At 41.3% G+C, this 48,139-nt stretch carries 45 protein-coding genes (1 of these 45 cut by a window edge); 21 read left to right on the top strand and 24 right to left on the bottom strand.

Features of this window, described 5'->3' with window-relative positions; genetic code table 11:
• Both ffh and folD read left to right on the top strand, forming a co-directional pair.
• Positions 1-1,231: the 3' portion of a signal recognition particle protein gene (gene ffh / locus I595_RS12455; protein ID WP_054559751.1), read on the top strand. 98 nt of this gene lie to the left of the window's left edge; the window shows 1,231 of its 1,329 coding nt (coding positions 99-1,329); its start codon lies beyond the left edge, outside the window; it ends in the stop codon at positions 1,229-1,231.
• 108 nt (positions 1,232-1,339) lie between these two features.
• Positions 1,340-2,224 (top strand): bifunctional methylenetetrahydrofolate dehydrogenase/methenyltetrahydrofolate cyclohydrolase FolD, encoded by an 885-nt coding sequence (gene folD, locus I595_RS12460; protein WP_054559752.1) that lies wholly within the window; start codon positions 1,340-1,342, stop codon positions 2,222-2,224.
• A 1-nt stretch (position 2,225) separates the two neighbouring features.
• On the opposite strand, the gene I595_RS17770 is transcribed toward folD, so the two are convergent.
• A complete protein-coding gene (locus tag I595_RS17770) occupies positions 2,226-2,360 on the bottom strand; it encodes a hypothetical protein (RefSeq protein WP_262485539.1) in 135 nt (44 codons plus the stop codon).
• 120 nt (positions 2,361-2,480) lie between these two features.
• Here I595_RS17770 and I595_RS12465 point away from each other — a divergent pair, with 120 nt between their 5' ends.
• Complete coding sequence (locus I595_RS12465; protein ID WP_054559753.1) at positions 2,481-4,211, top strand: alpha/beta hydrolase-fold protein; 1,731 nt, start codon at positions 2,481-2,483, stop codon at positions 4,209-4,211.
• A gap of 5 nt (positions 4,212-4,216) precedes the next feature.
• On the top strand, positions 4,217-4,849 hold the full coding sequence (locus I595_RS12470) for a DUF2306 domain-containing protein (protein WP_054559813.1): 633 nt from the start codon (positions 4,217-4,219) through the stop codon (positions 4,847-4,849).
• On the opposite strand, the gene I595_RS12475 is transcribed toward I595_RS12470, so the two are convergent.
• The 11 genes from I595_RS12475 to I595_RS12520 form a co-directional block, all read right to left on the bottom strand.
• A complete protein-coding gene (locus I595_RS12475) occupies positions 4,850-5,275 on the bottom strand; it encodes a VOC family protein (protein ID WP_054559754.1) in 426 nt (141 codons plus the stop codon). It lies immediately after the preceding gene.
• Between the two features lie 27 nt (positions 5,276-5,302).
• Complete coding sequence (locus I595_RS12480; RefSeq protein WP_054559755.1) at positions 5,303-6,145, bottom strand: alpha/beta fold hydrolase; 843 nt, start codon at positions 6,143-6,145, stop codon at positions 5,303-5,305.
• A 43-nt stretch (positions 6,146-6,188) separates the two neighbouring features.
• Complete coding sequence (locus tag I595_RS12485) at positions 6,189-6,554, bottom strand: cupin domain-containing protein (protein ID WP_054559756.1); 366 nt, start codon at positions 6,552-6,554, stop codon at positions 6,189-6,191.
• 59 nt (positions 6,555-6,613) lie between these two features.
• Complete coding sequence (locus I595_RS12490) at positions 6,614-8,260, bottom strand: type I restriction-modification system subunit M (RefSeq protein ID WP_054559757.1); 1,647 nt, start codon at positions 8,258-8,260, stop codon at positions 6,614-6,616.
• Positions 8,257-8,901 carry a transposase gene (locus I595_RS17665; RefSeq protein WP_054559758.1) on the bottom strand — a complete coding sequence of 215 codons (645 nt, stop codon included), beginning with the start codon at positions 8,899-8,901 and terminating at the stop codon, positions 8,257-8,259. The genes I595_RS12490 and I595_RS17665 overlap by 4 nt, the downstream gene beginning before the upstream one ends.
• A 26-nt stretch (positions 8,902-8,927) precedes the next feature.
• On the bottom strand, positions 8,928-10,292 hold the full coding sequence (locus tag I595_RS12500; protein ID WP_054559759.1) for a restriction endonuclease subunit S: 1,365 nt from the start codon (positions 10,290-10,292) through the stop codon (positions 8,928-8,930).
• 36 nt (positions 10,293-10,328) lie between these two features.
• Positions 10,329-10,703: a four helix bundle protein gene (locus tag I595_RS12505; protein ID WP_054559814.1), complete on the bottom strand. Its 375-nt coding sequence runs from the start codon at positions 10,701-10,703 to the stop codon at positions 10,329-10,331.
• A 31-nt stretch (positions 10,704-10,734) separates the two neighbouring features.
• Entirely contained in the window at positions 10,735-13,731 is a 2,997-nt protein-coding gene (locus I595_RS12510; protein WP_054559760.1) for a type I restriction endonuclease subunit R, read from the bottom strand.
• Positions 13,732-13,932: 201 nt separating this feature from the next.
• Positions 13,933-14,055 carry a helix-turn-helix domain-containing protein gene (locus I595_RS17420; RefSeq protein WP_316934166.1) on the bottom strand — a complete coding sequence of 41 codons (123 nt, stop codon included), beginning with the start codon at positions 14,053-14,055 and terminating at the stop codon, positions 13,933-13,935.
• A 545-nt stretch (positions 14,056-14,600) separates the two neighbouring features.
• Positions 14,601-15,149: a hypothetical protein gene (locus I595_RS12515; RefSeq protein WP_054559761.1), complete on the bottom strand. Its 549-nt coding sequence runs from the start codon at positions 15,147-15,149 to the stop codon at positions 14,601-14,603.
• Positions 15,150-15,163: 14 nt separating this feature from the next.
• Positions 15,164-16,672 (bottom strand): helicase HerA-like domain-containing protein, encoded by a 1,509-nt coding sequence (locus I595_RS12520; RefSeq protein WP_054559815.1) that lies wholly within the window; start codon positions 16,670-16,672, stop codon positions 15,164-15,166.
• A gap of 208 nt (positions 16,673-16,880) precedes the next feature.
• On the opposite strand from I595_RS12520, the gene I595_RS12525 reads away from it, so the two are divergent.
• Both I595_RS12525 and I595_RS12530 read left to right on the top strand, forming a co-directional pair.
• On the top strand, positions 16,881-17,345 hold the full coding sequence (locus I595_RS12525; protein WP_054559762.1) for a Rid family detoxifying hydrolase: 465 nt from the start codon (positions 16,881-16,883) through the stop codon (positions 17,343-17,345).
• A 57-nt stretch (positions 17,346-17,402) separates the two neighbouring features.
• Complete coding sequence (locus tag I595_RS12530) at positions 17,403-18,035, top strand: 7-carboxy-7-deazaguanine synthase QueE (RefSeq protein WP_054559763.1); 633 nt, start codon at positions 17,403-17,405, stop codon at positions 18,033-18,035.
• On the opposite strand, the gene I595_RS12535 is transcribed toward I595_RS12530, so the two are convergent.
• Together I595_RS12535 and I595_RS12540 are read right to left on the bottom strand one after the other, a co-directional pair.
• Positions 18,032-18,925, bottom strand: a complete 894-nt coding sequence (locus I595_RS12535; protein WP_054559816.1) for a zinc metalloprotease — start codon at positions 18,923-18,925, stop codon at positions 18,032-18,034. The two genes, I595_RS12530 and I595_RS12535, sit on opposite strands and share 4 nt — an antisense overlap.
• Positions 18,926-18,964: 39 nt before the next feature.
• Positions 18,965-19,678: a class I SAM-dependent methyltransferase gene (locus I595_RS12540; RefSeq protein ID WP_054559764.1), complete on the bottom strand. Its 714-nt coding sequence runs from the start codon at positions 19,676-19,678 to the stop codon at positions 18,965-18,967.
• 46 nt (positions 19,679-19,724) lie between these two features.
• Between I595_RS12540 and I595_RS12545 the strand changes: the two genes are divergently transcribed.
• The 3 genes from I595_RS12545 to I595_RS17425 all read left to right on the top strand — a co-directional run bounded on the left by I595_RS12545 (position 19,725) and on the right by I595_RS17425 (position 21,448).
• Entirely contained in the window at positions 19,725-20,219 is a 495-nt protein-coding gene (locus tag I595_RS12545) for a YkgJ family cysteine cluster protein (RefSeq protein ID WP_054559765.1), read from the top strand.
• A 215-nt stretch (positions 20,220-20,434) separates the two neighbouring features.
• Entirely contained in the window at positions 20,435-21,268 is an 834-nt protein-coding gene (locus tag I595_RS12550; RefSeq protein WP_054559766.1) for a sterol desaturase family protein, read from the top strand.
• A 15-nt stretch (positions 21,269-21,283) separates the two neighbouring features.
• Complete coding sequence (locus tag I595_RS17425) at positions 21,284-21,448, top strand: hypothetical protein (protein ID WP_157449737.1); 165 nt, start codon at positions 21,284-21,286, stop codon at positions 21,446-21,448.
• 5 nt (positions 21,449-21,453) lie between these two features.
• On the opposite strand, the gene I595_RS12555 is transcribed toward I595_RS17425, so the two are convergent.
• Positions 21,454-22,683: an exo-beta-N-acetylmuramidase NamZ family protein gene (locus I595_RS12555; protein WP_054559767.1), complete on the bottom strand. Its 1,230-nt coding sequence runs from the start codon at positions 22,681-22,683 to the stop codon at positions 21,454-21,456.
• A 3-nt stretch (positions 22,684-22,686) separates the two neighbouring features.
• Between I595_RS12555 and I595_RS12560 the strand changes: the two genes are divergently transcribed.
• The 5 genes from I595_RS12560 to I595_RS12580 all read left to right on the top strand — a co-directional run bounded on the left by I595_RS12560 (position 22,687) and on the right by I595_RS12580 (position 28,745).
• The gene (locus I595_RS12560) at positions 22,687-23,928 is read left to right on the top strand and encodes an ABC transporter permease (RefSeq protein ID WP_054559768.1); all 1,242 of its coding nucleotides are present in this window, start codon (positions 22,687-22,689) and stop codon (positions 23,926-23,928) included.
• A 145-nt stretch (positions 23,929-24,073) separates the two neighbouring features.
• Complete coding sequence (locus I595_RS12565) at positions 24,074-25,054, top strand: PLP-dependent cysteine synthase family protein (RefSeq protein ID WP_054559769.1); 981 nt, start codon at positions 24,074-24,076, stop codon at positions 25,052-25,054.
• A 183-nt stretch (positions 25,055-25,237) separates the two neighbouring features.
• Positions 25,238-26,635 carry a CotH kinase family protein gene (locus I595_RS12570; protein WP_054559770.1) on the top strand — a complete coding sequence of 466 codons (1,398 nt, stop codon included), beginning with the start codon at positions 25,238-25,240 and terminating at the stop codon, positions 26,633-26,635.
• A 26-nt stretch (positions 26,636-26,661) separates the two neighbouring features.
• A complete protein-coding gene (locus I595_RS12575; protein WP_054559771.1) occupies positions 26,662-27,969 on the top strand; it encodes a M20/M25/M40 family metallo-hydrolase in 1,308 nt (435 codons plus the stop codon).
• The gene (locus I595_RS12580) at positions 27,966-28,745 is read left to right on the top strand and encodes an aldose epimerase family protein (protein ID WP_054559772.1); all 780 of its coding nucleotides are present in this window, start codon (positions 27,966-27,968) and stop codon (positions 28,743-28,745) included. Before I595_RS12575 ends, I595_RS12580 begins: the two co-directional genes overlap by 4 nt.
• A 580-nt stretch (positions 28,746-29,325) precedes the next feature.
• Here the strand turns inward: I595_RS12580 and I595_RS12590 are convergent.
• From I595_RS12590 to I595_RS12625, 7 genes are all read right to left on the bottom strand, one after another.
• Complete coding sequence (locus I595_RS12590) at positions 29,326-30,105, bottom strand: LytR/AlgR family response regulator transcription factor (protein WP_054559774.1); 780 nt, start codon at positions 30,103-30,105, stop codon at positions 29,326-29,328.
• A 76-nt stretch (positions 30,106-30,181) separates the two neighbouring features.
• On the bottom strand, positions 30,182-31,222 hold the full coding sequence (locus tag I595_RS12595) for a sensor histidine kinase (RefSeq protein WP_054559775.1): 1,041 nt from the start codon (positions 31,220-31,222) through the stop codon (positions 30,182-30,184).
• A 39-nt stretch (positions 31,223-31,261) separates the two neighbouring features.
• The gene (locus I595_RS12600) at positions 31,262-32,596 is read right to left on the bottom strand and encodes an exonuclease domain-containing protein (protein ID WP_054559776.1); all 1,335 of its coding nucleotides are present in this window, start codon (positions 32,594-32,596) and stop codon (positions 31,262-31,264) included.
• Between the two features lie 547 nt (positions 32,597-33,143).
• Positions 33,144-34,211, bottom strand: coding sequence for an aldose epimerase family protein (locus I595_RS12610; protein WP_054559778.1), 1,068 nt, complete (start codon positions 34,209-34,211; stop codon positions 33,144-33,146).
• A gap of 144 nt (positions 34,212-34,355) precedes the next feature.
• Positions 34,356-35,981 (bottom strand): sodium:solute symporter, encoded by a 1,626-nt coding sequence (locus tag I595_RS12615; protein ID WP_054559779.1) that lies wholly within the window; start codon positions 35,979-35,981, stop codon positions 34,356-34,358.
• Positions 35,982-36,072: 91 nt separating this feature from the next.
• Complete coding sequence (locus I595_RS12620; RefSeq protein ID WP_054559780.1) at positions 36,073-37,164, bottom strand: formylglycine-generating enzyme family protein; 1,092 nt, start codon at positions 37,162-37,164, stop codon at positions 36,073-36,075.
• Positions 37,165-37,368, bottom strand: a complete 204-nt coding sequence (locus I595_RS12625; RefSeq protein ID WP_054559781.1) for a galactokinase family protein — start codon at positions 37,366-37,368, stop codon at positions 37,165-37,167.
• Between the two features lie 778 nt (positions 37,369-38,146).
• Here I595_RS12625 and I595_RS12630 point away from each other — a divergent pair.
• The 3 genes from I595_RS12630 (at position 38,147) to I595_RS12640 (ending at position 40,058) form a co-directional block, all read left to right on the top strand.
• Positions 38,147-38,518 carry a phage integrase SAM-like domain-containing protein gene (locus tag I595_RS12630; RefSeq protein ID WP_054559782.1) on the top strand — a complete coding sequence of 124 codons (372 nt, stop codon included), beginning with the start codon at positions 38,147-38,149 and terminating at the stop codon, positions 38,516-38,518.
• A gap of 54 nt (positions 38,519-38,572) precedes the next feature.
• Positions 38,573-39,061, top strand: coding sequence for a tyrosine-type recombinase/integrase (locus I595_RS12635; protein ID WP_157449738.1), 489 nt, complete (start codon positions 38,573-38,575; stop codon positions 39,059-39,061).
• A gap of 88 nt (positions 39,062-39,149) precedes the next feature.
• The gene (locus I595_RS12640; protein WP_054559784.1) at positions 39,150-40,058 is read left to right on the top strand and encodes an IS1595-like element ISCdo1 family transposase; all 909 of its coding nucleotides are present in this window, start codon (positions 39,150-39,152) and stop codon (positions 40,056-40,058) included.
• A 245-nt stretch (positions 40,059-40,303) separates the two neighbouring features.
• Here I595_RS12640 and I595_RS12645 read toward each other — a convergent pair whose 3' ends face one another.
• Positions 40,304-41,953, bottom strand: a complete 1,650-nt coding sequence (locus I595_RS12645) for an ATP-binding protein (protein WP_054559785.1) — start codon at positions 41,951-41,953, stop codon at positions 40,304-40,306.
• 120 nt (positions 41,954-42,073) lie between these two features.
• Here I595_RS12645 and I595_RS12650 point away from each other — a divergent pair, with 120 nt between their 5' ends.
• The 4 genes from I595_RS12650 to I595_RS12665 are packed head-to-tail and all read left to right on the top strand — an operon-like array spanning position 42,074 to position 47,601.
• On the top strand, positions 42,074-42,982 hold the full coding sequence (locus I595_RS12650) for a helix-turn-helix transcriptional regulator (RefSeq protein WP_054559786.1): 909 nt from the start codon (positions 42,074-42,076) through the stop codon (positions 42,980-42,982).
• A gap of 3 nt (positions 42,983-42,985) precedes the next feature.
• A complete protein-coding gene (locus I595_RS12655; RefSeq protein WP_054559787.1) occupies positions 42,986-44,173 on the top strand; it encodes a PD-(D/E)XK nuclease family protein in 1,188 nt (395 codons plus the stop codon).
• 14 nt (positions 44,174-44,187) lie between these two features.
• On the top strand, positions 44,188-46,188 hold the full coding sequence (locus tag I595_RS12660; protein WP_054559788.1) for a DUF2779 domain-containing protein: 2,001 nt from the start codon (positions 44,188-44,190) through the stop codon (positions 46,186-46,188).
• The gene (locus I595_RS12665; protein WP_054559789.1) at positions 46,189-47,601 is read left to right on the top strand and encodes a PcfJ domain-containing protein; all 1,413 of its coding nucleotides are present in this window, start codon (positions 46,189-46,191) and stop codon (positions 47,599-47,601) included.
• A 44-nt stretch (positions 47,602-47,645) separates the two neighbouring features.
• On the opposite strand, the gene I595_RS17775 is transcribed toward I595_RS12665, so the two are convergent.
• Positions 47,646-47,834 (bottom strand): galactokinase family protein, encoded by a 189-nt coding sequence (locus I595_RS17775; RefSeq protein WP_054559790.1) that lies wholly within the window; start codon positions 47,832-47,834, stop codon positions 47,646-47,648.
• Positions 47,835-48,139: the final 305 nt, after the last annotated feature.

Raw genomic sequence — 48,139 nt, forward strand, 5'->3', positions numbered from 1 at the left:
GGTAAGGCGCGCTCTGCTTGATGCTGATGTTAATTTTAAGATAGCCAAAGAGTTTACCAATAGGGTTAAGGAAAAAGCGCTGGGTCAGAATGTACTTACCAATTTGCAGCCTGGCCAGTTAATGGTGAAGATCGTTAAGGATGAGCTTACGGAACTTATGGGCGGTGATGCGGAAGGTATCGATCTTTCCAGTACCCCATCCGTAATTTTAATGTCTGGTTTACAGGGTTCCGGTAAAACCACGTTTTCTGGAAAATTGGCCAATTTTCTAAAGAAGAAAAAGAACAGGAAATCACTTTTGGTTGCCTGTGACGTCTACCGTCCGGCGGCCATAGACCAGTTGCACGTGGTGGGTGAGCAAATAGGGGTGGAAGTATATTCGGATAGGGGTAACACCGATCCCGTGGCCATAGCCAAGGCAGGTGTCGCGCACGCCAAAGCCATTGGCGCCAGTGTGGTCATCGTGGATACCGCAGGTCGTCTGGCCGTTGATGAGGTCATGATGACGGAAATCTCCAATATCCATAAGGCCATTACACCCAATGAAACCCTTTTTGTGGTGGATTCCATGACGGGCCAGGATGCCGTGAACACGGCAAAGGCCTTTAACGATGTGCTGAATTTTGATGGGGTCATCCTTACAAAATTAGATGGTGATACCCGCGGTGGTGCCGCCATTTCCATTAAATCCGTTGTTGATAAGCCCATAAAATTTATCGGCACGGGAGAAAAAATGGAGGCCATAGACGTGTTCTACCCATCCCGTATGGCAGAACGTATTCTGGGCATGGGTGATGTGGTTTCCCTTGTGGAAAGGGCCCAAGAGCAGTTTGACGAGGAACAGGCCAGAAAAATCCAAAAAAAGATAGCCAAGAATAAGTTTGGATTCGATGATTTTTTGAGCCAAATCCAGCAAATAAAGAAAATGGGGAACATGAAAGACCTCATGGGGATGATTCCCGGTATGGGAAAAGCCTTAAAGGGCTTGGACATTGATGATGATGCCTTTAAACATATAGAGGCCATCATACATTCCATGACCCCGGATGAACGTTCCAACCCCTCCAAATTAAATACCAGCCGTAAAAAAAGGATTGCAAAAGGGAGCGGCCGCAGCATCCAAGACGTGAATCAATTATTAAAACAATTTGATCAAATGAGCAAGATGATGAAGATGATGCAAGGGGGCGGGGGCAAAAAAATGATGCAGATGATGCAGAATATGAGGTAAGTTCCCAAAAAGCAAACGGGAACCTAGGTGATTATTTTTAGGTTTTAGGTTGTTTTAGGTGGCATTTTATTCCCAATCACTAAACCAGTAACACAGATATAAGAAAGAATGAAGCTTTTAGACGGTAAAAAAATAGCAAACGATATCAAGGACGAAATAGCCGTTGAGGTTGCCAACATGAAGGCCGCTGGTGAAAAAGTACCACATTTGGCTGCCGTGCTGGTGGGTAATGACGGGGCAAGCCTCACCTATGTGGGCAGTAAAGTGCGCTCATGCAAGCGCATCGGCTTTGAATCCACCCTTATTCACCTACCAGAAGAAACCACGGAAGAAGACTTACTAAAACAGGTACAAGCCTTAAATGACAATGACGCTATTGATGGGTATATTGTGCAACTCCCCTTGCCTAGGCATATAGACGAGCAAAAAGTATTGATGGCCGTTGATCCCAATAAGGATGTAGACGGGTTTCATCCCACCAATTTTGGTAAAATGGCATTGGACATGCAGTCCTTTATCCCGGCCACCCCATTCGGAATCATGGAATTATTGCGCAGGTACCAGGTAGAAACGGAGGGAAAGCATACGGTGGTCATTGGCCGTAGCCATATCGTTGGGCGGCCTATAAGCATTCTTATGAGCCAAAAAGGCAAGGCTGCCAATTCCACGGTAACCCTTACCCATAGTAGAACGCAGGATTTACGTGCCTACACCCAAAAAGCGGATATTATCGTTTCTGCCTTGGGAGTGCCAGATTTTTTAAAGGCAGACATGGTCAAGGAGGGCGTTGTAATCATTGATGTGGGCATTACCAGGGTGGCAGATGCCTCCCAAAAAAAGGGCTACTACATTACAGGGGATGTGGACTTTAACGAGGTTTCCAAAAAGGCGTCACATATAACACCGGTGCCTGGCGGGGTGGGTCCCATGACCATTGCCATGCTACTTAAAAACACCTTGTTGGCCAGGGAACGCCACAGTTCCCCAAGCTAAATTATGGCGTATTGGCCATATTCTGCTCTTCCGTAGGGTCCAAGAATTCTACCTCTTGTTCGCCTTCGTCATTGGTGCAACTGCCAACGGCCAAGGAAGAAAAGGCAACCGTGATTAAAAGTAAAATGATTTTCATGATTTGGGTTTTAGTAGGGGCCATGAGAAGGATTATAGGGCTATAACGCTTTACTTCAATGGCTTAGTATGGTGGCAGATGGGTTTATTTCCGTATCTTGAATCTAAATAGCCAGTCTTTATGAATGCACGGTTTCTAATTCACACGGTTCTTGCCATTGCCATTATCGGCTGCACGGCCAAAGAAGAAAAAAAAGGCATAACCTTCTCTGTTTCCTTTTCGGAACAAGCGGGTACGGAAAGCTTGGACGGAAGGTTGCTGTTAATGCTTTCCACGAATCATGAGGAAGAACCCCGTTTTCAAATTCATTCAGGATTGGATGGCCAGTTGATATTTGGGCAGGATGTATCGGGCTTAAAAGCTGGCGAACCCGTGCTGTTTGATGAGGAGGTTTTTGGTTTTCCGTATGCAAGCTTGGCAGACGTTCCTGAGGGAGAATACCAGGTACAGGCCCTATTGCACACCTACGAGACTTTTAACCTTTCTACAGGCCATACCGTAAAGCTGCCCATGGATAACGGGGAGGGCCAACAATGGAACCGTAGTCCGGGAAATTTGTACAGCGAGCCATTTACCGTTCGCATTGGGCAAAAAAACTCCCAAAACACTGCTATTGCCATGGACAAGACCATTCCGCCAATTCCAGAACCGGAGGATACGGAATGGATTAAACACATAAAAATTAAATCGGAAAAATTGTCTAAATTCTGGGGAAGGGACATGTATCTTGGTGCACATGTGTTGCTTCCCAAAGGGTTTAAGGAACACCCAGAGGCCAAATACCCCCTAATGGTATTTCACGGTCACTTTCCATCCAATTTTGGAGGTTTTAGAACCACCCCGCCAGATCCAGAAATGCCACCGGAATATTCGGAAAGATTTGGTGTTCAAGGCTACAATATCCTACAACAACAGGAGGCCTATGACTTTTATAAACGCTGGAACGAGCCCGATTTCCCTAGGTTTTTAATTATCCAAATCCAGCACCCCACCCCGTATTATGATGACTCCTATGCTGTGAATTCCGCCAGTCAGGGGCCTTATGGGGATGCCATTACCTATGAACTCATACCCCATATAGAAAAAGAGTTCCGTGGTCTGGGAGAGGGATGGTCCCGTTTTCTGTATGGCGGTTCCACAGGTGGCTGGGAAGCGTTGGCCGTACAGGTTAAATATCCCAAAGCGTATAACGGATGCTTTGCAGCCTGTCCAGACCCCATAGATTTTAGGGCTTATTGCCTTACCAATATCTATGAAGATGGGAATGCCTACTACTATGATAGTGCGCATAAAAAATTAGAGGTTCCCGCACATCGCGATTATCTGGGCCAAATTACGGCTACCATAAGGGAAGAAAACCATTTGGAGCTGGTTTTGGGCACAAAATCCAGATCCGGCCAACAATGGGATATTTGGGAGGCTACCTATTCTCCCCAAAACCAAGAGGGTTATCCAAAACGCATTTGGGACAAAAAGACTGGGACCATAGACCACGAGGTGGCCATGTATTGGAAAGAGAATTTTGACCTCCGCCATATATTAGAACGGGATTGGGATAAACTGGGCAATGACCTCAAAGGCAAGATTCACATTTATTGTGGTGATATGGACAATTATTATTTGAACAACGCGGTGTATTTAATGGAAGGCTTTTTGGAGCGGACTACCGATCCCTATTATGATGGCGAGGTACGTTATGGGGATAGGGCAGAGCACTGTTGGAACGGTGACCCGGACCAACCCAACCATATTTCCAGATTGCGGTACAATAGTATGTATGTGCCCAAAATTATGAAACGGATTGCCGAGAGTGCCCCCAAAGGGGCGGACCTTAGCAGTTGGAGGTATTGATGCCCATGAAAAATAAGACCAATAAAGTGGCTTGGTTTGTGATGGTCTTAATGGCCATTGGGGTGGGTTGTTACCCGCTCTTATGCCTGTATTACGCCTTTGAGGCATCGGAGGTGGGGCTAAGACTTTCAAAAAGTGTGGACGTTTTGGGCAACCTGGCTTGGAACATTGGTTTTTATGTCCATATCATTTTTGGCGGTATCGCTTTAATCGTAGGCTGGTCCCAATTCAGCCAAAAAATCCGGCAGGAACGTATGGCTTTGCATCGCACTTTAGGAAAGGTGTATGTGATATCTGCACTGTTAAGTGGACTGGCCGGCTTTTATATTGCTTTTTACGCCACGGGCGGATGGGTGAGCACCTTGGGCTTTTTATGCCTGGCCATTATTTGGCTATATACCACAGCGAGCGCATATCTGGCCATTAAAAAGAAGGATATGGAGTTGTACAACGGCATGATGATCTACAGTTATGCCGCCTGTTTTTCTGTCGTTACCTTAAGGGTGTGGTTGCCACTGCTGACGCTGGCGTTTGGGGCATTTTTACCGGCGTATAAGCTCGTGGCCTGGCTTTGCTGGGTACCCAACCTTATTTTTGCCTTTTACTGGGTAAGAAGAAAGGGCTTGGTCATTGGCTGATCACTTGGCAAACAACTGGTCCATATCCTTAAAGGCCTTAAACTCCAAGGCATTTCCGGCAGGGTCTAAAAAAAACATGGTGGCCTGCTCCCCAACTTCACCTTTAAACCTAACATAAGGCTCAATCACAAATTCCACTCCTTTAGATTTTAATTCTTTGGAAAACGTCTGGAACGTGTCCCATGGTAACACCACGCCGTAATGCGGAACGGGCACGTTTTTACCATCTACGGCATTGGTATGGAGGGCCTCCCCAGTTTGGGGTTTGTAATGGATCACGAGTTGGTGGCCAAAACAATTAAAATCTACCCAATGGTCACTACTACGGCCTTCTGTACAGCCTAGAACCTCCCTGTAGAAAGTTCTGCATGCTTCCAGGTTGTGAACGGGTATGGCAACATGGAATGGGGTCACGGTTGTTTTCATACTTCAAAAATACGTAAAGCACCCCAATTATGTAGCTTCCAGAAACCCAATGATTTGTTCATTTACCTCATCTTGGTGCATGGAATGCCCCAGGCCCTCCGTTAAGATCAATTGGCTGTTTTTCCAATGTTCGTGCACCTTAACGGAAGCCGTGTACGGTACCTGTTTGTCCAATTTGTCATGAAAAAGAAGCCCTGGTAGCGTATTTTCCGCTACAAAACGGGCACTGGAAAATTCAGTAAAATGGTAACCAAACCACTGCTTAAGGCCTTGGTCCATGGCATCCCAAACCCGCTGGTTAAATTTTAAAAGATTTTGGTAATGGTGCATAAACCCTTCAAACTCGCAGGGTGAGCCAATGGTCACAATTTTCCTAACCGTGGTTTGCGGGTGCAGGTAATGGTCGTACAGGGCGGTCATGCCTCCCATGGAATGGCCTATTAAAAAAGTGGGCTTATGGGTATTGATAAAATGCCTTAGCACTTCTGCATATAAGGGCACATGAAGTTTTTTTCCAGTGGAATAACCATGGGCAGGGGCATCAAAGGCCAGGACATGGTACTGGTGTTCCCGTAGTTTGGCAATGAGTTTGTGCCAGCGGTGCGTATTGCTTTCCCAGCCGTGGAGCAACAGCACCGTAGGTTTTGTTCCGGGCCAGCTGTAGGCCTGTACCTGGTGGCCCTTAATGGTTTCCACGGAGTGTTTTGCAGCGTCCAGAAAGGATTTTTGCTGGGGCAGCACCCGGCCTTTTCTAATTGTGGTAAAAATTTGGAACCCAATTTTGGCCGCCCTTGTTGGGCTAAAAATAGCAATGACATTTAACCATTGTCCGTAGAGGTGCGGAATTAGGGTGCTAAGTATCTTCTTCATGGCATATATGGGGCTAAGGCTAGTTTAACAGCCCGCAAAAATACTAAGATTCTTCCCTATGTACAGTATCTAAATCAAAAGCTGGGGTGCATATGGCCACGTATTCACAGACCTCATCAAAAGGATTGGAATATTGGACCCGCGCATTGCCATTCACTTTTATGGACTGCCCTGCCGTTAGCACTATTTTTTCACCGTTGACCACACATTGCTTTTTACCGCGTAAGACCAAGGTGTACTCATCAAATTCTGGGGTCTGGAAAGGTTCGCTCCAACCTGGAGGGGCCTTCATATGGGCAATGCTCAGCTGCGTATTGCCATCGGTTGCCTTTCCAAAATGTTCTGCAATGTACTTTCCATCCGTAGTGGGAATCACAAACGGGGCCTTTTGTAGCTTATATTTTTTCATCCTTAGTTGGTGTTTATCGCGTTATGATGAGGGTAGAAATTATTTTTTTGCGCTTCCTTTCATATTGTTTTCAGTCCCAATTCCTTTAAATATGCATTGTGCTCATTTAATGCTTCCGTGGCTTTCTTTTCTATATCCACCAGTTTTTCGTTCACTTCTTTTAAGTCAATGATCGGCTCTGGTTTTGCCGTACTCACATAACGGGAAATATTTAAGTTAAAATCGTTTTTCACGATTTCCTCCATTGTAACTCTGCGAGCGTAACGTTCCACTTTTTCCGGTCGGTTTTTGTAGGTATTGATGATCTCAAGAATGTCGTTTTTCTCTCCCTTTTCAAGATCTCCATTTCGCAATACGTTTTGACGCTTTTCTTTCTTATAACCCTCACTGGCATTGATGAACAATACATCATCTTCTTTTTTACATTTCTTTAAAATCAAAATACACACTGGAATTCCGGTTGAAAAGAAAAGGTTGGAAGGCAAGCCAATTACGGTGTCTATATGATTGTCTTTGAGCAGTTTTTCCCTTATGCGAGATTCCGCTCCACCTCTAAATAAAACGCCGTGCGGTAAAATGATGGCCATGGTTCCCTCTTCACTCAAAAAATGGAAACCGTGCAATAAAAAGGCAAAATCTGCCGCTGATTTTGGTGCCAACCCATAATTTTTAAATCGGAAATCTTCGCCCATAGCCTCGGAGGCATCCCAACGTAAACTAAAAGGCGGATTTGCAACGATGGCATCAAACTCTACTTTTTTTGCAGGGTTCATTTCGTTTAGAATCTCCCAGTCATTTTTTAAGGTATCTCCGTGGAATATCTCAAATTCTGAAGCTTTTACTCCGTGCAGCAGCATATTCATCCGGGCCAAGTTGTAGGTGGTAATGTTTTTCTCTTGCCCATAGATTCTACTTAACGTACCACCGGCTTTTTCAATTTTATTCTTTACGTTCAATAGCAAGGAACCAGAACCACAAGCAAAATCGAGCACTTTATTTATCTTTTTCTTTTTACCTGCTTTTGGGTTTTGACTGTCTAAAGTCACAATTTCCGAGAGAATGGTAGATAATTGCTGTGGGGTATAAAATTCGCCCGCTTTTTTTCCTGAACCTGCTGCAAATTGTCCAATCAGATATTCGTAGGCATCTCCAAGGGTATCGCTATCCGTGGAGAAGTCTGCAATACCTACGGCAATTTGGGTAATGATTTTGCAAAGCTTTTCATTTCTAGCTTCATAGTTCTTGCCTAGTTTTTCAGAATCAAGATTAATTTCTGAGAACAAGCCTTTGAACGAATTTTCAAAGGATTCGTTTTCTATGTATTTAAACCCTTTTTGTAGTGTTTTTAATAAATCTTCGTGCTGTGTTCTTGCCAGTTCTGAAATACTGCTCCATAAATATTGCGGCTCAATTACATAATGCACTTTTCTCCGCATTTGCTTTTCGAATTCCACAATATCATTAGGATTTGCTTCGTACCAAATGGAAAGTGGGTTTGTGGAGACGCTATGCATAGCGTCTTTACTGGGATAGTCTGACCCCAATTCTTTTTGAACCGAAGCTTCATAATTATCAGATAGGTAGCGTAAAAAGAGGAACGATAGCATATAATCACGAAAATCATCTGCATTCATGGCGCCTCTTAAACTATCTGCTATATCCCAAAGGGTTTTGCCTAGTTCTTCTTGTTTTTGTTGTGCGGTCATATTTCTTTAATTGAAAATTTATCCTCTTTCCAATTCATCGGATTGTTGATAATGTAATTGGAAATGGTGTTAAACGATTTATTATCACGAATAATGTGGTCGTGATATCGAGGTTGCCATTGAAAATCGGGATTTAATATTCGGGCATTTTTGGTTACCCCAATTTTAAACCCACGAATAATGGATGCCAAATTTTTGGATTGTGGGCCGAATTGGTTTTTCGATGGTAATGGTAAATCATTGTTTGTGGTAGCGGTGGTGTTTGTGGTGTTTGTGGTGTTTGTGGTGTTTGTGGTAGAGACGCAATGCATTGCGTCTCTACGTTGCGTATCACGTTGCGTATCACGTTGCGTATTGTATTGGTTTTGACCAATACCAATGATGGCGTGAAAATGATTGGGCATTACCACGTAATCGCCCATCCACAAATTCATATCAGGTCGCATTTCAAATGTTTTTAACCATTCGTTTTCCCCAATTTCCCCAATTTCAGACAATTGCATTTTTCCATTTATTATTTCGCCAAAATAATGTTCGCGGTTATGGGTACAAATGGTTACAAAATAGGCGGCATTGCACCCATAATCCCAAAATGGGGCACGGGCAGAGGCAATGCGGTATTTGTTTTTGTATTTATCCATTTTCTGAGACGCAATGTATTGCGTCTTTACGGGTTATGATTAGGAAACAACTGCTGCAACAAGCCTTTTTTGTGTTCTTGTAGCTGTTCTATTTTTTGGGTTTGGGCTGCTATTAATTCATCGGCTGCGGAAAGGCAAGCGGCTATGGTTTGTTGTTCTTTAATTGATGGTGGAATCGGAATTTCCAGCTTTTCAACAGTAGAATGCGATAGATGTTTTACAGTTGTACTTGGTGTGTTGTGTTCTACAATTTTCAAATGAATTGATAAGAAATAATAAAAGAAATCATCAGTATCGTTTTCTGTCCTAATTCTTCCAACTCGTTGATTGAGCAATGCCTTACCCTTATTCCATTTTATAGGTGAGAAATCACCATCCATTCCAACAAGGATATCACCATCATCAACTAAGTAAGATTTATCGAAAGAACCTTCAAAAAAAACAATTCTATCATCAGCTTTTAAATCTCTATTCTTTATTAATCTTATGCCTTTATTTTCATCATTGAATCCTTTAGATTTAAATGGGTAGCCAGTTTGAAATTCTAAAAGTTTTTTAAGTTTATGTTCCTCCCAATCCCCATCATTCACAAACTCAGGAAAACGAAATTTAGGCACTTTTGAATTGTGAATTGTGAATTGTGAATTGTGAGTTTCATCATTCACCATTGTTTCACCATTCACCATGGGATTGGGAAACAGCTGTTGCAACAATCCTTTTTTATGGTCTTGTAATAGGTCTAGTTTTTCGGTTTCTGCGGTGATGACCTCATCTAAAGAGGATAGGCAAGCGGCTATTTTTTGTTGTTCTTTGGGGCTTGTTGGAAAATAAACATCCAAATTTGCAAGTCTGCCTTTAGATATTCCTAATACTTTAGCACCTTGAGCTTCTTTCTTTATTTGAGTAACAATACCACTTGATTTAAATAAATGTCCTCCGAAGCCAATTGTAATTTTAGAATCAATTGGTCTAGCTAAAAATGTGTGCAATCCAGCAAGTAACTTTTCTTTATTTAGGTTTATAATTTCAATACTCTTTCCAATATCATCTATATCTTCAGAAGCATCAGCAATAACTAAATCGCCTTCTTTACAGTAGTTATCTTTATCTATTCTGTCAATTGAGGTCTCAGGGTTTATAAATGGTACATCTTCTTTTAAAATGTCAAAATGTGTTGAAAACTTAGTATGAATATCTCCGTAATGAATATTTTTCACAGAACCATTTTCATAATTCAATTTATCTCTAGAGAAAGAATTAGTGATTTTAAATGAATAAACATTATTTAAAGGCTCAATCATCCACTCTCCATCATTCACAAACTCAGGAAAACGCAATGGTGGTACTACCCGTTCGACTCTGCTCAGGGCATGTTTTTGTTTACTGCTCATTTTTTGAATTATGAATTATAAATTGTGGATGATGAATTACTTGTTGGCATAATGCTTTTGTTTTGAGGTGATGATAATGGATGCGAGTATCTTATTGATTTCTTTACTGTCTTGAATAATGGATTGATATTGTTTTTCTTCGAGGTAATCGGATTTATGCAGAAGTTCTAACCAATAATCGGTTTCATTGGCTTCTTTTTGGGCGATTGCCAATTTGTGAATAAAATCGGGTTTACTTTCTACGTGCTCTGCTTCTCTGACCATCGCACCAATAGCAGTACCACTTCTTAGCAGTTGTTTACTCATTACAAACTCTATTTTCTCCTCACAAAGAAATCGATAGCGCTTCACTACCCTTAGCGCAAACGCAAAACTTTTATCTCTAATAATATTTGGTCTTTTCTCGTTCATAATCCACAACTCACCATTCATAATTCACAATTCAAACAGTGTAGGCATTCAACCCCGCAATTTCCCGCCCTTGGGCTAGTTTGTTAAGTAATGGCACTAAGTCTTCCATTAAGGCTAGTTCTGCCACTCTGCGGTCTTTCCAGCCCAGCTCCAAGGGTGCCAATAGATCGGTGAGTTTTTCGCCATCAAAAATCATTCGGTTCATAATTTCATCTATAAAGGCTTTGAGGCTTTGGGTTTCTAGCTGGTGTTTTTGGGCAATGGCGTTGAGTTCCTTGGCGGCTTTTTTGTCTTTAAATTGTTGATAGCCCTCGCGTATCTCCTTTTCAGTCAATTTTTCGCCAATGGGCAAGGCATTGATATAGGCAATGATGTCCTCACGGTAGTCTTGCATGTTGGCACTTGCGCTGAGCAATTGTATAATTTGCTCCTTGGTCATTTTGGTTTTTTCACTTGGCGCATTGTGCAAGTGTTTGGCTACCAGGCCAATGATGTAATCGTAATCTATAACGGCAGACGAGAACAGGGCAAACTCAAAATCTAGCTGTTTCACTGCCTCTGGTGCATCGGGTTTGTTTTGTATTTCCTTTAAGCGTTTTGCGGTATCGAGGTAATTGCTCTTAAAGGAACGGAAATCGTCTGTGGGCAAGGTGGCTTCAATGGTATCGGCTTGGGCGTCTTCCAAGTCCGTATATTGGTCTAGCTGTGTTTTTAAACGCTGTACTTCTTTAAAGGTGTTGATGAACTGGGCACGTGCTTCGTCTCCTTTGAGGTTGGCTACTTCGTGGGCTTTACATTCCAATCCGTGCGATTCCATAACCATTTTCAGGTTGCCTACCGCTTCCTGGTATTTTTCAATGACCACCGGTGCGGGTTCTACGAGCCAGATTTCTTTTGCTCGCTCTATATGGGCGCCAGAGAACAACACCATGGCATTGTCCACCGCCTCTTCCTGCTGTCTAAAATCTAGAATGTTTCCCTTGGGTTTATTGTCATTGATCACACGATTGGTGCGGGAAAAGGCTTGTATGAGACCGTGATATTTTAGGTTTTTGTCTACGTAAATGGTGTTGAGGAATTTAGAGTCGAAGCCGGTTAAGAGCATATCCACTACAATGATGATATCTATTTTGTCTTTGTGCGGCACATCTTTGTTGGGGTACTTCTGGGATTTTATACGCTGCTGTATATCTTGGTAGTAGCCATCAAACTCGGCGATACTATGGTTGGTGCCATACTGCGCATTGTAATCTGCCATAATTTGGGTGAGGGCTGCCTTCTTTTTATTGGGCTCTATCTGGTTATCGGCTTTTTCTTGTTGTAAATCGTCTTGCAACTGCAGTATGTCTCTGTTGCCCTCGGCAGGCGGAGAGAACACACAAGCAATGTTGAGCGGGGCGTAGTCTTCGTTCACCTGGGCGTATTCCCTTTGGTTTTGCTTAAAGAGGTGATAATACTCAATGGCATCTGCAATGGAAGAAGTAGCCAGTATGGCGTTGAACCTACGGTGGTCCGTAGCTTTGTCGTGCTTTTTGAGAATGGCATGTATCACCGCCATTTTATGGCTCAAATCATTGAAGTCGGGTTGACCTTCTGCCGTAAAATAGTCGATATGAAAAGGCAGTACGTTCCTATCTTCAATGGCATTGGTGATGGTGTACGCATGCAATTCTTGCTGAAAAACATCCTGGGTCGTTTTGTAGGAAGCTTGGTCGCCTTCAATGGTTTTATAGGTAGCATTTTCCGTAAAAATGGGTGTTCCGGTAAATCCAAAAAGTTGGGCTTTGGGAAAGAACTCTTTTATGGCATCGTGGTTTTCGCCAAATTGCGAGCGGTGGCATTCATCAAAAATAAACACCACTCTTTTGTCTCGTAAGGGTGCCAACCTATCGTAATAGCTTTTTTGGTTTTCCTCTCGTTGCTTTACGTTGCGTTTACTATTTTGGTTGAGTGCCAAGCCCAGTTTTTGAATGGTGGTCACAATTACCTTATCAGCATAATCTGTAGATAACATACGATTGACCAAAATGGCCGTATTGGTGTTTTCTTCCACACTGCCTTCTTGGAATTTATTGAACTCTTGTCGTGTTTGCCTATCAAGGTCTTTTCTATCAACCACAAACAGGCACTTTTCAATATCAGGATTGTCTTTTAAGAGTGTGGAAGCCTTAAAAGAGGTAAGTGTTTTTCCACTTCCTGTGGTGTGCCAGATGTATCCGTTTCCTCTATTTTGGTGTATGCAATCTACAATAGCTTTTACCGCATAGATTTGGTACGGTCGCATCACCAGTATTTTTTGTTCGCTTGCCACCAAAACCATATAGCGGCTGATCATTTGCCCCAGGGTGCATTTGCTTAAAAATTTGTCGGCAAAGTCGTAGAGGTGATTTATTTTTTTGTTGTCTTCAGTTGCGAGAGTGTACACGGGCAAAAACTGCTCATCTGCATTGAAAGCGAAGTGCTCATTGTTGTTATTGGCAAAATAGAAGGTCTTGCTTTTGTTGCTCACAATAAACAACTGCATAAAGCACATGAGCGAATTGGTGTAGCCGTTTCCCGCATCATTTTTATAGTCCACAATCTGCTGCATGGCCTTGTTCGGACTTACTTCTAAAGTTTTTAGTTCAATTTGAACAACAGGCACGCCATTGATAAGGACAATGACATCATATCTATGGTTGCTGTTTTTTGTGTTTATCCGAAGTTGGTTAATGACCTCAAAGTCGTTTTTGCACCAGTCTTTGATGTTTACAAGGGTATAGTGCAAGGGTGTTCCATCTTCGCGAAAGAAGGTGTTTGTTTTTCTTAAACTATTGGATGCAGCAAATACATCGGGGTCTATGATTTGGGTACTCAGTTTTTCAAATTCGGAATCGGTGAGTTGCACCTTGTTGAGTTTTTCAAATTTTTCTCGAAAATTTTGCTCTAGTGCGTTTAAGTCCCTTATATCAGGCCTATAGGTGTATTTTAAATCTTGTAGTCTGCCTACAAGCCCATATTCTATATCTGCTTCCTTAACTAAGTCCATTCAATCTTCCTTTATTAACCTGTTGTGCATTTTGAATGCTTTTTAGATGTACAACCGTCAGTTTGAGTTTTTTCTGGAAAAAAATATCGAGAACAAGATTTCAATGCTAAAATTCTGATTCTCGATACTATTTTCCGATACTTTGTATCAAAAAATCACTCGAATTGACGAATTTTCATCAATATACGCAATGGGTTTTAGTCATGTTTTTACTTCAACCTTTAGGGTTTTTGAAATCTCAAACAGCGTCTCCAAATTTGGTTGTCTTTTGTTTTGGGCGTATGGATTTACCATATGGTAGCTTTTGCCAAGTTTTTTGGCCAACCAAGTTAGCTCAATTTCTTTCTTTTTTACGCTTTTATATTCGGTTTGTTTCTAAACTGCTTTATGTTGTTCCCTAATGTACAGAACTATGTTTAACCTCCAAGGAAACACACCTATTTTGCCTGTTGCCACCTTTTGTCAATACAATTAGATTCTACTGATAAAGTAGTAAAAATAGCACTTCCCTATTGTCATACAGTGCTGGTATCAGGATTTGTGCACTACAAGCCGTTCTCGCCATTATTTTTTGTTCCTCAACATCCTATGAACCGATATTTTGTTGCTTACGCTGCTTAAAATGCATAGAAGGTGAAACCCGCATATAAGCCATCTTTTAGTTAGATGGCGCCTAAGCAAGAGGCAGGCACATTTTTATGGAAGGTATGGGAACAACAAAAACTGCGCTGCCATGGGCTTGGTTTTTACCTAACCGCCATTCCGTACGGATTACCATCCAGTATGTAAAACGGCAACATCGGAAAACCAAAGATAACCGCTTGGATTTTGTAGGCTTCGGGAACCACAACCCTAAAAATAAGGCTTGTTTAATCCCACCCCAGCATTACATATTTTATTTTGGCATCGTCCGGTATCTGTACGGCTTCAATGCTCGTATTGGTATACCGCAAACTGGCGGGAAGTTCTTCCTTATCAATCGTAAAATACAACGTACTGGATTTTGGAAAAATAACGACACTGCTCATGGTGGTCACTATTTTTTTAATGCCGTAAACGTTCTGGATATCTTTAAAGGTGCTGTTAAGGGATATGCCTTTTTTGGTAGCGTAACGTTTATCCAAAACCCTTACAATATCAATACCTGGGATACTATCCGTATTTGGGGTAAGCTGCAGCAATGGGGCGCCCCCTTTTTCAAACACCATAATTTTGTTGGTACCACTGCCCAATGCTCCCTTAAGCGTATCCTTGACGATAGAATCTTGGGCAAAAATGGCCTCCAGATCGTTAAGGTCACTAGCTGGTGAAAGGGCACCAATTCCGTTTTCGGTAATTAGGAACTTGGTGTCTTTTTTGGTGCATGCCATGGCGGCCAATAAGCCCAAAATGCTTAACAATACTCTACTTTTTTTCATAGCTTCCAAAACCGCTAACGGATTACTTTTTTCAATACGCCCAGAACGCCACGGATAAAGGTGGCACTGGTCAAAACCTTTACCACGGGGTTCATACGGGTGCTCCTTCTGCCAGATGATCTCCCCGCTGTGGAACGGGAGGCCTTTTCCTTTTCTGCTTGTTTTTCCGCTTTTTCTATTTTTTCATTTAGGATCTCGTAGGCGCTTTCACGGTCTACCTCATCATTGTATTTTTTTATGAGTGAGGAAGCTCCCAATAAGGATTGCAGTTCTGTATCCGTAAGCACATCCATACGGCTCATGGGAGCGCGGAGCATGGTGGCTGCTAGGGGAGTGGGCCTTCCTTTTTCATCCAAAGCGGAGACCAGTGCCTCACCAATGCCCAAAGAGGTCAATACTTCTTTGGTATCATAATATTCGGAAATGGGGTAATTTTCTGCTGTGAGCTTAATGGCTTTTCTATCCTTTGCGGTAAATGCACGGAGGGCATGTTGCACTTTTAGGCCCAGTTGTGACAATACCGCCTCTGGCACGTCCGTTGGGTTTTGGGTCACAAAATACAAGCCTATGCCTTTGGAGCGGATGAGTTTGACAATACTTTCTATCTGGTCCAAAAGCGCCTTGCTCGCCTGGCTGAAGATGAGGTGGGCCTCATCAATAAATAAAATCAACTCTGGTTTTTCGCTATCGCCCTGCTCTGGAAAGGTGGCGTATATCTCTGCCAACAGACTTAACATAAAGGTGGAAAACAATTTTGGACGGTCCTGAATATCGGTCAACCTAATGATATTGATGTATCCCCTTCCATTTTCATCAATACGGACCAAATCCTCTACGTCAAAAGATTTTTCACCAAAGAAAAGGTCTGCACCCTGCTGCTCCAGTTCTATAATTTTTCTTAGGATACTTCCCGTGGAACTGGTAGACATTCTGCCATAGGAGGCTTGGAATTCCTTTCTGCCCTCTCCCGTGGCGTATTGCAGCACTTTTTTAAAATCCTTGAGGTCCAAAAGGGGGAGTTTATGATCGTCACAGTATTTAAAGACCACGGCAACAATACCTTCTTGGGTCACCGTTAAGTCCAAAATTCTGGAAAGGAGAGTGGGTCCAAATTCGGATACCGTGGCCCGCAGTCGAACACCGTTCTGTTCGGAGAGTGACATGATCTCCACGGGGAACCCTTTGGCCTCAAAGGGGATTCCTATGGCCTGGTGCCGTTCCTCAATTTTTGGGTTGCCTGGACTGGGTTGCGCAATTCCGCTAAGATCACCTTTTAGGTCCATCAATAACACTGGAATGCCCTTGTCCGATAGGTTTTCTGCGATGACCTGAAGTGTTTTGGTTTTTCCGGTACCTGTGGCACCAGCAATCAGGCCATGTCTGTTCAAGGTTTTTAAGGGCACCTTAATATGGGCCCCGGTCATGGTCTGGCCATCTAACATGGCCGCTCCCATGGTGATAAAATCACCCTTGGTGCTATAGCCTTTCTCAATATGGGCAAAGAACTTTTCTTTGTCGCTCATGGTATTCAATTTGCGATAAAAATAGGTAAAATGAAGCTTAGAAACAGCGATTGGTGCCCATGAATTTTTAATTTGGAATGGCCTACGTGGGTAGATATCACCTATGTCAAATAGGCCCTCCCATATTTCAGGGATTTTTTGGCTACACCATAAGATTAGGCCAATTGCCCTGAAATGGTGAAATTCGTAACCATTAAAAATTTTAAGCATGAAAACAGTTCGCACTTTTATGGCAACCGTGGTAACCCTAGTTATTTTTGGTCTTAGCGCAAAAGCCCAAGAACCGGCCGACGTTATTTTCCATACCCCAGAGAATCCTGCGCGGGCCAGTGCACCCTTTAGTGAGGCGGTACAGGTAGGAAACCTCTTCTTTTTGGCGGGCCAAATTGGCATGGACAGGGAGGCTGGGAAACTTGCAGATGGTGGTATTGCCGGAGAAACGGAACAAACCATCAAAAATATTGAGGGGGTGCTAAAATACCACGGTTTGTCCTTGGATAATGTGGTAAAGTGCACGGTAATTTTGAGTGATATCAGCGACTTTAAGGCGTTTAATGCGGTGTACGTAAAATACTTCACCAAAAAGCCGGCAAGGACCACCTTTGCCGCAGCAGGATTGGCAGCGGGTGCCAAAATTGAGATTGAAGTGGTTGCCGCCAAAACAAGGTCCTAAATTTCTGGCTTGGTCCAGGCTGTTGTGGGACAAGGTTAAGCGGTATATCTTTGTGCCATGGTTTTAGAAGAGGTGATGGATTTAGTGGACAAGGGTGCCATGTTGCCCTTAATGGAAGAATTTTATACCATTCAAGGAGAAGGCTTCCACAAGGGAACAGCGGCGTATTTTGTGCGTATTGGGGGCTGCGACGTTGGTTGCCATTGGTGCGATGTAAAAGAAAGCTGGAATGCGGAAACCCACCCGCCCACCGCAATTGAGCACATTTTATCCAACTCCAAAAAGTATTCAGATACCATAGTGATTACAGGTGGGGAACCGCTGACATGGGATATGGGTCCGTTGACCCAAGGGCTAAAGGCACAAGGCCAGCACATCCATATAGAGACGTCCGGGGCCTATCCCTTAACGGGGGTTTGGGACTGGATTTGTCTTTCGCCCAAAAAAAACAAGCTTCCCGTGGGGGACATTTATCAAAAAGCCCACGAGCTAAAAATGATTGTGTACAACAAACATGATTTTATTTTTGCCGAGGAACAGGCCGCAAAAGTATCCAAGGATTGTATGTTGTACCTACAACCAGAATGGAGTGTAAGGGAAAAGGTAACCCCTCTCATTGTGGAGTATGTGATGAAGCATCCAAAATGGAAGGTATCCCTACAGACCCATAAATATTTGAATATTCCTTAATTATTGGTAGACGGTCTACCACCGTTACTTTCCAAATCCCTAAGACATTCTGGGTCCAGACCTGGAGCTGCGGCTATGCCCCTGGCCACTCGGTTTTCCATAGTTTGGATTAAGTTTAGCCCATTTAGGCTACAAGAAGAGTGGACATCATTGGCATGTTTTCTTTGTACAAAAGCCTTTCCAGAAGTTCCAAACTGCAGTTCTGCACGCATTAAGCAGGGATTTTCAGAACAATGGAAAGGGGCATCTGGATCTTCATGGTCATTAATAGGTACGGTGCCAAGGTTCACTAACCCAAATAAATGGCCAAATTCATGATTTAGGGTGGCGGTTTCCACGTCTGATATTAGTAGACTTAAACTCCGGTTGGCCAAGGTTCGCACGGTTCTCTCATAAATTACCATTGAGGTATTGCGGAATACTGCGCCCAAGGTGACCAGGCCCTCTTCCAAATCGTCCCCATCCGATGGTGCATCTGCGAAAAAGATGTAAATGGCCAAAGTGCTGCCCGTATTGTAGGCCGTTCTATTTGCTTGCTCCAGACTGTCTATTTGCGTTAACGTCAGTGATTCCTCTCCGGTTGGCGGTAATTCCTTATAGGTGAGTTCTATGTTTTGTTTAAAGGTATTTTCCCTTAAGAACTCCTCAAAAGCGTTCATGGTGACTGGGGAGGGTCTAAATCCTTCAACAAAGGCAATTTCTATGAGCAACCGATCAAACCTTGCATTGGATAAAATATCATTGGCAGAGGCGCCTGTGCTCAACAGGTTTCCCGTCCTGTCCACTTCCGTTTCCGTTTCCTCGCCACCATTAGGGTTTTCAGCGTCAGAGGAGCAGGCCAAAAGCATGGAAAACATGAAGGTCAAGGTTGCAAAAACTACGCTTTTCATACGCTTATTTTGTCTCAAATAACGTTTTTTTTTAAACATCTAGTATGCCTTTAAGGTAAGTTTGGCTAAATAGTCATAATGGGCCCCTTCTTCCAACAGTTCACATAAAAAGCCATTTTGGAGGGCATGGTTTTGTAGTCTGTGGTAGTCCAGATAAAGCCAAGGGAAAGGCTCGACCTCCCATTTTTTGTAGCTAATCTTAAAATCCACTTCACCGTAATACCTTCCGTTGTCCGGAACCCAGATGCCCCCATCGTCATCTTCATCGAACATATACCTGATATCACTGGAGTCCAGTAAGATTTGTCCCCCGGGCCTCAATAAGCTTTTAAAATGGGATAGGTACGTGTCCAAATTTTCAAGCTTGCCCGCAATCCCAATCCCGTTCATGAGCAGGAGCAAGGTATCAAAGCTTGTGCCACGGTATTCTAAAATGTTGCTGTGTACGGTATGGTGCAGACCCCGTTGCTTGCATACCGCAATGGCTCCCTTTGAACGGTCCAGTCCAATAACCTCATGTCCGTTTTCTTGGAGCCATAAACTGTGGGAACCCGCGCCACAACCCACGTCTAGGATTTTTCCTTGGCAATGGCGTAAAGCGGTTTGCTCTAAGGCCGGCATTTCCCCGTAGCTGCGGAATAGGTAGGGTAGGGGAATAAGGTCTTCTTCATCTAAAGAAGAAAAGGTGGTAATGTCCTCCGTATAATTATCCGCTTGAAAATCAAGTAAAGCTTGACCAAAAATATCTTTCATCCAGATTAAAAGCACAAATGTGCTACTTTTTTTTAGGTTTGTAGGTATGCAGGAAGAGTTATCACAATTACCAGGCCGGGCAAAGGAAAAACACCATGAGAATACCAAGTTTTTTGCCAAGCTAAAAAAGAGGCCTCCAAAACAATTGGATTACCTAATGCAGGAACTGCATAATGATGAGTTTGACCGAACGGATTGTTTACGCTGTGCCAATTGCTGCAAGACCACAGGGCCATTGTTTACCAATGCCGATGTGGAACGGATAGCTAAACACCTAAAAATGAAACCTGCTGCATTCATAAAAACCTACTTGCGGATTGATGAAGAGAACGATCTTGTATTGCAACAGCTGCCCTGCCCCTTTTTGGGAGCGGATAATTTCTGTTCCATTTATGCCGTTAGGCCAAAGGCATGTAGGCAGTTTCCACATACCAACAGAAAGAAATTTCAGAATATCAGCAAGCTTACCCTAAAGAATGTGGCCATTTGCCCTGCCGCTTACCATATCGTGGAGGCCATGAAAAAACGAATTTCCATATAGCTCAAACCTGTTTGGACCTTTGGGAAAGTGCTTTGAAGCCTGAATGAAAATTAGGCCCACAGCAACCTTGGCAAGGGATAAAAGTAAGCACTGTTTAAATTTAGGAACCGGCTCCGTCTTTGTTTTGCTGCCCTGTATTTTTAGTGCTGAGGTGCTGTCCCAGAGTTCGTAACTGTACTTTGGGTTTCTTTTTTGATTTTGTATTTTTAGCTATTATGGAAACAGTAATCGCATATTTTGAAACGATTCCACCACTGCACCGCAGTTTAATTTTGGTTGGTGGAATCACATTTTTCTGGATTTTGGAGGGAATAATGCCATTGTTCAGCATAAAATACCGCAAATGGAAGCATGCGCTGCCCAATTTTTTCTTTACACTTACCACCATTGTCATCAATTTTCCTTTGGCCTTTTTGCTGTTAAAAACATCGGATTGGACCATTGCCAATGATTTTGGCATCATTAATTGGTTACCAGAAATGCCGCTTTGGCTCTATGTAACCCTTGGGGTGGTGCTGTTGGATTTAATTGGCGCCTACACGGCACATTTGGTGGAACATAAGGTAAAACCCCTTTGGATGGTTCACTTGGTGCACCACTCGGACCATAACGTGGATACCACCACCGCCAATAGGCACCATCCTTTGGAAAGCTTAATTAGGTATACCTTTACTTTAGTTGGGGTGTTCATTGTAGGGGCACCCGTTGGTGTCATCATGCTCTATCAAAGTTTATCGGTAGTGTTGTCCCAGTTTAACCATGCCAATATTCGTTTGCCAAAACAACTGGATAAGGCCATTAGTTGGATTGTTGTTTCGCCAGATATGCACAAGGTGCACCACCATTATGTCCTACCCTACACAGATTCCAATTATGGCAATATTTTTTCCATATGGGACAGGCTCTTTGGCACCTATATGGAATTAGATCGGGATAAAATTACCTATGGGGTGGATACTTTTCCGGATGAAAAGGAAAATAGCAGTATTGCCGGGCTGTTAAAACAACCATTCCATAAATACCGTAAACCTACTACGGGCAATCCGTAACACTAAATTCTGCTGATGTCCAGTAACACCAACTATAATTTAGGTTTGATTCTTGGCGCAGCAGGAACCATTTCAGGAATTGTCTTGGTTTTGATGGGTAATAATATCATTGGAATCGCTGGTGCTTTGGCCAGTGCAGGTCTGGCATATAAGGGCTATCGACAAATTAAAAAGCGTTAAACCCGCTAGGGATAAAGAAGGTATTTGGCACGTATCTTTTTAAAGGCATCAATTTCGGTCTGCCAACTTTGTCTAATTTTCTCTTCTGGCCATCCATTTTCTATCTGTTGTTGAAGCCTGGCCGTACCGGCATGTTTGGTAAAGGAGTCTGTGTTAAAAAAGTTACTTTTATCTGTAGTGCTTTGGTAAGCCTTCTGTAGCCAACTTACCGTAACCCTATTCATTTTTGGATGTTGGGATAAATCTTCCCCAAAACAGGTTTTACCCTGTTCTTTTGGATACTTGGCACCAAAATTGGGTTGGGGCACATAACTGAACCCAAAACTATCGGCATCTAAAAAAGAGGCCCCATAGCGCTGAAACTGGAATTCCGTCCCCCGCCCAGCATTTACCTTGGTTCCTTCAAAAAGGCCCAAGCTGGGATATAAGGAAATGGACTGGCTGTTGGGTAAATTGGGTGATGGCCTTATGGGCAGGACATATGGGGTGTTATGGGTGTAATGGGTTAAGGGCACAACGGTAAGGTCTACCCTCTGCCCGTTTTTTAGCCAGCCTTCTGAGTTGATCATGGTCGCGTATTCCCCAATGGTCATTCCATAGACCAAAGGAATTTGTTGAAGGCCTAAAAAACTAATATGTTCCGCCTGCATGGTAGGGCCATCTACATAATGTCCGTTTGGGTTGGGTCTATCTAGGACTATAACAGGGATATTGGCGGTTGCGCAGGCTTCCATGACCAGTTGTAAGGTGGCTATATAGGTGTAAAACCGGACGCCCACATCCTGAATGTCAAAAACCACCAAATCCACGCCTTTGAGCTGCTCTTGGCTAGGTTTTTTGTTTTTTCCGTACAAGGAGACAATGGGAAGCCCCGTTTTGGTATCTATCCCGTCCTTTACCAGTTCCCCTGCATCCGCTTTTCCCCTAAATCCGTGTTCCGGGGCAAAGACCTTTACAATATTTATCTGCCGTGCCGCCAATGAATCTATGAGATGGGTATATCCCTTATCCTTAAAAATGACACTGGTCTGGTTGGCAACCACCGCTATCTGTTTTCCCTTGAGCATTGGGACATAGTCCTGTGTTTTATTGGCAGCTACGATAATTTCCCTTTGTTCTGACAGGTTTTTAGGCGTTTCTAATGTAATGTTGTTTTTTTTGGGCTGCTGGGCACACCCAAAAAGAAGGTAGCTTAAGCAGAATACTGTACTTTTGAGTTTAGAGAAAATAGGCATCCATTGAATTTAGAGTTTTTTATTGCCAAACGCCTGATTACAGGTAGGGAACATAAAATTAGTATTTCCTCAACGATAATAAAAATTGCCATAGCAGCAATTGCCATAAGTATTGTAATGATGCTGGTGGCCCTTGCCTCAAGTTCAGGGTTGCAACTAAAAATACGAGAAAAGGTGTCCGCGTTCCACGGTCACATTCAAATCTTTAGTTATGACAACAATAATTCGGAGGTTTCTGTTAATCCAGTTTCCCTAAACCAAGAGTTTTATCCAAAGTTTACGGCCATCGATGGAATCGCACATGTGCAGGGGGTTGCTGTAAAAGCGGGGATTATTAGGACGGCCGCTACTTTTGAAGGGGTGTTGGCCAAGGGTGTGGGCAAGGATTACAACTGGACCACTTTTCGGGATTTTTTGGTTGCGGGCAGACTTCCGGATTTTAAAGGAGGATTGAATGAAGAGGCTTTGCTGTCCAAAACGCTGGCGGATAAACTTCAACTAAAGGTGGGTGATCACTTTTTTTCCGTTTTTTTAAAGGATGGGGATGTATCCAAAACACCCAACAACAGGAAATTTACCGTGGTGGGTATGTATGATAGTGGTTTTGAGGAGCTGGATGCGTCCTATATTTTTGTGGACCTTCGGCATATACAGCGCATGAACAAATGGAAACCGGATGAGGTTGGAAATTTTGAGGTTTTTCTTGACGATTTTAATGCGATAGAGGCCAAGACCGCAGAAATCTACGGAAAGACAATATCAGATTTGGATACCCAAAACCTAAAACAGCGCTACTTCAATATTTTTGAGTGGCTCGGACTGTTTGATTTTAATGTTGCCCTAATTATTGGTATCATGATCATTGTTGGGGGTATCAATATGATTACCGCTTTGTTGGTGCTTATTTTGGAACGGACCAAAATGATCGGTACATTAAAGGCACTTGGCGCATCCGATTGGACGATTCGCAAGGTTTTTTTATATAATGCTGCCTATCTCATAGGTATTGGACTTTTTTGGGGAAATGTCATTGGTTTGGGCCTTCTTTGGCTTCAAGACCGTTTTCAGTTTTTAAAATTTCCCAATCCAGAACAATATTACGTGGATTATGTTCCGGTGCATATTGATGTAACGACTATACTGCTCTTAAATATTTCTGTACTTATCTTATGTCTAGTCATGCTTTTGGTGCCATCCTATGCCGTTACCAAGATTTCTCCGGTAAAAGCGATAAAGTTTGATTGACTCCTTTTTACCAAAGACCAAAGACTAAACACTGGGCACAGCAAAGTACTGTTTCCCTGTTTTGTACTATCACGGCGTTTTTCCTATTTCACATACTAAAAGAAGCCCATACGTTCCCCAAGGAACCTTTACTTTTGTAGGTATTATGGAATACGCAGAAAATATCTTGGAAACCATTGGTAAAACCCCTTTGGTCAAACTCAATAGATTAACCAGTGAACTGCCCTGTCTGGTACTGGCCAAGTATGAAACCTTTAACCCAGGTAATTCCGTCAAAGATCGCATGGCGCTTCAGATGGTAGAGGATGCGGAGGAGTTGGGATTGTTACGGCCGGGAGGGACCATTATAGAGGGCACTTCTGGTAATACCGGAATGGGACTTGCACTTGCTGCCGTGGTCAAGGGCTACCGTATGATCTGTGTCATCAGCGATAAGCAGTCCAAGGAAAAAATAGATATTCTAAAAGCCGTTGGCAGTGAGGTACACGTATGCCCCACCGATGTGGCTCCGGAAGACCCTAGAAGTTACTACTCCACAGCAAAACGTTTGGCTACGGAAATTCCAAATTCATGGTATGTAAACCAATATGACAATCCCAGTAATTGTAAGGCCCATTTTTTAAGCACAGGTCCAGAAATCTGGGAACAGACTGGCGGAAAGGTTACCCATTTTGTGGTTGGCGTTGGCACCGGAGGTACCATTTCTGGGGTAGGTACCTATCTAAAAATGAAGAATCCAAAGGTTAAGGTCTGGGGCATAGATACCTACGGCTCCGTTTTTAAAAAGTACCATGAAACGGGAATTTTTGATAAAAATGAAATCTATCCCTATGTGACAGAGGGCATTGGGGAAGATATCCTTCCCAAAAATGTTAGGTTTGAGGTCATAGATGGTTTTACCAAGGTAACGGACAAGGATGCAGCGGTATATACCCAAAAATTGGCCAAAGAAGAGGGAATGTTCTTGGGGAACTCCGCCGGTGCAGCCATTAAGGGCCTTTTGCAGTTAAAGGAACAGTTTGGAAAGGATGATGTGGTGGTGGTTTTGTTTCATGATCATGGTAGCCGTTATGTTGGCAAGATGTTCAATGATGATTGGATGCGCCAAATGGGATACCTAGAATAGAATTAGTACCTTGTAAACAGTTGTGCACGTTGGAAAATCTGGTGCGTTCGAGAATGAAAATTTTAGCTTTAAAAATCGTGCTCTAAACAATTTTCAATCCTTAAAATCAATCGAACTTACATGTTGTTGGTTGCGCGGTTCATCATACACAATGGTAAATTCATTCGTTAAAAATTATAGTTTATGATACTGGACAATAAACTCTATTTTAAAGGAAGTTTGCTGCTCTATGGCTTGCTTGTGCTGTTTTCCTGTAAAAGTGATGATGTAGTCCCTACAGAACAAGAAGAACAGCAGGAGGAAATAGAAGTGGCACCCCAAGACCGTTTGCCACAGGTCTTTATAGATACCAAGGGCGCCAGCATTGTGGATGAGCCCAAAATTAGTTCGGATGCTGTAATGGTGGTGGCCAACGATACGGTATATCAAGGTAATCTTGGTATAGAATTTAGGGGGGCAACTTCCCAAGGCTTCCCAAAAAAATCATACGGACTGGAAACCTGGGATGCCAATGATGAGGATACCGACGTAGCCCTTTTGGGCTTCCCAGAGGAAGAGGATTGGATTTTATATGGTCCGTACAGTGATAAATCCTTGATGCGCAACGTACTTATTTATGACTTGTCCCGTGATATGGAAAGATATGCCAGTAGGACCCTATTTGTTGATCTTACCTTAAACGATGTGTACCAAGGGGTCTATGTTTTTATGGAAAAACTAAAGCGCGATGGAGAACGAATTGATATCAACAGATTAAGGGATGACGAAAATTCTGGGGAGGATGTAACTGGGGGATACATCCTTAAGATTGATAAGACCGCAGGCAATAATCTAGGGGAAGGCTACAATGATTTAAATTCCATAACCTCCTTATATGCACCAACAAATGCAACCTTAGGGCAACAAATCCATTTCCTGTACGAATACCCTGATGCGGAAGATATCACCATGGCCCAAAAAGAATATATCGCTACCTACATGGCCAATTTTGAAGCTGCACTGGCCTCGGACACGTTCGCTGATGCTGAGACAGGATATGCCAACTTTATAGACGTGCAGAGTTTTATAGATTTTTTTATTCTTAATGAACTTGCCAACAATGTAGACGGATATCGGTTAAGCACGTTTATGTACAAGGATAAAAATGAAAAACTAAAGATGGGGCCTATCTGGGATTTTAATTTGGCTTTTGGAAATGCGGACTACTGCGGTGGCGGGGCATCCAATGTTTGGGCATATCGTTTTAATGAACGTTGTCCCCAAGACTTTTGGCAAGTGCCTTTTTGGTGGGATAGGCTGTTACAGGACCCTGCATTTGTTGCCCAGTTACAAGAGCGGTGGACAGGCCTGAGGGCGAACCTGCTCTCCAACGCGGCCATTGATGCCAAAATATCTGGATATGTAGAAAACCTGCAGGATGCTGGAGCTGTTGACCGCAATTTTGCCACATGGCCCGTTTTGGGCACGTACATTTGGCCCAATAATTTTGTGGGCGATACCTATATGGAAGAGGTGGACTACCTGCAAAATTGGGTAAGGAACAGGCTAAGTTGGTTGGATAGTGAAATCTCAACCCTATAGTTCCCTAAACATCTAACACAAATCATATGAAAAATACCACCCTAACAAAACTGATCCTATTGCTCATTTTTGGAGCCACTGCCTTAACACTCCAAGCACAAAAGCTATCAAAAATAGAAAAGCGAATTGTTGAAACGGTAGAAAAGGACAACGAGCAGGCCATTGAATTTTTAGAACGAGTTGTGAATATTAATAGCGGAACACTGAACCTTGATGGTGTAAAAGCTGTAGGTATGGAATTCCAAAAAGCTTTTGAGGGTATAGGTTTTACGACCAACTGGATTCCAATGCCCCAAGAAATGAACCGGGCTGGACATTTGTTTGCGGAAAACAAGGGAAATAAAGGTAAAAAACTGGTGTTGATCGGACATTTAGATACCGTTTTTGAGGAAGACAGTCCCTTTCAAAAATTTAAAATGATCAATGATAGTGTGGCACATGCACCGGGTGGAAACGATATGAAGGGGGGTAATGTCATCATTCTTTACGCACTTAAAGCCTTACGGGACAATGGGTTACTTAAAGATGCCCAAATAATAGTGGCTTACACGGGTGATGAAGAAAGTACGGGGAAACCACTTTCCATAAGCAGAAAGGATTTGGTGGACGCGGCAAAGCGCAGTGACGTTGCCCTTGGTTTTGAGACCTCTACCGGCTTTAATTATGCCACGGTTGCCAGACGGGGTTCTTCCGGGTGGGCGGTTGAAGTGGAGGGCAAGCGTGCACACTCTTCTGGAATATTTAATGAGCGGGTAGGCGCAGGTGCCATTTTTGAAATGTCCCGTATCCTGCATCAGTTTTATACTGAAGTAAAGGGTGAAGATTTACTGTCTTTTAACCCGGGAACCTTGCTGGGTGGCACCTTCGTAAATTTTGATGATAAGACCAGTAAGGGCGATGTTTTTGGAAAAACCAATGTTGTGGCCCAAAAGGCCATTGTTAAAGGAGGGTTGCGCTTTATTTCAGAAGAGCAAAAAGAACGGGCACGGGAAAAAATGCGTACTATTATTAAGGATAATCTACCACGGACCAACGCTAAAATTTCGTTTACGGACAGCTACCCAGCCATGGCACCTACGGAGGGGAACAGGGAATTATTGCGGTTGCTAAATAAAGTAAGTCTTGATTTGGGACAAGGAGAAGTATTGGCCTATGACCCAGGAAAGCGAGGGGCAGCAGATATTTCATTTATTGCCCAGTATGTGGATTGCCTGGACGGTTTGGGTGCTATGGGAACAGGGGCCCATACCCCAGAGGAAACGGTGAATCTAAGGACCATGGAAGCACTCACCAAAAGGACTGCAATTTTAATTTATAGGCTTATCAATTCATGAAAAATATCCTTGCTTTAGGAAATCAAGAAGTTGGCATTGAAGATGGTGAATTGGTCAGTTATCAAGTGGACGGCCATGAGTTTATTCATCAAAAGGGAAGTCCGGGATGGGGCAGTTCTGATACGGAAATGTTCCCTGTTATTGGACCGGTAAACGAGGCCAATTTTAAAGTTAAAACCCCTAAGGGATATGCCATACAAGACCAACACGGTCTGTTGCGGCAAGTTGCATACACCTTAACGGGCATATCTGACAACGATGCCACATACACCAAACACTATAAGGCCAACACCCCTGTAGCCAATTCCAAGTATCCCAAAAAATCACCAGAGCCGAGGTTGATGTGGCCCTATTCCTTTACGTTTAAAAAGTACTTTTGCTTAAACGAGCAAGGCCTAGAAATTGGATTTACCATTTCTGGGGAGCATGGTATGCCTTATATGCTGGGCTACCATCCTGCTTTTAAACTGCATACCAAGAATCCGATGATACTTGCAGGAAACAGAAAAATAGGCTTGCCACAGATTTTGGCTGTTGGCAGCCGGGCACTGGAAATTAGCAATTGTGATACCGTGGTGTTAAAGGACAAAGGACAACTGAGGATAAGAACTGAGGGTTTTGGCCATTTTATGTGTTGGACGGAAGTTGATCAAATGGTCTGTATTGAGCCAATCACATTTTATCCCTACGCAACAGAGCAGGTAAATCTTCACAAGGGATTTTTAAGTGTTCAGGATAAAAGGACGTTCCGTGTTTATGTTGACGTGTCCCTTTAGCTTACAGGGGGCGTTTAAACGACTGCGGATGTATAAGTCTAATTTGGATATTGCGGTATCTCTCAAAGAGGAACTATTTGACCGAAACGCGTATCATCACTCCGAAATAACCATAGTTTTTCCCTATGAATCAAACCTCCATTTAGCGATTTAAACTACTGATTGTCATTGATTTAAAATTTAGTTGAAGTTTATTTGTGATAGACTCAACAAAATAGTTAAAAAAATCCTAATAAAATCAAGCATCCAATCGTTATTAATAGTACTTTTAATCCATAAGAATAGCAACAACAGATATCATTGAAAGATTTTATTAAAAGAATAGGGGTGATGAACTGCATCATGCTGTTAGTTGTACTGTCTATAGTTGTCTCCTCTGAAGTTCTTTTCCTGCAAGGAAAAAAAATGGACGCTATTTTTTTAGCGTTTTGGGCACCGACCATACTTGGTTTTATGAATTATTTGAAGTACAGGAAATAATGAATTTTATCCTCGCTTATTCCATTTTTGTGGCGCTGGTGTTTATCATTTGGCTGGTTTTTGTAGCCAAAATGTATAGGAAACTAGATAAGTAAAATAACTAAGAAACTCCCTTGAGCCAATTCTTAAAGTACTTTACCCGGTTTCTGCTTACGACCAAATCCAAATCCTTTTTATTGTTTTGAAGTTTAATTTTTAAACGACTATTGAAGTAGTCTTCCACCGAAAAAATCTGATTGATATTGATGGTGGTTTTACGATTAATCCGGAAGAAATCCTCAGGATCAAGTAAATCTTCCAACCTTTCCAAGGTATAATCTACTGGATGTTCGCAGCCTGTTTTTTCCACAATAAAGGTTTGTCCATCCTTGGAATAGAAGAAGTTGACATTATTGATATCCACTATTTTTAACTTGTTGTTCTCTTTGATCAAGAAGCGCTTTTTAAATTGCGGGGGAGTAAAGGAATCCATCATTTGGTCAATACGTCCCAGGTAATTTTGCTGTTCTGATTGGTTGATGGATAAAAATTTGTTCAGCGCAGCCCTTATATTATCAATCTTAGCGGGTTTTAAAATATAGTCAATACTATTGTATTTAAAGGCTTGTATGGCGTAGGTGTCAAAGGTGGTACAGAAGATAATGGGTGTGTCAATGGCAATGGTGTTTAAAATATCAAAACAGGTACCATCACCCAGATGAATATCCATGAATATTAAATCTACCTTAGGGTTGGCCACAAAATATGCCAGCGCGTCCACTACACAGTCCAGCTCCTTGACAATCTCATGCTGGATCCTTGTTTCTTGAATAAGGTTCTTTAGGTATATGTTGGAGACTGGCTCATCTTCAACGATTACAATTTTTAATTTTTGCTCCATTTTAGGTTTCCCAATCTTTATTTCTAAAATATAAAAACATAACTTTTAGAACCATTTATAGTAAAAATGCCACATTTTAAGCCAATAATGGCAATTTTAAACAAAAAAAATCTTTGTTCTGTTCTACAATCACCTCTTGGTCAGTGAGCAGTTGATACCGGTTGGATATGTTTTTTAAACCAAGACCGTGTTTATGATAGCCTTGGATTTTCCTTTGCAGATTATTTTTAATGAGCAAATAATTGTCCTTTGCGGTTATGCTAACGTGCAATGGCCTATGCTTAGAAATGATATTATGTTTTACGGCATTTTCTATTGCCAGTTGTAAGGCCAACGGAATAATTTGCTTTTTACGGACCTTCTCGCTAAGCATTAGTTTAAAATTTAAATTATCTCCAAAACGTTCTTTTAGTAGACCAATATAAGATTCCAAATAGGGTAGTTCCTGTTGTATGGAAACTAAATTTTCCTCTACTGCCTCCAATACGCCCTGATATACGTAAGCAAGTTTATGCACAAATTCCTTGCTTTTTTCGGTGTCCACGTCTATCAGATGAATTAAAGTGCTGAGGCTGTTGAACAAGAAATGAGGGCTAACCTGATTTTTTAGGTTGATGAGCTGTGAGGTAATACGTTCTTTTTGTATTTCACTGGCTTTTATCCTAAGGTTTTTTAACTCCGCAAAAAGATGAAAACTTTCGTATAGATAAATATTTACCAAAAACATCATGGTTCCCATTAGATATTCCAGTCCAATATGTGGGTTGCCATATCCTGGGAACTCAACGTCTATCAGAGGTCTTACATAACCGGTTGCGAATAATAATAGTACGCCAAAAACCGTGTATAGCAATGGCATTCTAAGCCATCGTTTTTTCTTGTTGGCATATCCCGGATAAAGGCTTAACAGGCGTATGAATAATGTACGAACAAGTAGCCATAAAATTCCAATGCCCAATAAAAATCCTGCATATTTAGCAATCCATAGCCTAAAAGGCACTATAAACAGTGAATCCCTGTAATAAACGCCCATAGTGATAAGGGCGTTGATAATGACCCCAACAATAATTAGTGGAATGTCATTAAACCATAAAATCTTTAATGCAGCTCGCTTCAATGGGTCATCGTAATTGAACGTTCACTAATATAAGGAAAGTTAAAGGTATCCCCTTAATATTCTCTCCGTATCTACCGTATTGTTTTTTTGTTGAATGAAAAGTTCCAAATCTTCTTGGCAAGTAATTTGTTGATCCTTAGCTATAAATCCAAACCCATAATAGGTTCCATTTCTAATGAGGACCACGCCACGCTCCTTGGAATGCCTTCCTTCCTTCTCAATAATTTGTAGTTCTTTCTTAGGTGCAGTAGCCAAAATTGCTCGTTCCACCTTGGTGTTATAGCGTTCAATAGCCTCCTTGTTGGTACAAATACCTTCACATTTGGTTGCCACAAATGGTTGGCAAGTGTTGGCCTTGGGCATTAAGCCACAATATTTTGGGCATAGGGAATAGCTGTTGCAAATGAGTTCCAATGCATTTCTGGCCATGCTCACCGTATTAAAAATCCGTACGGGGTTGGGAGCGGTCTTTAATGGGGAAATGGCTAGGTGCATTACACCTTTTCTATCCTCATAGGTAAAGATGGCAAATTGTGTTATCGTCTTTTTTTGGGCCCTATTGAATTTGGGGTAGTGTTTTTTAATGGCATCTGACTCCATTAATAATGCAATTAGTTCACTACCGGAAAGTTCATAATCAACGGCGGCAATCTCCCTACAAAGCGTGGTTTCGTGGTCACTTTTGTCATAGAAATGGCCCAGTACCCTCTTTTTTAAATCAATGGCCTTGCCTATATAGATGATTTCTCCCTTTGTGTTTTTAAAATAGTAAATGCCCGGCTTGCTCGGAAGGCCATTTACTTGCTCTTTGGGAAGCAAAGGGGGCAAGGTTGCCTCGCGACTCCTTTGGTTTAGGTGCTGGTCTATAATGGCCTTACCGTTCTTTGCCTTGAGCAACCGTTGGAACAATAGCAGGGTGGCATGTGCATCACCCCTGGCCCGGTGTCTGTCCCGTAGCGGAATCTCCAAGGAGTTGCAGAGCTTACCTAGGCTGTAGGATTTAAAACCAGGCAATAGCTTTCTGGATAGGCGCACCGTACAAAGCTTTTTTCGGTGAAAATTAATTTGCAACCTTTTAAACTCTTCCCTGATAACGCCAAAGTCAAAGTTAACCGAATGCGCCACAAAAACGCAGTCTTCCGTAATGTCCAAAATTCTCTGGGCAATACTGCCAAAGGTTGGGGCCTTGGCAACCATCTCTGCGTCTATGCCCGTTAGACCGGTTATGAAATAGGGAATTTCACATTCTGGGTTTACTAGGCTCGTGAACTCCTCCAGAATCCTTAGGCCATCAAACTTAAAAATGGATATTTCCGTTATTCTATTGCCCTTTAGCCCATTCCCCGTGGTTTCTATATCGATAATGGTGTACACGTTATTTAGATAAAATCAGAAATTACATTACGTTGACTTAGATGGTTTAATTTGCATCCTCATTGCATCCTCATTGCATCCTCATTGCATCCTCATTGCATCCCATTCCTTATACCAATTATTGAAATTACAAATTTGTTTGTAAGCATATACGGATTCATTCAACAGGAGCGCTTACTTTGCGCAAAGTGTCCGTTAGAAACCAAATTATGCTAGCATTCAGCATTTATGGTCCAATGATAATGTACAACCGATTTCCAAAATTTAATCGTGTAATATTACCATTGCCTTTATAGCTTTGTTCTGGTGTGCTATGGAAGGAATTAAACGATGCCTAAATCTTTTGCATCATGCCACCGTTGGTTTTAAAAATGATGAATTACCATTTTTTTTAGATTCCAGAGCTAGCTGTCGCGGACAGAACCTACTGAATACAAAAAGGTATGGCAGGGCCATGGTTTATAAAAAGGGTTTAAATATTGGTGATACGTGCTGCATGTAGGTACCTTTCTTTCTAGTATTGTTTTACACCGTTTATGGTAGCCCACTACACTACAGAAAATTTATAGATACATGTAGCTTCGTAGGTGTTGTTAGGTTCCAACACCGTGGAAGGAAATTGAAGCTGATTAGGGGAATCCGGAAGATGCTGTGTTTCCAAACAAAAAGCGCCATTTTTTTGGTATGGTTTTCTGCTTTTTCCCAATATGGAGCCATCCAAGGAATTGCTGGTATATAATTGGATTCCCGGCTGGTTTGTATATACCTCCATGACCCTTCCGCCGATGGGTTCTATAACTTTGGCCGCAAAGCTAGGGATACTGGGGTTTTCATTGTTTTTAGTCAGCATAAAATTATGGTCATATCCTCCGCACAATCCTATTTGTGGGTCATCCTCGTTGATATGTTCACCAATAGGTTTTAAGTTCCTAAAATCAAAGGGGGTGTCCAAGACTTTTTTAACCTCTCCAGTTGGAATCAACAGTTGGTCTACCGGTGTGTAAGTGTCTGCATTAATTGTGAGCAGGTGGTTGTTAATGTTGCCTTGGCCTTCACCCCCAAGGTTAAAGTAAGAGTGGTGGGTAAGATTAACTACCGTTTTTTTATCGGTAGTGGCCTGGTAAGAAATGCGTAGCTCGTTCTTATCCGTAAGTGTGTAGCCAACGTTTACCTTTAAATTTCCAGGAAAACCTTCTTCCATATCGGGGGAAGTCCTTGTAAAATAAACGGTAGCTGTTGAGGTTTGTTCCGCTTTCCAGACTACGTTGTGGAACCCTTTGGGCCCACCATGCAAAGAATTTGGACCATTATTGGCATTAAGCCTATAAACTTTGCCATCCAAGGAAAAACAGGCATTCGCAATTCTGTTCGCATATCTGCCGATAACGGCACCAAAATAAGCTTCTTCACAATTTAGATATGCTTTTAATGTGTCAAAGCCCAACACAACATCTACCAGTTCTCCATTTTTGTCAGGAAGGTACAATGCCACCAAACGCTGTCCGTAATTAGTAAAATGGGCTCTTATACCGTTATTGTTTTTTATGGTATAAAGGCTGGTTTTAAGACCGTTTAATTCGTCTTTAAAATTTATTTTTTTAAAAGGTATGGGCATTTCGTCAGGAATTATTGAGATAAGGGTTATTTTAAGAATGCTATATCTTTTTTAGGGGAGGGTGGTTAGTAGTTTAATGCCTTGCCCCATGGAAAAGTCTTTATCCTTTAAACCTTTTAATCAATTACAAATCTAAAACACTTCTTATAAGGAAAGAGCGCTAAAAGAAACCATGATATAGACAACAATGACTAGTACCACCATAGAAGCAAAAATATCTTTCCAATTGTAACTGGACTTGTTGTTTGCCTTTTGCTCTGAGGTTACCGTGCCAAATGTTAGGCCAGCTAGTTGCGTTTGTGAAGGTGCTGGATAGAATAGGCTAACTACCACGGCAATACCAATACAAAGCGCAAAGAAGTATGCTCCAAAGACCAGCCAATTAATGTCTGCTATGGCATAAATGAAACTGTCTCGGGCAAAACTTTCTTTTACAATTTCAAGCGTAAGTTTGGCAAACCCAATGAGGAAGCCACCAATTAAGGTGGCAATGGCTCCATTGGCATTGATGCGCTTATAGAAGATTCCCAAAAGAAAAACAGCTGCAATTGGCGGGGAAATATAAGCTTGTACATTTTGCAGGTATTCATATAGGCCATCGGACAGCATGGTGATTATTGGAATCCAAAGTAGACCTAGGCCCACTACAAAAAATGTTGCTATACGGCCGGTTTTTACTAGTTCTTCCTCGGGTTTGTTAGGTTTCAGTTTTTTGTAGATATCTAAAGTAAACAAGGTAGAACAGGAGTTGAACACGGAGGCTAAAGAGCTCATTAAAGCGGCTAGAAGTCCTGCTGCCACCAACCCTCTAAGACCGGAGGGCAATAAGTTGCTCATTAAAACCGGGAAAGCCTCATCCGGACTGTCCCATTCCAATTTACCTTGCATTTTTAGCGCTAGGGCTACCACTCCGGGAATGAGGAACAAAAAAATGGGCATTAGTTTTAACAAGGCACCAAAAATGCTACCTCGGCGTCCCTCCTTTATATTTTTGGCCGTTAGCACACGTTGCACAATAACTTGATCGGTACACCAGTACCAAATTCCAACAACGGTACTTGTTATAAATAATGGCAGCCATGGGTAATCTGGGTCCGAGTTGGCTCTCCACATATTAAAATAATCTGCGCCCACCGTAGTTTTTAATTGTCCCCAGCCACCTACGGCATCAAGGCCAAGAAAAGTAAGCACCCCAGCCCCAAGTACCAATACAATAGCCTGTATGGTCTCTGTGTACACCACGGCACGCATACCTCCCAAAACTGTGTAAATTCCTGTTAAAACCACCGTTGCCACGGCACCTATCCAAAATGGGATTCCCAAAAGAGCGGAAACCACTACACCACCGGCATAAATGGTCACGGAAACCTTTGTTAAAATATAGGCTACCAAAGAAACAATGGAAAGCACCCATCTGGAGCGGGCATCAAAACGTTTTTCCAAAAATTCTGGCATGGTAAACACACCACTCCTAGCATAAAAAGGCAGGAAGACCCATCCAAGCATCAATACCAACCATGCATGTAGTTCGTAAATCAAAAGCGGCATTTTATCCCCAGCCCCATTGCCCGCAAGGCCTACTACGTGTTCAGAACCTATGTTGGACGCAAAAATTGAAGCACCTACCACAAACCATCCCAAGTTTCTACCGGCCAAAAAGTAATCTTCCGTATTTTTTTGTTTTTGCATAATTACCCACCAAGCAACGGCAAGTAAAACCAGAAAGTAAGCAGCGATAACAATCCAGTCAAGGGAGTCCAATCTTTGCATAATGCGTATATTTTAGTTAGGGAGCGTAAATTACGCATCCGCCTAAAGATTTCCAGCGTGTACTGTCCTGTATCTATACTTAAAAAAAGAGCTAGTCAGGGTCTGGTATGTCCATTACGGCTCTAAATCCCAAATGCTCTTGGCTGGAATCCGTACTTGTGGCCATCCTAGCGCTAATACGGTAGCTGGCACAGTAACTCTCGCTACATAAAAAAGAGCCACCTTTTATTACTTTTTCTTTGCCGTAGGGATTCGTTGGATTATATGTGGCTTTAGGTCCTTCTGGGTTTTTGGTGGTGCCATTGTTCCATAACTCTTTGTAATATTTGGTACTGTACCAGTCCGAGGTCCATTCCCAAACATTTCCGGCCATTCCGTAAAGCCCAAATCCATTTTTTGGAAATTGTTTTACAGGTGCCCTTAGTTCATATCCGTCAGCCATAGTGTTTTCCACCGGAAATTCTCCCTCCCAAGTATTGGCAAAATCTTTTAATTGGTTGGTATCATCTCCCCAAAAGTAAATAACATTCCCGCTGTTGCCCCTTGCGGCATATTCCCATTCTGCCTCAGTGGGCAACCTCTTCCCGGCCCATTTGCAATATGCCAAGGCATCTTCATAGGCAATGTGCACTACGGGGTAATCTTCTTTTCCTTCAATGGAGCTTCCGGGACCATTTGGATGTTTCCAATTGGCACCAATGCGCCATTCCCACCATTGTGAATAATCATAAAGATTGGGAACGCTGCTTTTTGTCTTCTTAAACACCAAGGAACCAGGTTGTAGTATGGAATCATGTGGTTTTGGGGTATTGGGAGGCAACTGCGTTTTCATTTCTTCCCAGTTAATTTCCCTTTCCGCAATGGTTACATAGCCTGTTTCTGAAACAAATTTGCCAAATGCTTTGTTGGTCACGGGATGGACATCCATAAAAAAACCATCTATAATAACTTGGTGTGGTGGTTTTTCATGCGCCATGGCATGGGTATCCTGTGCTACCGCACCCTGCTGAAATTCGCCCCCTGGCACCCAGACCATTCCCTCAGGAATTTGGCTGCCTTCAGGTAATTCCGTCAGTATTTCTGGAGCATTCTCCTGTAACGGTACAGGTGTTTTTTTAGGTTCTGTTTTACAAGCTAGGGCAAGTAAAAGCATACACAGGATACGAAAAGAGGATTGCAGCATCTAATGAAAATTGAGATCTAAGATAACGAGTTTCTGATAAAGCCCCTTACTTTTTACGGTACACCTATTTTCAGTTCCATTGGTTTTCAATGTCATATAAATACACTTGTCAATGGCGGCCGGTAGCACTAATCCGTCATTATAATCCACATGTTCACCTAGAAGATTGATACGGTCAAGAGACTTTATCACTATATGTTCCATGGAATTAGGTTGTGAGATATAAATGTATGGGTTTTCAACATGCTATGATTTGCCTTGGTAACACATTTTGTTGCGCATTTTACCTGTTTTTTAGCCTTGGTTGTCAAATAGATTGTTTGATGCTCTAATTCTTGTGTTTAACGGCATGTATTCGTTAATTAGTTTTAGCCACGATACAAAGGGGCAGGAGGATAAAAAACATAGAATTTGTTTGACTAAAAAGTAGTGGTAAAAGGGCATTACGAAAAAAACCACCCTAAGGTGGTTTTTGAAGTGGAGCCGGAGGCTATTCCATTCTATAGTTTTAGATATTCAGTTTTCATATGTATGTTTTTAAAAAACAGAGGTTAACATCTATTTTTTATAACTGTTTACAACTTTTTTTATTGAACAGATATAACATTTTTTTTTAACGATTTTGTCAACGCACTAATGAATTGCAATTATTTGAAAAATTATGAAATATTCTTTTTACCTCAGAAAATCTAAATCAGAAAGTGAAACCTTAGTCATGTTTTCTTGCTATTTCAATGAAGAAAAAAAAGAAATTCGTTTATTCTACCCAAAAATCAATTCTTCCCAAGCATTGGAATTTTGATAATAAATACCGAATAAATCAGCGAAACTTGCTTCTAAAAACCAAGCAGCTATCTCAAAACAACTAACAGATTTCGAGGATGCTTTTCATCTTATAAAATCTGGATTTGAGCTTGGCGAACTAGAGTTTGATAGTGCAACTTTAAAAGAGCATTTTGACAAGGTTTTTGAGAGGGTAAGTATGGCAAGTTCATTCTTTGAGGTCTATGACAAATTTATCGATGAAAAAATTAAGCTGAAGGAATGGAAAAAATCCACCGTTAAGCGTTATAAGAAAATAAAAAATTTGTTAATTGAATTTGAAGAAGTAAACAATCATAAACTCACTTTTGGAAAGGTCAATCAGAAGTTTTTTATTAAATTTAACGATTTCTGTTATGAGTATAAAAACCATTATACGAGTACCTTTAGCCGGAATTTAGGTCTATTTAAAACCTTGATGCTGTGGTCACTTAGCAATGGTTTTGCTTTTAATGATGCCTTTAGGAGTTTTAAAAAGCCGCAGCGCGTATTAACTAGGGAGGAAGTGCTTAGCTTGAATCAGATACTATAAATACATACTACAACTTTTAATTCAGCATGTTTACAAAAAGTTAAAGATGCCCTTGTGTTTCAATGTTTAACGGGAATGCGATACGGGGAGCTTAAGTTCATTAATCGTAGAGTGGTTACTTTAAATAATTGTATACTGCTTAAGGAAGAAAAAAATAGCAATAAAGACACTCGGCTTATACCCTTATCCAATATCGCTAAGGATATCCTCGGAAAATACGATTATAAATTACCCTTAATCTCCAACCAAAAACAGAATGAGGCTATAAAGGAGGTAATTGAGAAAATTGGTTTTACCCATGATGTTGAGTATTCAAGGGTAAAAGGAGTGGTTCAAGAAAGGTTTGTGAGACAGTTTAAGGATAGGATATCTACGCATACCGCAAGGCCAAGTTTTATTACGATTATGCGCAATAAGGGTATAGCGGATAAGACCATCATGAGCATAAGTGGCCACACGGGTATAAAGTCATTTAACCAATACCATCAAGTAGATAACGCTGCTCGATTAAATGCTATTACCTCTGTTTTTGATAGTTTTTAATTTATATGTAATTGCATATAAATAAATTGAATATCCGTAATTACACCTATATTTTGTATATTGTGCTGAAATAGCACTATATAAAGCTATGAATTTATTCACGTTTACCGCTCATTTTGGAGATGAAAACACCTGCCGACAGCACTTTAAGGAACAACGGGATGCTCAAGGCGTGGTATGCAAGAAATGTGGAAGCGTAGCGCACTACTGGAAAAAGGATAAATGCAGCTACGAGTGTAAATCTTGTAAATTCAGAACCTCTCTTCGTAGCGGAACGATCATGCAAAATTCCAACCTACCATTTTTGGTATGGTATCGTGCCATGTTTTTGATGAGCACCACCAAGAAAGGTTTTTCAGCAAAAGAGATGCAACGTCAATTAGGGCTAAAACGTTATGAGCCAGTATGGGCCATGGTCCACAAGCTGCGCAAAGCCATGGGAGATAGGGATGCCAGCTATACCTTAGAGGGTATGATAGAGATGGACGAAGGATATTTTACTATTGAATCCTCTGAGGTTGAGCAGAAGAAAGGCAAGCGTGGTAGAGGCGCGGCAGGCAAACAAAACGTTGCGGTCATGGCAGAGAGCACCCAGCTTGAAGACCCAAGAACGGGCAACAAATCCAGTCAGGTCAGATACTTTAAAGCCAAAGTGTTACAAAGTCATCAATCCAATGAAATCAATGAAACCATTGAAGAATCGCTGGATGAAAAGTCTATCGTGCTCACCGATAAAAGTACCTCTTATGTGGATATTGCGGATTACGTAGAGATGCACGTTATGGAAAAATCCAGTGAAGAATCCACCAAAGAGACCTTAAAATGGGTTCATATATTTATCCGTAACGCTAAAAGAAACCTACTGGGCAACTATCATAAAATAAAGGGTAAGTATCTGCAGGCGTATCTCAACGAATTTGTCTATAAACTCAACAGACGATACTTCGGAGAGAAACTATTTGATAGATTGATTATCACCGCAATCAATTCTAATTAGGTATGAAAACGAATATTCAATAAATAAATGATAAATTACCATAGTTATACGTTAGAGTGGAAAAGACGGACATAGTATGCCACCTCCACCGGATTAAAGTGAGCATAGTAATATTGATTGCAAACCCCTTTATAGCATAGTTTAAAATGATTTTTTAGGTGGTTCAAAAAATCCGTTTTTAAGTGGTTCACTCTGACCTTTTTTTGAAGTCTACCTAATTTAGTTCCTAATTTTAACCTTATTTATCAAAACCCAATAGCACTTCGTTCTTTTTTAGTTTGTAACTTTTCAGATTCACAAAGTTCCGTTAGCTTGTTGCGGAACGCTATACTTGGATCAAGCACCCGCGCCATTTTATACTTTCGGACAATGTTTTCGATTTCTCCTCCGCTAAGATCGTATTGTTCGGCAAGTTGCATGGCTGTAGGCTGCCGCAAGCCGCGGAGTTTGGTTTGCCAAATCTTTGCTCTTGTAGCGGTGCTAGGTCTTTTAAAACAGAGTTTGAATAGAAAACGTCTTTCAAAAGCCGTATCCAAGCTTTCTTCAAGATTGGTGGTGGCAAATAGAATGCCCTCAAAATCCTCCAAACAGTCCAGAAAGATATTCTGTATGGCATTTTCGGTCTTATCGATTTTGCTGGTGGTTTGGGCGTTTCGTTTTCCTAGAATGGCGTCCGCCTCGTTTAGGAGCATAATTGGGGTACGTTTTTCTCTGGCACAGAGTTCCTTATAATCCTTAAAAAGTGCTTTCACCAATTTCTGACTTTCCCCAAACCACATAGATTTCAGTTCGCTAAGATCTACCTTCCAAATAGCTCTTGCCGTGGTTTTTGCAATTTGGTATACCGCTTCTGTTTTTCCGGTACCCGGTGCGCCATAGAACAAGGTGCAAAGCCCTGTCCTAAAACCTTCCTGTTGTAAGGCTTTGGTAATTTGCTTGTATTTTAAAGGCCTTAGGGATTGGGTAATACTATCCAATTCGGTTTTTGTGGCCGCGTTATAGAAAAGTTTTTGCCTTACGATGCTAGTGGTGTTGATCAGCGGAATATCTTTTTCCTTTAGCATGAGCCGGATGGGAATATCAAAAGTGGCCAGTTTTTTACTGCTCTGTTCCGTTAGCGATACGTTAGCATTGGAAAAATAGGTTTCTTGGTTCAGCTTTATGAACCCGTTTTTTATAAGTGGGGCAGATTCTTCGTAAATGGCTTTCTCATAAAAAATTTGATCTCTTTTATTGTCAAAAATACAGTCGCTAAATGAAGTGAGATGGGAGGATAGATTCCCTTTCAGATTATCGGCAATTAAGTAGATGTAACAGAGCCGGTCCGGCTGCGAAAGATGAAGTCCGTTTATATAATGGACAAAAGGCGTTTCCTTATAACCTTCCAAGAGGTGGTTTACTTGCCTATACAATCTAGGGGTTTTTAAGCCCTCGCTCGCACATTTGTGCACCAAGCCGTAGATTTCTTTGCAAAGCTCTACAGCATTTAAGGGTTTTTGAACCTGTTGTTCATAAGGTTTGTTTTCTATGATGGCGTCCCGTATGCGTTCGGAAATATGAAAGGCATAGCGTTCCGAACGGCCAAAGGAGAACAATCCCGTTCGGTCATCAAAAATACCTCTTTTTACAAGCGTGTCCATCTCTTTTTTATAGACAAAAAGTTCAATAGTGTTGCACTTAAAATATTTTGCTAGATCTGCCTGACTCGGTTTTGTTCCTTCGCTATTCACATCAAAAACGGCAACTAGCAGCATGGACTGGAATCGGGTGGTACCAAAATAGGTTTCTATCCGGTGAATATAATCGCTATCCTTGGTCAAGATTTCTTCACTTAGCTTACATCCCTTTACGGCTTTTGAAAATTGAATGATGTCTTTTAATATGTTGTTTTCCATGGGTTTTATAATTTGACACAAAAAAACCAAAGTACCTCGCCAAAGAATGTCGCAGTAAAGTTTTATCTTATGTCGTCATAGGATGGCGGAGTGTGTTCCCACCTTTGAAAAATTAAGCTTATGGCAAATTATAAACTCTTGAAACGCTTGGAGCGTATCATCTACTTTATTAAAACCGCCCCTGGGATAAGTAAATTGGAACTGATCGATAAAATATGGGATACCACAGATCATGAGGTAAGCGAAAGAACTATTGAACGCGATTTTACCACCTTAAAAACAGACTATGGTCTGGACATTGTTTATGACCGCAGCCTACGTGGCTACCGAATTGACGATGACGCGGAGCGTTTGGGAACTTTTTTCAAATTTGCGGAACTCTCATCCCTTGCAGATTTATACGAGGCAGGCTTAAAGGATTACAAAACCTTTCAGAAGTGGGTGATCCCAGATGATAGTTCGGCCTTTAAAGGGCTCCACAACATGCAAAAAATATTGCAGGGTATTACGCTTTCTCAAAAACTTTCTTTTACAAAAGTGAACTATTACCAGAATTCCAGAACAGTATATACCGTTACTCCATTACGGCTAAAGGAATACCTAAACCGATGGTATCTTATTGCGGTTCCTGATTCCTTAGAGGAGATACGAACCTTTGGCCTAGACCGAATTGAAAATCTACAAGTTCTGCCCGAAAAGGCAAAACTAATAAAGGACGGCGAGAAACAATTGCACCAATTTTTAGATGTTATAGGTCTTAACTACAATGAAACGGACAAAGTAGAAAAGGTGGTGCTACAAGCACAAAATAAACAAATAAAATACCTGCGAAGTTTACCCTTGCACCATTCGCAAACCTGCGTCGAAGGCGAAAATGGTTGGGGTAGGGTTACCTATGAATTAAAGCCGAATTATGAGTTTGAAACGCAAATCTTAAAATTGGGTGCTATGGTAGTGGTAGAAAAGCCGCTTTGGTTCAGGGAACGGATTGCTGGGCATATTAAGGGGATGAATGAGTTATACACATAATATATGATAGACTTTTACAAACAAATTAATGAGGTTGCAAAAAACCTTCCCGAATTACCTAAAAGGCCAAAGAAAAATTTCTTTGATATTCTTGGTGTCGAAAGAAAGGAGACGATAAACTCGAAAATGTTAGCTTATTTTTTTGACCCAAACGAAGAGCATGGGTTCGGAACTTTGTTTTTCGATTGTTTGCTAAGGGTATTAAGTGAAAAGTCTAATTGCGATAGGTTTATCCAAGATTTTTCCGAACCTTTTGAAATTGCAATAGAAGTTGCAACTTCTTCCGCGGATAGTCCAGAGGATCGTTTAAAAAGGATAGACTTATTAATCACGGGTAGCCAATGGAGTATTATAATTGAAAACAAGCTATTTCATCACTTGGCGAATCCCTTGGATGTCTACGAACAACACGTGATAAATGATAAAAAAATTAGAAAAGAAGATATAACAGGTATCATTCTGTCCTTAGATACAAAAAGTGAAGTAGCCTGTAAAGTTCATGAAACTCAATTCTTTAATGTGACGCATCAGGAACTAATCAATAAAGTACAACAGCATCTCATCTTAACCGATATAGAGAATGATATCGATATTTTTTATTTACGCGAGTATGCAAAAACGATTAATTCACATTATAAAAATAAAATGAACGAACCTATGTCAGACAAAATAGTAGCTTCTTTAATAGAACAAAAAGAAGCAGTAAACAATATTATAAAAAAACGAACGGCTTCCATAAATTATATAGACGAGAAGATAATAGAGGTATTTGCAGAAAAGGGATATCGATACGAAAAAGGTTGGTATTATGACCCTAAGTATAAAAACATTCGTTTTTTTATTACCCCAACTGAAGTAATTTTAGAAACCAACAGTATTGGTATAGCATATGAATTATGGGATGATTCGCTTTCAAAAGTTGGCATTGAAAATATAAAATTAATTCAGGAGAAATTAATAAATCCGGAAGAAGGTAGATTTGATATTAGCGCTAAACATGATAAAGGAAACACTATGAAAAGGGTGGTTACGTATAGAGATGAAAATTTTCTATCTCATAAAGAAGATACTATTAAAGGAAAATTAGGAGCTATTTTAGATAATCATTTTTTTAATGATGGTGGGGTAATACAAAACGTGCAGTGCTATCTCCCTGAAACCTTGCAAGCTACTACAACAGAGGATAATTAATCAAATAACTAGTAATGAAATCCAAACCCCGCTACCTCACCAAATCCAGATTTAAGTTGGCCTTGGATTGCCCAACAAAACTATATTACACTAGAAATCCATTGTATGAGGATACTAGTGAAACGGATAGTTTTTTACAAGGTCTGGCACAAGGCGGTTTTCAGGTAGAGGAATTGGTGCGACTCTATTTCCCAGAGGGTGTGGCCATTCTGGGTGATGATTGGGATTATGACAAACTAGCCCAGCGTACCTCTGAATTATTAGAGGAAGAAAATGTGACTATTTTTGAGGCCGCTTTTTTATTTGATGGTTTATTTATACGTGTAGATATTTTAGAGAAAAAAGGAAATAATATTCGTTTGATTGAAGTTAAAGCGAAGTCCATTGATGGTGAATCGCACAGCTCATTCCTTACGAAATCTGGTGTTAATACTAAAATGCAAGGGTACTTATATGACGTGGCATTTCAACAATATGTGATTCAGAAGTGTTACCCAAACTGGAAAATTAAAGCATTTCTTAATCTAGTAGACAAGTCAAAACATACAACGGTAAATGGTTTGAACAGTCATTTTAAAATTGTACCCAATGCTGACCTAAGAACTGGGGTGATGGTTACTCCAAATTTAAAAAGGGAGGACTTGGGAGCATCCATTTTAGCGATGATATCGGTTGAAGAAGAAGTGCAACTAATCCTATCGGAAAACCCTCAAGACCCGGAGCGTACGTTTGCCGACACGGTCGAATTTTATAAGCATCACTATGCCAACAACATGAAGATTGACACCTCTATTGGTTTGCATTGTCAGGGCTGTGAATTTAAAAATGATTCTCCAGAGCCAAACAAAAAAAGTGGTTTTCACGATTGCTGGATGACTCAATTGCCAAACGTACGACCAGATTTAGTACCGCTTTCCAGAACACGTTTAAACGATCCCAAGACCTATGACGTTTGGTACAAGCCCGCCAAGGATGCGGTTGTTGAACACCGCTACTTTATGGACGAGCTTACACGGGAAGATGTGAAGGACGATCCAGGAGCCAATGGTTTTAGCAGGTCGGACAGGCAATGGATACAAATAGAGAAGACCATTACCCAGGATAATACCATTGAAGTCGATGTTGCTAATCTGCGCTTGGAAATGAGCCAATGGAAGTATCCCTTGAACTTTATAGATTTTGAAACCTGCGCCGTGGCTATTCCTTTTACATCCGGTATGCGGCCTTATGAGCAACTGGCTTTTCAGTTTAGTCATCATATTGTTTATGAAGACGGAAGGGTCGTGCACCATTCGGAATACATCAATTTAGAAATAGGTGTGTTTCCAAATTTTGATTTCTTAAGGGCTTTAAAGAAATCGCTGGCGCAAAATAAGGGTTCTATTTTTAGGTATCATAATCATGAGAATACAATAGTAAATGTTATTTACAATCAGTTGCTGAGCTCAAAAGAGCCGGATAGGGAAGAATTATTTCGCTTTGTAGAAAGTATAAGTCACCCTACAGGAAGTAGTTTGCGTACGTTTCCACCAGGAGAAAGGGATATGATAGATTTACAGCGAACGGTACTGCGTAATTATTACCATCCGCAAACGGGTGGTTCCAATTCTATTAAGGCCATCCTTCCTGCTGTATTGGAATCTAGCAGCCTTCTTAAATCCAAATACACTAAAACCATAAAAGATATTAATTTAAGCTCGCTAAACTTCGATGATGAATACCGATTTTTGACCTTGGAAGACGGGGTGCCTATAAATCCGTATAGCCTGCTACCACCACTGTTCGACGGAATTTCTAACGAACAATTAGAAGATGCGGTGGCGTCTGCAAGTGCCGAGATAAGGCAGATAGCCGATGGCGGAGCAGCACTCTTCGCCTATGCGAAAATGCAGGATGAAACCATTGGCGACTTGGAACGCAAGGAAACCAAGAATGCCCTGTTGCGCTATTGCGAACTGGATACCCTTGCCATGGTGATGATCTACGAACATTTTAAGGAGTTATGCGAGTTGTAAATGCCTTACTTTAAACAGAAACATCTTTTATGGCACCAGTCCGAGGAAGCAAGGAAATTGCTTAACGGAAACCAGCTCTTGGTACTGCAGGAAGTGCTTGAAAACGAACCAGATTTAGAAAATGAACTAAGCCATATACTCTTATGGTCCGAGATAACCATAGTAAACCGACTACTATCTTGGCTCAAAGGACTTAACGAGGCTAACGGATTTTATAGTGCTTCCTACAACACTTTAGTAGTTGCTATTTTGTGGGCTTTTAATAGCGACACGCCGATTACTAGGCAGACACAGCATCAATTTGAAATCAGTCTAAACCTTTTACAGGATTTTTTGAGATTTAGGATTCCCGTGACCACCAATTCAGATGCAAGATATCTGCTGATGAATGTATTTATGCTCTCCGAGCGTCCCGATCTTTGTATACGTTCAATTACAAAAGAGATGAAACGTTATAATGAGGGTACTATAGAAACTACGTTTCATAGAGACTACGGTCAACTACTACAGTATCTTTTTGTGTCTGCCCCGTTGCCTACTTTTTTATTCCCATATCTAAATAAATGCAGCTTTAAAGAATATAAAATCATCCTACAAATATTGGATGGGAAGGGTTTACGTTCACTTTTACCAACTGAGTTTAAACTCTCAAAATCTGAAAATGCGGTACTACAGACCAATGCGATACAGCTGCCAGAAACTACCGATCACATTCTAGAGCGGTTTGTGTTGGCCGCAAGAATTTTAATAGAGCGTCCAACTAGTTTTCCAACCTTGAACAGGATGTTGCATGCAAGTAAGATTTTTAAAGACCAATTCGCATCCTTTAGAAACGACATTATATTCTGGAAAAGTGTTTTTAGATTCCTATCCGATAACATAGCGCAGTTAAGAGAAGCAAGCGATTTTTTACACTATGTAGATTTTTTTGAAGCCCAACGTTATTTCTGCGAGAGCCCTCTAACATATAGTTTAAAAGGAAGGACATTCGCATCTGTAGAAAGGGCAGCTCAGAATTGGCAAATAGGAATTAAATATAATATGGCCCACACCAGTTATTCTTGGAACCCGTTACCAATAGAAAAATGGATGTCCTTTAGCACGCCATTTTCCTACGTAATTGAGGAGATAACCGATGGCAAAAGACTACTAGCAGAGAGTACTATATTAAACCACTGTGTCTTTAGTTATGCGTATAGTTGTAATGCCGGCCATATTCACATATTCAGCTTGAGCAAATTAAAGAATAATGTAAATAAGCCATATGCTACCATTGAGGTCAGAGGTAAATTTATTACCGAAGTCGCAGGTAAAATGAATATTTCGCCTAGTCGTAAAGCCATGGAATTAATTAAAGAATGGGGGCAATTAAATCATCTTTCTATACGTCTTAAAACTAATGGGTATATATGAAACTATGACATCCCATTTTAATGCTACACTACAAAAATGATGGTCTATTGAAAAGGACGGACATAGTATACCACCCCCGCCGGATTAAAGTGAGTATCTTCACTTCCATTGGTTTTCAATGTCATATAAATACACTTGTCAATGGCGGCCGGTAGCACTAATCCGTCATTATGATCCACATGTTCACCTAGAAGATTGATACGGTCAAGAGACTTTATCACTATATTTTCCATGGAATTAGGTTGTGAGATATAAATGTATGGGTTTTCAACATGCTATGATTTGCCTTGGTAACACATTTTGTTGCGCATTTTACCTGTTTTTTAGCCTTGGTTGTCAAATAGATTGTTTGATGCTCTAATTCTTGTGTTTAACGGCATGTATGCGTTAATTAGTTTTAGCCACGATACAAAAGGGCAGGAGGATAAAGAACATAGAATTTGTTTGACTAAAAAGTAGCGGTAAAAGGGCATAACGAAAAAAACCACCCTAAGGTGGTTTTTGAAGTGGAGCCGGAGACGACCGCAGTGTTGAGAAA

It is taken from the genome of Croceitalea dokdonensis DOKDO 023 (assembly GCF_001306415.1).
Classification (GTDB): Bacteria; Bacteroidota; Bacteroidia; order Flavobacteriales; family Flavobacteriaceae; genus Croceitalea; species Croceitalea dokdonensis.

Excerpts from the sequence above, each read along its gene's own strand:
- I595_RS12615 (WP_054559779.1), bottom strand. The coding sequence starts at position 35,981 with ATGCAAAGATTGGACTCCCTTGACTGGATTGTTATCGCTGCTTACTTT.
- I595_RS12530 (WP_054559763.1), top strand. The coding sequence starts at position 17,403 with ATGGTTTTAGAAGAGGTGATGGATTTAGTGGACAAGGGTGCCATGTTG.
- I595_RS12540 (WP_054559764.1), bottom strand. The coding sequence starts at position 19,678 with ATGAAAGATATTTTTGGTCAAGCTTTACTTGATTTTCAAGCGGATAAT.
- I595_RS12655 (WP_054559787.1), top strand. The coding sequence starts at position 42,986 with ATGATAGACTTTTACAAACAAATTAATGAGGTTGCAAAAAACCTTCCC.
- folD (WP_054559752.1), top strand. The coding sequence starts at position 1,340 with ATGAAGCTTTTAGACGGTAAAAAAATAGCAAACGATATCAAGGACGAA.
- I595_RS12505 (WP_054559814.1), bottom strand. The coding sequence starts at position 10,703 with ATGAACGAGAAAAGACCAAATATTATTAGAGATAAAAGTTTTGCGTTT.
- I595_RS12480 (WP_054559755.1), bottom strand. The coding sequence starts at position 6,145 with ATGAAGAAGATACTTAGCACCCTAATTCCGCACCTCTACGGACAATGG.
- I595_RS12570 (WP_054559770.1), top strand. The coding sequence starts at position 25,238 with ATGATACTGGACAATAAACTCTATTTTAAAGGAAGTTTGCTGCTCTAT.
- I595_RS12575 (WP_054559771.1), top strand. The coding sequence starts at position 26,662 with ATGAAAAATACCACCCTAACAAAACTGATCCTATTGCTCATTTTTGGA.
- I595_RS12625 (WP_054559781.1), bottom strand. The coding sequence starts at position 37,368 with ATGGAACATATAGTGATAAAGTCTCTTGACCGTATCAATCTTCTAGGT.
- I595_RS12510 (WP_054559760.1), bottom strand. The coding sequence starts at position 13,731 with ATGGACTTAGTTAAGGAAGCAGATATAGAATATGGGCTTGTAGGCAGA.
- I595_RS17775 (WP_054559790.1), bottom strand. The coding sequence starts at position 47,834 with ATGGAAAATATAGTGATAAAGTCTCTTGACCGTATCAATCTTCTAGGT.
- I595_RS12535 (WP_054559816.1), bottom strand. The coding sequence starts at position 18,925 with ATGAAAAGCGTAGTTTTTGCAACCTTGACCTTCATGTTTTCCATGCTT.
- I595_RS12645 (WP_054559785.1), bottom strand. The coding sequence starts at position 41,953 with ATGGAAAACAACATATTAAAAGACATCATTCAATTTTCAAAAGCCGTA.
- I595_RS17425 (WP_157449737.1), top strand. The coding sequence starts at position 21,284 with ATGTCCAGTAACACCAACTATAATTTAGGTTTGATTCTTGGCGCAGCA.
- I595_RS12565 (WP_054559769.1), top strand. The coding sequence starts at position 24,074 with ATGGAATACGCAGAAAATATCTTGGAAACCATTGGTAAAACCCCTTTG.
- I595_RS12620 (WP_054559780.1), bottom strand. The coding sequence starts at position 37,164 with ATGCTGCAATCCTCTTTTCGTATCCTGTGTATGCTTTTACTTGCCCTA.
- I595_RS12520 (WP_054559815.1), bottom strand. The coding sequence starts at position 16,672 with ATGAGCGACAAAGAAAAGTTCTTTGCCCATATTGAGAAAGGCTATAGC.
- I595_RS12610 (WP_054559778.1), bottom strand. The coding sequence starts at position 34,211 with ATGCCCATACCTTTTAAAAAAATAAATTTTAAAGACGAATTAAACGGT.
- I595_RS12470 (WP_054559813.1), top strand. The coding sequence starts at position 4,217 with ATGAAAAATAAGACCAATAAAGTGGCTTGGTTTGTGATGGTCTTAATG.
- I595_RS12525 (WP_054559762.1), top strand. The coding sequence starts at position 16,881 with ATGAAAACAGTTCGCACTTTTATGGCAACCGTGGTAACCCTAGTTATT.
- I595_RS12590 (WP_054559774.1), bottom strand. The coding sequence starts at position 30,105 with ATGGAGCAAAAATTAAAAATTGTAATCGTTGAAGATGAGCCAGTCTCC.
- I595_RS12555 (WP_054559767.1), bottom strand. The coding sequence starts at position 22,683 with ATGCCTATTTTCTCTAAACTCAAAAGTACAGTATTCTGCTTAAGCTAC.
- I595_RS12465 (WP_054559753.1), top strand. The coding sequence starts at position 2,481 with ATGAATGCACGGTTTCTAATTCACACGGTTCTTGCCATTGCCATTATC.
- I595_RS17665 (WP_054559758.1), bottom strand. The coding sequence starts at position 8,901 with ATGGATAAATACAAAAACAAATACCGCATTGCCTCTGCCCGTGCCCCA.
- I595_RS12515 (WP_054559761.1), bottom strand. The coding sequence starts at position 15,149 with ATGAAAAAAAGTAGAGTATTGTTAAGCATTTTGGGCTTATTGGCCGCC.
- I595_RS12665 (WP_054559789.1), top strand. The coding sequence starts at position 46,189 with ATGCCTTACTTTAAACAGAAACATCTTTTATGGCACCAGTCCGAGGAA.
- I595_RS12660 (WP_054559788.1), top strand. The coding sequence starts at position 44,188 with ATGAAATCCAAACCCCGCTACCTCACCAAATCCAGATTTAAGTTGGCC.
- I595_RS12485 (WP_054559756.1), bottom strand. The coding sequence starts at position 6,554 with ATGAAAAAATATAAGCTACAAAAGGCCCCGTTTGTGATTCCCACTACG.
- I595_RS12475 (WP_054559754.1), bottom strand. The coding sequence starts at position 5,275 with ATGAAAACAACCGTGACCCCATTCCATGTTGCCATACCCGTTCACAAC.
- I595_RS12580 (WP_054559772.1), top strand. The coding sequence starts at position 27,966 with ATGAAAAATATCCTTGCTTTAGGAAATCAAGAAGTTGGCATTGAAGAT.
- I595_RS17770 (WP_262485539.1), bottom strand. The coding sequence starts at position 2,360 with ATGAAAATCATTTTACTTTTAATCACGGTTGCCTTTTCTTCCTTGGCC.
- I595_RS12630 (WP_054559782.1), top strand. The coding sequence starts at position 38,147 with ATGGCAAGTTCATTCTTTGAGGTCTATGACAAATTTATCGATGAAAAA.
- I595_RS12640 (WP_054559784.1), top strand. The coding sequence starts at position 39,150 with ATGAATTTATTCACGTTTACCGCTCATTTTGGAGATGAAAACACCTGC.
- I595_RS12550 (WP_054559766.1), top strand. The coding sequence starts at position 20,435 with ATGGAAACAGTAATCGCATATTTTGAAACGATTCCACCACTGCACCGC.
- I595_RS12490 (WP_054559757.1), bottom strand. The coding sequence starts at position 8,260 with ATGACCGCACAACAAAAACAAGAAGAACTAGGCAAAACCCTTTGGGAT.
- I595_RS12545 (WP_054559765.1), top strand. The coding sequence starts at position 19,725 with ATGCAGGAAGAGTTATCACAATTACCAGGCCGGGCAAAGGAAAAACAC.
- I595_RS12500 (WP_054559759.1), bottom strand. The coding sequence starts at position 10,292 with ATGAGCAGTAAACAAAAACATGCCCTGAGCAGAGTCGAACGGGTAGTA.
- I595_RS12650 (WP_054559786.1), top strand. The coding sequence starts at position 42,074 with ATGGCAAATTATAAACTCTTGAAACGCTTGGAGCGTATCATCTACTTT.